The organism is Vibrio sp. YYF0003 (genome assembly GCF_036350715.1).
Classification (GTDB): Bacteria; Pseudomonadota; Gammaproteobacteria; order Enterobacterales; family Vibrionaceae; genus Vibrio; species Vibrio natriegens.
In genome coordinates, this window is sequence record NZ_JAZDWA010000006.1 from 1 (window position 1) to 57,671 (window position 57,671).

The window sequence follows — 57,671 nt, forward strand, 5'->3', positions numbered from 1 at the left end:
AAGATTGAACGTCTACTAGCATGGATGGATGAGCTAAAAGCTAACCTAGACATCCCAATGTCTATTCAGGCGGCTGGTGTTGCTGAAGCAGACTTCTTCGCGAAACTGGATGAGCTAGCGGTTGAAGCGTTCGATGACCAATGTACTGGTGCGAACCCTCGCTACCCACTAATCAGCGAGTTGAAAGAAGTTCTGACTGCTTCTTACTACGGTAAAGCTTTCGTTGAAGGTGAAACTTTCGAAGGTACTACTGTAATCAAGAAAAAAGCAGACCAAGAAGCAGCGAAACCTGCTCCTAAAGCTAAAAAAGAAAAAGCAGACGCGTAAGTAAGCGTTGTTTGAACAAGGTTTTCGCTAGCACGAAACCTTAATCGGGAAAAGTTAAAAGCCCCAGTCAAATGACTGGGGCTTTTTTTATCTTCTTTGTTCAACCTTCAAGCGCATTCCTGTATTGATGACGAATCAAACAGATACCATTTTTTAGACTTCGGTAGATACGACTCTACCGCTAAAGTACTCATTCGCGACTATGTACTCAGTATTACGTACTAGCTCATCTTGTATTTCCGCCCAATGGATCGCGTCTAAATCTTCTTTGGTATGAGAGACCGATGGGATTACACCACCGACCCTGATATTGAAAGGAGTCAGCTCTTTTGCCCAGCTATGAGTGAACCCAGATACCAACGCCGCCAAACTTTCTACGCCAGTCAGATCTTCGTGGTTATCATGCGAAATCACATTAACGATAACGCCTTTCTTATTCCGGCTACGGAAACGATCTGCGGCAACCTGCCCATAGGTATAAAGAAAACGAGCGGCAGAAGAAAGATGGTCGATATATATACTCATTGGTTCTGGCGCCATTAAGCTTGGCATTGGGGAGCTGGTCCAGCAATTGACCACCACATCTGGTGTTGCGCCAAGTTCGGATTCTATTTGGTCAAATAACAAGTTGATCGAAGTTGTGTCGTCACTGCATACGTGCATGGCGAAAACCTTATTGGTAAACGCGCTAATTTGCTCGTAACTTTCCTTAAGCGAGTCGGCATTTTGATCACATAGAATCAACGTGGCGCCGAGGTGGGCAAAGTGGCTAGAGCATGTTCTGCCAATGACTGAACCTGCTGATGTGACGAGTATAATTGATTCTTTGATATCCATATAACACCTACACAGCTCCGTATAAACCAGTGGTTTGTGCTAACAGCATGGATTAATTTCAAACGGCTCAGTGTGAAAAGCTTCAAACTAACGCTTTTGGGGGAAGACTATTGTGTGGGAATTAGTAAGTCGTCACATTTCGTATGTGTTACAAGTGTAATCAGGTAGTGAAAAGTTGAATACTAAGCCCGAGTTTGAATTTGATATTGGCGCTGAGCGGTAACCAGTTGGTTATATAGCCCGGCATCAGCAATAAGATTCTGATTTCTCGTACCTAAACGACGTCTCTCATGGCCTGATAGGTTATGGTAGACCTCTTCTGGAAGGTCAAATGTGTCTTGGGGCATATAAGTTAGCGCATCTGGCTTGAGGTAGTGGCTAAGCTTTGCGGAAGGTAAGCCTGCATTGTGAAACTGTTTCGCTTGTTCTGCAGCGAGTGCATAACTGCTGCTGTCTGAACGCAAACTTTGTGGTTGAGAAAGGCCAAATTGCTGACGTAGAACTTCGTCACTTGCCTTTACTTCGCTGACTTCTTCTACAGGAACCACATCGCGCACATCGTTCGAAAACATAGATAGAATCAAAGCAAAATCGGCACGACGACCTTCGTGTACGGCACTATTAATACCATAACCGAATTGTAGTTCGTTGATAATTGCTGCTTTGTCTAAAGTATGAATTTGCATGGTGCTCCTCGTAAGATGCTTTTATAGCGGCATGAATCAGAAGAACTTTAGAAAAAAGAAAGCACTAAGAGGGTATTGAAGGGGGCTGTAATAAAAAAGCCCGCTGTATTAGCGAGCTTTTGAATAAGACTAAATTGAACTAGGGGGAAGTAAATTATTTCGCTAGGTTCTCTGCTACGAAATCCCAGTTTACAAGAGCCCAGAAGCCATTCATGTAATCAGGACGTACGTTGCGGTAATCGATGTAGTACGCGTGTTCCCATAGGTCAACAGTTAGAAGTGGAGTTACACCTTCTTCTGTTAGAGGAGTTGCTGCGTTAGAAGTGTTAACGATGTCTAGAGAACCGTCAGCCTTCTTAACTAGCCAAGTCCATGAAGAACCGAAGTTGTTGATTGCTGCATCAGTGAACTTCGCTTTGAATTCTTCGAAAGAACCGAATGCTGCGTTGATTGCATCAGCAACTGCGCCAGTTGGCTCGCCGCCCGCGTTTGGAGCTAGACAGTGCCAGTAGAACGTGTGGTTCCAGATTTGAGCAGCGTTGTTGAATACGCCACCAGTAGAAGTCTTGATGATCTCTTCTAGAGTTTTGCCTTCGAACTCAGTACCAGGAATAAGACCGTTTAGCTTAACTACGTAAGTGTTGTGGTGCTTACCGTGGTGGTAATCTAGAGTCTCTGCTGAGATGTGTGGTTCTAGTGCGTCTTTCGCGTAAGGAAGAGCTGGTAGTTCAAATGCCATTACTCGATTCTCCATTGATATGAAAGGGTAACCTTTCGATTGCTTCCAGTGTTTTTATTCGTTCTGAGTCGATACGACTGACTTGCTAGGTATTTTAGCAAGTTTTTACTTTATTAAAACCCCGATATGAAAATATTTTAAGATGTTAGCTGTGACGAAGTGATGAATCTTGCGTCATCAAACAAGCTTAGTTTAAACCATATCAATTATATGGTTTTTATTCTGCCGTTATTGAGTAGAATGTGGCAGATAAACAAAGTTAAAACCTATGAATGAGGAAGCGATGGAAACTATCGACAAAATCAAACAGCAGATTTCAGAAAACTCTATCCTGCTGTACATGAAAGGATCACCGAAACTGCCAAGCTGTGGTTTCTCTTCTCAAGCGTCACAAGCACTAATGGCATGTGGTGAGAAGTTCGCTTACGTAGACATTCTACAAAACCCAGACATCCGTGCTGAGTTACCAAAATACGCGCAATGGCCAACGTTCCCACAACTGTGGATTGAAGGTGAGCTAATTGGTGGTTGTGACATCATCCTGGAAATGTTCCAGAAAGGTGAACTTCAGCCGCTAATCAAAGAAGCTGCAGCACGCGCTGAAGGTGAAGCTGAGTAATTCGTAAATACTCACATTTAGCGATAGAATACGAGGGAGCCGCACTGGCTCCTTTTTTCTTTTTTAAGGTAGTGGAATGAACATAAAGCTTTACTACGTGCATGATCCTATGTGCAGTTGGTGTTGGGGATACAAACCAACCATCGATAAACTGAAGCAGCAACTGCCGGGTGTGATTCAATTTGAGTATGTGGTGGGTGGGCTTGCACCAGATACAAATTTACCAATGCCACCAGAGATGCAACAAAAGCTCGAAGGGATTTGGCAGCAGATTGAGCGTCAGTTAGGAACTAAGTTCAACTACGACTTTTGGAAATTGTGTACGCCAGTAAGAAGTACTTACCAGTCTTGCCGAGCTGTTATTGCTGCGGGTTTTCAGGACAGCTATGAACAGATGTTGGAAGCGATTCAGCATGCTTATTATCTGCGAGCGTTACCACCTCATGAAGAAGCGACGCATTTACAGCTAGCAAAAGAGATTGGCTTGAATGTCCAGCAGTTCAAAAACGATATGGATGGCACCCTGCTAGAGGGCGTATTCCAAGATCAGCTGAGTTTAGCCAGAAGCCTTGGGGTGAACTCTTATCCGAGTTTGGTTCTGCAAATCAACGATGCCTATTTCCCGATTGAAGTTGATTATTTGTCGACGGAAACAACGCTAAAGCTAATTCGTGAACACATCATCGATAATATGCCTGCACAATAATGTAGATTTTAGATAAGAAAAAGCCGCTCATTGAGCGGCTTTTTCGTAACTAAGTGTATCAACGAATTCTATTAAAGAACGGATACTAAAGCACCATTGCAGCAATCCAACCGAAGATGATCAGTGGGATATTGTAGTGGATAAAGGTCGGTACTACGGTTTCCCAAATGTGCTCATGTTGGCCATCGGCATTCAGACCCGACGTTGGACCTAAAGTTGAGTCAGAAGCTGGAGAACCTGCGTCACCGAGTGCTGCTGCGGTACCAACTAGCGCAATTGTTGCCATCGGTGAGAAGCCAAACGCTAATGAAAGTGGTACATAAATGGTCGCAATAATTGGGATCGTTGAGAACGAAGAGCCAATACCCATAGTTACCAGCAAGCCCACAACCAGCATCAGCAATGCAGCCAGTGGTTTGTTATCGCCGATACTTGTAGAAAGCGATTGAACCAAGGTTTCTACGCCACCAGTTTGCTTCATTACTGCGGCAAAACCTGCTGCAGCGATCATGATAAAGCCAATCATAGCCATCATGTGAACGCCTTTAGTGAATACGTCGTGCGTTTCTTTCCACGCAATCACGCCACCAAAGGTAAAGACCATAAAACCAGCCAGTGCACCAATGATCATTGAGCCCGTGTATAGCTGAACACTCAACGCAGCGACAATGCCGATCGCAGCAACAAGGATGTGTTGTTTATTGATCACATGATTTGTTTCGTGGACAACGGTCAACTCGGTTTCTTCATAGATACGAGGCTTACGGTAGCTGACAAAAATCGCGATCAATAAGCCAAAAATCATACCTGCACCAGGAAGCAACATCGCCGTTGGAACTTGGCTTGCCACAACGTTTTCTAGGCCGTTGTCATGTAAGTTCTTTAATAGGATGTTGTTTAAGAAGATGCCACCAAAACCTACAGGTAACACCATGTATGGCGTGATTAGGCCAAAAGTCAGAACACAGGCAATCAGACGGCGATCCAATTTAAGCTTCGCAAATACGCCCAAAAGAGGTGGAATCAAAATTGGAATAAAGGCGATATGGACAGGAATCACGTTCTGAGAAGACATGGTAACTAAGATCAATGCGACCAATACCGCGTATTTTAAACCGGTCGTTGATGCAGAACTTTCTTTACCATTGATGCGTTTAATCACATCTTTAGCTAACAGGTCAGTGATACCAGACTTAGAGATTGCAACGGCAAATGTACCGAGCATCGCGTAGCTTAAAGCAATAGTTGCACCGCCACCGAGACCGCTTTCAAAAGCAGCAACGGTATCGCCTAGGCTCATGCCAGCGACAAGACCACCGACAATGGCACTGAACGTGAGGGCGACCACCACGTTTACCCGCATCAACGCTAACACGAGCATGACGCAAACAGAAATAACGACAGGATTCATACTTTTTCCAATATATTGTGTTTACTTATTGTTTTCGTCAACAAGCGGCCAACCACCCAGGGCCTTCCATTTGTTAACAATGCCACAGAATAACTCTGCAGTTTTTTGTGTATCGTAAAGTGCCGAATGCGCTTCACGATTGTCGAATTCCATACCCGCCGTTTTACATGCTTTAGCAAGAACGGTTTGGCCGTAAGCAAGACCACTTAGTGCAGCTGTGTCAAAAGTGGCAAACGGATGGAAAGGGACTCGTTTTAGTTTGCAACGTTCGTTCGCTGCGTTAACAAAACCTAGGTCGAAAGCGGCATTATGCGCAACCATGATCGCTCGTGAACAGTCTGCGGCTTTTTGCTCTTTACGGATGAGCTTATAAATTTCTTTTAACGCTTCTTGTTCAGAAACTGCGCCACGTAGTGGGCTAAAAGGGTCACGAATGCCATTGAATTCTAACGCTTCTTTCTCCAAGTTCGCACCTTCAAACGGCTCAACATGAAAATGAATGGTAGAGGCTGGATGCAGGACACCGTCTTCATCCATGCGAAGGGTAACGGCACATATTTCTAAAAGTGCATCAGTTTGAGCATTGAAACCCGCGGTCTCAACGTCAACTACCACAGGGAAATAACCACGAAAACGCTTTTTCAGGGTTAGAGCTTCATTTTCTATTGTCATGTTGGCTTATTTTTGTGTGACGAGGGCGGCATTATTACAGATTCTTACGATGAGAAAAACCGCAATATCAGATAAAAATACAATTCTGCTTTTTAGATACTCAATTCGTCACAGTGGTGCGAAATCCGTAGGTAACAGCCACTGAAACGCTACTTTTATTTTGTCGCCGTCCATTAATCTGACCGCAAATATTGATTGCTAGCAGGTATAAAACAGGATTTGTTTAGTTATTGGCGGGATTATTGCATTAGAAGTGATTGTTTTTGAATTGATGCAGATTGGCGGCAAAAGACTGCCATTTAAGAGAATGATCGCAGATGAATAAATGGCTGATAACCAGTGGTGTTATGTTTTCATTGTTTAGCGCTAGCAGTCACGCGGAGTTGAGCAAGCGTTATGTCGCAACGCCGCAGCAGTCTCAATGGGAGATGATTGTTAACACACCACTCGAATGTCAACTTGTACATCCCATCCCAAGTTTCGGTGACGCGGTATTTTCGTCACATGCGAGTAAAAAGATCAATTTAGACTTCGAGTTAAAGATGCGTCGCCCAATGGGGGAGACTCGTAGTGTGAGCCTGATATCGATGCCTCCACCATGGCGTCCGGGTGAGCATGCGGATCGCATTACTAACCTAAAATTCTTCAAGCAGTTTGACGGCTACGTGGGTGGTCAAACAGCGTGGGGTATTTTGTCTGAACTAGAGAAAGGCCGTTATCCAACCTTTAGTTATCAGGACTGGCAAAGTGGTGATCAAAGAATCGAAGTTGCACTGTCATCGGTGCTGTTTCAAAGTAAATATGATGCCTTCAGCGATTGTATTGCCAATTTATTGAAGTACAGTTTTGAAGATATTGCGTTTACGATTTTGCATTACCAACGTCTGGGCGATCAACTGACCAAAGCATCTAAAAAGCGATTGTCGCAAATAGCGGATTATGTCCGCCATAATCAAGACATTGATTTAGTGCTAGTTGCCACTTATACCGACTCGACCGATGGCAAAAGTGCCAGCCAGGATTTATCGGAAAGACGTGCAGAATCGCTACGAAACTATTTCAAATCCTTAGGTCTACCAGAAGATCGTATTCAGGTGCAAGGCTATGGTAAGCGTCGACCAATCGCTGACAATAGCTCGCCAATTGGTAAAGATAAAAACCGCCGCGTTGTGATTTCTTTGGGGCGAACACAAGTCTAGTGTTCGCGTCACTTCAGATTGCCGATGGTGAGAGTGATTTGATAGAACCTAGTATTAAAACGGACTTGAGCCGTTTCCTCTAGTTCAGGCGAAACTTGGCGATGATTTCACAGTTAGTGGCGGTGTCGATTTTTTCAACTTGTTTAGCAATCACAGGGTTAGGATGACGTTTCATAAAATCAATCAGTGCTTTTGTGCAGCAACCAATGGATTCCATAAAGCTTGCGCAGTCCTTATTTGGGCATTGAGGAATGAGAGTCAGGACTCTTTCAGACGCCAGTTGAAGGTATCGGAGCTCATATTCTGTGTCACCTGCCCAGCGCCAGAATTGTGCTAGGTTATGACAGGAAATAACTGAGATTAACAGGCGTTCGTCAGCTTCAATCTCCACACATTCACTGATGTCTTCACTTAACCTAAGCGCCTGTTGATAATGAAGAATACTACGTATAGGGTCATCTAATTGAAGGGCGGTATCGGCCAGAAGTGTGTGTTTTTCCCATTCACTGATCATTATCGTTATCCCACATATCGAAGTTGGACTTAAATCTAAACGATAACTATTATCAAGTAAAGTGTTTTGTTTACAAATAAAAAGGCAGGTCTCACACCTGCCTTTCGTTCATGCTTTTAACAACCGTTAACTAGAGACGTATTAACCTTCTAGACCAGCAGTTGCTTGTTTGTTTTGGATCAGCTCGATCATGTAGCCATCTGGATCTTTTACGAAAGCGATGTGAGTCGTACCACCTTTAACCGGACCTGGTTCACGCGTTACATTACCGCCAACCGCTTTAATAGCGTCACAAGTCGTGTAGATGTCATCTACGCCGATTGCGATATGACCATAAGCATTGCCCAGGTCATACTCGGTTGTACCCCAGTTGTAAGTCAGCTCAATAACCGCACCTTCTGACTCATCGCCGAAGCCTAGGAAGGCAAGTGTGTACTCGTACTCTTTGTTTTCATTGGTACGAAGCAGCTTCATACCCATAACGTCAGTGTAAAACTTGATTGATTTGTCTAGATCACCAACGCGTAGCATAGTGTGTAGAATTCGACCGTTTGACATTTTTAACTCCTAGCTTTCATTTTCAAATAGCATTAACTATCTGGATATACTTTCTCTTTATATTCGCACAAATCTTCAATGATACAGCTACCACAGCGGGGCTTACGGGCAATACAAGTGTATCTGCCATGTAAGATAAGCCAGTGGTGTACGTCTAATTTAAACTCTTTCGGCACCACTTTTAATAGTTTTTGCTCGACATCATCGACGGTTTTACCCATCGCGAATTTGGTACGATTCGATACGCGATAAATATGCGTATCGACGGCAATGGTGGGCCAGCCAAAAGCGGTGTTGAGCACAACGTTTGCCGTTTTTCTCCCAACGCCAGGCAGGGCTTCAAGTGCGGCACGATCTTCCGGAACTTCACCGTTGTGCTTTTCCAGCAAGATCTTACAGGTTTTGATGGTGTTTTCTGCCTTCGAATTAAACAGGCCAATGGTCTTGATGTATTCTTTTAAGCCATCAACACCTAAATCAAACATGCTCTGTGGCGTATTTGCTACAGGGAAGAGCTTGTCAGTGGCTTTGTTTACGCTCACATCCGTCGCTTGTGCTGAGAGCAATACAGCGATAAGCAGTTCAAAGGGAGAGTTCCAGTTTAGCTCGGTCTGAGGGTTTGGGTTGTTTTCCCTTAATCGTTCTAAAATTTCAATTCTTTTGACTTTGTTCATTGCGGATTTCCAGTACCGTCTTGGCGGATTAAAAAGGCCCTACGAATGGTAGAGCCTAATTTTTATTCTGCGTACTAAGCGTTGGTGACGCGGGCACGTTCAATGGTCGGTTTTTCTTCTTTTGGTTGTCGTGCCTGAATCGAGTTATCGATAATATTTTTTAAGGCGATCAGCAAGCCAACACCAATGAAAGCGCCTGGCGGTAGCAGAGCCAGAAGGAAGCTGCTACCAAAGTGGAACACTTCAATTCTAAGTGAAGCTGCCCAATCGCCTAGTAGTAAATCTGCACCGTCGAATAACGTGCCGTTACCAATGAGCTCACGCATAGCACCTAGTACAACTAGTACACTGGTCATGCCCAGACCCATCCATAAACCGTCTAACGCTGAAGGCAGTACATCGTTTTTCGACGCATAAGCTTCTGCGCGGCCGATAATAATACAGTTGGTTACGATCAGCGGGATAAAGATACCGAGTGAAAGATACAAACCGTATGCGTAAGCATTCATTAACAGCTGTACACAGGTAACCAGTGAAGCAATGATCATGACGAAGACCGGAATACGGACCTCTTTTGGCACGTAGTTACGGATAAGAGAGACCGTCACGTTTGAGCCGACCAGCACCAATAGCGTAGCAATGCCAAGGCCAAGTGCGTTTGTGATCGTAGATGACACAGCCAGCAGAGGACAAAGACCAAGCAATTGAACTAATGCTGGGTTGTTGCTCCACATGCCGTTTTTCATCAGCAGTTTGTTTTCACTCATTGGTTGCCTCCTGCGCAGTCTAGGGGCTGACTAAGAATCTCATCACGGGTGTTATTGACATAGTTTACGGTGTTTCTCACCACTTTGACCACTGCTCTTGGCGTAATTGTCGCGCCAGTAAACTGATCAAAATCACCGCCGTCTTTACGAACTCGCCAAGAGTTCCAGTTTGCTTCTGTGACTTCTTTTCCGGTAAAACTCAGGATCCAATCTGATACACGAAGGTCGATTTTATCGCCTAACCCCGGTGTTTCTTTTTGGCTGAGGACGCGAGTTCCCAGAATTTTCCCTTGGTTATCAATGCCAGTAATGACTTTGATCTCACCGTTGTAACCGTCTGGGGCGATGGACTCAATTGCAATTGCGGTTGGTTCGCCATTTTTAGTCGCAATATAAGCCGGCATTGCATGTAAGGTTCCAAGCTCTGGTGAGCTGACCATAGTGCACGCCTGCGTTAACGCGTTGTCATGCATGGTCTCAGGAATGACCTGATTAAGCACCGACAACAACTGTTTGCGTTCTTGTTGTTTGATTTGATCTTCGGTTAAGTACTGAGTCAATGCCACCAGACCTGTTGTGGCACAAGCAAAGATAGCGAGTGTCAGACCATTTTTTCTAATTGCGGTTAACATGTTTACCTCAGTGCCCGTAAGTTCTAGGTTTGGTGTAGTAGTCAATCAGTGGCACGCACATATTGGCTAGCAGAACGGCGAATGCAACGCCATCAGGGAATCCACCCCAACTGCGAATGATAAAGACGAGTGCACCAATTAGAGCGCCAAAAATTAGGCGACCTTTTACCGTAGTTGAAGCTGAGACTGGATCCGTAGCGATAAAGAAAGCACCCAGCATGGTCGCGCCCGATAGCAAATGGAATATCGGGGATGCTGTTTCTCCCGGAGTGATTAGCGAGAATACCAGACTAAACAACGTCAGACTCGCTAAGAAGCCCACCGGAATGTACCATTGGATGAGACGCTTTTTAATCATCACCAGTCCGCCAATGAAGTAAGCAATATTAACCCATTGCCAACCAACACCCGCTAAACCAGAAAAAATAGGCTGTGACAGGATTTCACCTGGAGTTGCGCCAGTATGCAGACCTGTTTTAAAAGCATCGAGTGGCGTTGCCATTGTCACGCCATCTACGCCTGCACGAACTTGCTGAAGTGATAGGCCATCACCATCAAACCCAGTAAAAATCAGCGATAGGACGTCGGCGAAATTCACGTGATCCGGAATCAGAGATGTCGGAACACTCCAGCTCGTCATTTGAACCGGGAAGGAGATAAGCAGCACAACATAAGCCACCATCGCAGGGTTAAACAGATTCTGCCCAAGGCCACCATAGAGATGTTTGGCTATGACAATCGCAAACACTAAGCCGATCACTGTCAGCCACCAAGGGGACCAAGGCGGAATAGCAACAGCCAGCAGCCAAGCGGTAACGATGGCACTGTTATCTCGAAGAGCTCGAACTGGAGAGCGCTTGCGAGCGATCATCACTAATGCTTCCAGAGATATCGCAACAGCAATGGCAAAAATAAGCTGGATCAGTGTTCCCCAGCCAAAAAAGTAAGTTTGAGCCGCTAAACCAGGGATCGCACACAGTGCCACCCATTTCATCAAATCAGGCGTGCTACGACGACTGTGGGTATGCGGTGAGCTGGCTATAAAAAACGACATTACTCGTTCTCCTCGGTATTATTTTTATCTGCTTCTTGCTGAGCTTTGCGTGCTTTTGCACGAGCAATAGCCGCAGCCACGGCGGCTTTCTTTGGATCTTCTGCTTTCTCTGCCGATGCATCATCTTCAGCAGGTTTTGCTTCTGATTCTTGCTGAGCTTTACGGGCTTTCGCGCGAGCTATGGCAGCAGCGACAGCGGCTTTCTTCGGATCGTCAGTTTGTTCAGCTGGCGCTTCATCTTCAGCAGGTTTTGATTCTGCTTCCTGCTGAGCTTTGCGTGCTTTCGCGCGAGCTATGGCAGCAGCGACAGCGGCTTTCTTCGGATCGTCGGTTTGTTCAGCTGGCGCTTCATCTTCAGCGGGATTTGATTCTGATTCTTGCTGAGCTTTACGAGCTTTCGCGCGGGCAATGGCAGCAGCGACAGCGGCTTTCTTCGGATCGTCGGTTTGTCCAGCCGGCGCTTCATCTTCAGCAGGTTTTGCTTCTGATTCTTGCTGAGCTTTACGAGCTTTCGCACGAGCAATGGCAGCAGCGACAGCGGCTTTCTTCGGATCGTCGGTTTGTTCGGCCGGCGCTGCATCTTCAGCAGGTTTTGATTCTGATTCTTGCACAGCTTTACGAGCTTTCGCACGAGCAATGGCAGCAGCTACGGCGGCTTTCTTCGGATCTTCCGCTTGTTCAGCCGACGCTTCATCTTCAGCCGGTTTTGCTTCTGATTCTTGCCCTGCTTTACGTGCTTTAGCGCGGGCTATAGCCGCAGCGACTGCTGCTTTTTTCGGATCGTCTGTTTGCTCAGCCAGCGCTTCATTTTTAGCCGGTTTTGCATCTGCTTCTTGTCCTGCCTTGCGTGCTTTAGCACGAGCTATAGCCGCAGCAACCGCTGCTTTTTTATCTTCCGGTTCAGCAGAGGTGCTGGTGTCTTCTTGCTGTGCCTTTTTAGCTTTGGCGCGAGCAATAGCAGCGGCCACGGCTGACTTTTTATCATCAGTGTCGTTTGAACCTTCACTTTGCTCTTTTTCTGCTTTGCGTTCTCTAGCCAGACGCTTGCGCTCTTCACGCAGCTTGGCCATCTCGGTGTTATCCGGTTCTGCAGCGCCTGCTTCCGCGGCAGCGGCCTGTTTGGCTTTTGCTTTCGCTATCGCAGCAGCAACCGCTGGTTTCACGGCAGGTTCTGCTTTCTCTTCTGCATTAGCTTTTTGAGCTTTCACACGCGCAATCGCAGCGGCTATCGCATCGTCGCCACCTTTAGACTTCATATCTTTGCGGCGTTCATCAGCAGCTTTCTTGAAGCGGTTTTCTCGCTCTTCTTTTTCGCGTTCCATACGCGCTTTTTTCTCTTCAAAGCGCTGTTTGGCTCGCTCAGCCGCTTCTGCTTCTTGCGCTCGGGTGCGAATTTCGGCTTTTGCCTGACGATAGTATTGCACCAGTGGAATTTCACTTGGGCAAACAAATGCACACGCACCACACTCAATACAGTCTTTGAGGTTTAACTCTTCAAGCTTTTCATATTCTTCTGCTTTGGAATGCCAAAGCAGTTGCTGAGGAAGCAGTGACGCCGGGCAAGCTTCAGCACATTGACCACAGCGGATACATTCCATTTCGTATTGGCTTGCTGAAATCTCAAAGCGAGTTGGTGCAAGAATACAGTTGGCAGTCTTGGTAATCGGAACATGGGAGTGGGGCAGTGTGAATCCCATCATTGGGCCGCCCATGATCAAACGTTGGAGCTTTTTATCGGCCTTGTAGCCAAATTCATCAAGCAACGCTTGAACAGGGGTTCCCAAAAGAGCCCATACGTTGCGTGGCGTCTTAAAGGTTTTACCTGTCAGAGTGACAACGCGTTCAATCATTGGCTCGCCATCAATGACGGCACGTTTGATTGAATACAAAGAACCTACGTTTTGAACCAGAATGCCGATATCAGCAGGGATCGCACCGCTTGGTACTTCTTTGTTGGTCAGAATTTTGATCAGTTGCTTTTCGCCACCTGAAGGGTATTTCGTTGGAATGACGCGGATAACAATGTCTTTGTTTAAAGCTGCATTCTCCAGTGCTTTGATCGCATCTGGCTTGTTATCTTCGATACCAATGATCGTCAGTTTTGGTTTTAGGATATGTTCGACAATCTCAATGCCCTGAATCAGTTCATCGGCATGTTCCTGAATAAGTTTGTCGTCGGCTGTAATATATGGCTCACATTCCGCTGCGTTAACAATCAGGATTTCCGTTCGAGCAACGCCAGATTGAATTTTCTTCGCGGTTGGGAAACCTGCGCCACCCATACCCGAAATACCCGCAAGACGGATAACGTCGATTAGCGCATCTGCAGATTCTTGTGTGTAATCGACAACAGGGGTTTTCTTACACCACGTATCTTTACCGTCAGGCGTGATAACCGCGCACAGTTCACTTAACCCTGATGGGTGAGCGACCGTTCTTGGCTCGATCGCGGTGATTTTACCTGATGTTGGCGCATGAACAGGTACCGTAAAACCGGTTTCGGATTGTGTTAAAGGCTGGCCTTTTAGTACATTGTCACCTGCGGCAACAAGTAGGTTACCTGCTTTACCAATATGCTGTTTCAATGGCAGAACGATCTCTGCCGGAATTGCTGCGCGTAGTAATTCTGCTTTATTGGATTGTTTTTTATTTTCTGCCGGATGCACACCGCCTGGGAAATCCCAAAGCGACCCAGTACGAATTTGTTCAATCAAAGACAACATACGAAACCTTAATTAATTGAATCTTTCACGTTCGCTGCATCTTTGGCAGCATCCGTAATATCCACAACTGGAATGGTATTAAGTTTCCACTTCCAGCTGTCTGTGGTGGTTGCCACAGGAATCATTTCAATACAGTCAGTCGGACATGGCGCTACGCACAAGTCACAACCAGTACATTCTTCTTTGATAACGGTATGAAGGGCCTTGGTGCCACCAACAATGGCATCGACAGGACAAGCCTGAATGCATTTGGTACAGCCAATGCACATGTCTTCATGAATGAACGCGACCGTAGGAACTTTATTATCAAGATCGTGTGCCGACTCTTCTGGCTCTACGCCCATGAGATCGGCTAGCTTTTCTATTGTTGCCTGACCGCCAGGAGGACATTTGTTGATATGGTCACCATTAGCAATCGCCTCTGCATATGGGCGACAGCCTGGATAGCCACATTGGCCACACTGGGTTTGAGGTAAAATAGCATCGATTTGATCGACGATAGGGTCCGCCTCAACTTTGAAGCGAATAGAAGCAAATCCGAGGATGGCTCCGAAAATCGCAGCAAGCACAGCGAGTGCGATGATCGCAATTAGAATTGTACTCATCGTTTACTTCACCAAACCAGTAAAGCCCATAAAGGCAAGCGACATCAAACCAGCAGTGATCATAGCGATAGAGGCCCCTTTAAAAGGAAGCGGTACATCTGCGGCAGCAATTCGCTCACGCATAGAGGCAAATAGAATTAATACCATAGAAAAACCAACTGCTGCACCAAAGCCATAAATGATAGATTCGATGAAGTTATGGTTCTCATTGATATTGAGCAGCGCAACACCAAGTACCGCACAGTTAGTGGTAATGAGCGGTAAGAAGATGCCGAGTAGGCGATAGAGTGTCGGGCTGGTTTTGTGCACAACCATCTCTGTGAACTGAACCACAACAGCGATAACCAAGATGAAACTCATGGTTCTTAGATATTCGATACCTAATGGGCGAAGGATGTAGCTTTCTACTAAATATGAACACACCGACGCGAGCGTTAGCACGAAAGTGGTTGCTAAGCCCATACCTATTGCTGTTTCCAGTTTTTTGGACACGCCCATAAACGGACAGAGGCCCAAAAATTTTACCAGTACAAAGTTGTTTACCAGCACAGTGCCGACTAACAACAAAACATATTCGGTCATAGTTTTTACGTTCTTAAAATCCGATCCCAATATTATCGTGTTTTGTGACACCAATAACAACCAGTGAACGATGTGGTTTTATATACACGGTGGAAAAATAGCCGTCTATGTGATTCAGATAGATGAATTTTTATCGAAATAAGAGATTTGGTGAATGATTTGTAAGACAAAAGAGTAGAAGAGGATTGTTGCTTAAGCAGATTTTGACGCATCTTGTCGGAAAGTGACTCAGGAGGCTAGGTGGCCCCAAATTCGGTCTGAGACATTTACTTGGAACAAATCATTCGCAGCTTGGAAACGAAAAAGCCGCGTCTTGCGACACGGCTTTTTCTGAAATTTGGCTCCCCCTGCGGGACTCGAACCTGCGACATACGGATTAACAGTCCGCCGTTCTACCAACTGAACTAAGGGGGAATTGCTTTGCTTGAAAGCGGGGCAAATCTTACCGACCCCAAAATCTACTGTCAACAGGAATAAAATACATTTTTTTGAAAAAATATCACGGTTGGCTCTTTACTTTTTTGTATGGCTTACCAGTAAAGGGCTAGGGTTACTTATCCACTAAATTTGTGGATAAGTGTGTTGATGAAATCTGAGTAAAGTTAATTGATATGCAACACGGTTTATTTTTTCTGCATTTGTAAGCAGGATTATGCACTAATTAGGCAGATAATACAGAGGTTTATTGGTAATCGAGTAGAAATAGTCAAAGTGGATAAAAATTAGACTTTAGGGGATAAGCTTACTTTGTACTGCTTTTTGGGGAAAAGTTGTGGAAATATGATAAATGATATTTGAGAATAATCATTGACTAGGGCGACGTACTATATCAGAGCATGTCAGGTAAGGCTATAGCGAGTTGTACAAAGGCATAAATTTAATAGTAATGGTCGATAATACTCCGACAGGCATAGATTTCATTGACTAAGGTGTATATATAGTGTGTATATATACAGTTGGTCCGTAGTAGAGTTAAGGAACGGTATGAGCAAAGTTTATGAGCTGGTTTCTAGTTATCAGCCATCAGGAGATCAACCCGATGCAATTAAGCAATTACTTGAGGGGTTAGACTCGGGTTTAGCACATCAGACACTGTTAGGTGTGACAGGTTCAGGTAAGACATTCACATTAGCGAATGTGATCGCTCAAGCGCAACGTCCTGCAATTTTGCTCGCACCTAACAAAACTCTGGCCGCGCAGCTTTATGGAGAGATGAAGTCATTTTTCCCGAATAATGCGGTTGAGTATTTCGTTTCTTACTACGATTACTACCAGCCAGAAGCTTATGTGCCAACCACCGATACGTTTATCGAAAAAGACGCATCTGTTAACGCTCACATTGAACAGATGCGATTATCCGCGACCAAAGCGTTATTAGAGCGTAAAGATGCCATTATCGTCGCGTCGGTCTCTGCCATTTACGGTTTGGGTGATCCTGAGTCTTATCTGCAAATGATGTTGCATTTACGTCGTGGCGACGTGATCGACCAACGTGACATGCTTCGTCGCTTGGCTGAGCTGCAATACTCACGTAACGATGTAGCCTTTGAGCGAGGCCAGTTTCGCGTTCGTGGTGAAGTGATTGATATCTTTCCTGCTGAATCCGATCAAGATGCAGTTCGAGTTGAAATGTTTGATGACGAAGTCGACTGCATCAGCGTGTTTGACCCACTTACCGGAGTTGTGAAACAGCGCGATTTACCGCGTTATACCATCTATCCGAAAACGCATTACGTTACGCCTCGCGATCGCGTCCTAGAAGCGATTGAAAATATCAAAGTGGAACTCGAAGTACGTAAAAAGCAGTTATTGGACAACAATAAGCTGTTGGAAGAACAACGTATCAGTCAGCGCACACAGTTCGATATCGAGATGATGAATGAGCTTGGATTCTGCTCGGGAATCGAAAACTACTCTCGTTACCTCAGTGGTCGCGCTGAGGGAGAGCCGCCACCGACACTTTTTGATTATCTACCACATGATGGTTTATTGATTATTGACGAGTCACACGTAACCGTCCCACAAATTGGCGCCATGTATAAAGGTGACCGTTCTCGTAAAGAAACGTTGGTGGAATTCGGGTTTCGTTTACCTTCAGCACTGGATAACCGCCCGCTTAAATTTGAAGAGTTTGAGTCGCTTGCGCCGCAGACTATTTTTGTTTCTGCGACACCGGGTAACTATGAACTCGAAAAATCCGATGGCGATATTGCTGATCAAGTTGTTCGCCCTACGGGATTACTTGATCCTATACTGGAAGTTCGTCCCGTCGCGACGCAGGTCGATGATCTGCTTTCCGAGATTCGTATTCGTGCGGTGAAAGATGAACGAGTCCTCGTCACAACGTTGACCAAACGCATGGCAGAAGATTTGACCGAATACCTGCATGAACACGATGTTCGCGTACGTTATCTTCACTCCGATATTGATACCGTAGAGCGTGTCGAGATTATTCGAGATCTTCGACTAGGCGAATTTGACGTGCTTGTCGGTATCAACTTATTACGAGAAGGTTTGGATATGCCGGAAGTGTCGCTGGTGGCGATATTGGATGCTGATAAAGAAGGCTTCTTGCGCTCGGAACGCTCACTGATCCAGACTATCGGCCGTGCTGCTCGAAACATCGAAGGTAAGGCCATTTTGTATGCCGACTCCATCACCAAGTCGATGAAGAAAGCGATGGATGAAACCAACCGTCGTCGTGAGAAGCAGCAAGCGTACAATGAAGAAATGGGGATTGTACCGCAGGCATTGACGCGCAATATCAAAGACATCATGGAGCTAGGTGATATAACTAAGTCCAAACGTCAGCGTACTGGTAAACAGGTTCCATTATCGAAAGTCGCGGAGCCGTCTCAGTCTTATGAAGTGATGTCGCCACAACAGTTGGAAAAAGAAATCAGCAGACTGGAAGCAGCGATGTACCAGCATGCTCAAGACCTTGAGTTTGAGCTGGCGGCTGAAAAACGTGATGAGATTGAAAAACTGCGTGCTCAGTTTATCGCTAATAGCTGAGCTTAACGTTAATAACTGATTAACCTGATATGGCAGGCAAAAAAAGAAGCCAATAGGCAGTCGTTTCTATTGGCTTTATTTGCGAACATAATGTTCACTAACAACGTCAGTTGGCTAGGTGACCCGAGGGGTCATAGTTATTCGAGCATGATTTATGCCAACTTCTTAACTTATTGATCTCTGTTTTTATTGATCTAAATTGCCCCTGATTTATGTATTGTTATTTGCATAATGCAAAGCGTAATGCGATTATTGTTTAAAAGATTACAAAAAAGCTAGCTAGGTTATGCAACAACAAACTACTAAAGATCCAAAGGCTCGTTATCTGCTAATGGTCGAGGATACTGCGTCGGTTGCGGCGTTGTATCGCTCTTACCTGACGCCACTAGGTATTGACATCAATATTGTCGGTACCGGGCGTGATGCGATCGAAAGCCTGAAACATCGTATCCCCGACCTTATTCTGCTTGATCTTCGTCTGCCTGACATGACGGGTATGGACGTTCTGCATGCAGTGAAACAAAGTCACCCAGACGTTCCTATCATCTTTATGACTGCACACGGCTCTATCGATACTGCGGTAGAAGCGATGCGTCATGGCTCTCAAGACTTTTTGATTAAACCGTGTGAAGCCGACCGATTACGTGTCACGGTGAACAATGCGATACGAAAAGCGACCAAGTTAAAAAACGAAGCGGATAATCCCGGAAACCAGAATTATCAGGGTTTCATCGGTAGTAGCCAAACCATGCAGCAGGTTTACCGCACCATTGACTCAGCCGCGAGCAGTAAGGCGAGTATTTTCATTACTGGCGAAAGTGGTACGGGTAAAGAGGTGTGCGCCGAAGCTATCCATGCCGCAAGCAAACGAGGTGATAAACCATTTATTGCGATTAACTGTGCAGCGATCCCTAAAGACCTGATTGAAAGTGAGTTATTTGGTCACGTAAAAGGCGCGTTCACTGGCGCGGCGAATGATCGTCAAGGTGCGGCTGAATTAGCGGATGGCGGCACGCTTTTCCTTGATGAATTGTGTGAAATGGATTTGGACTTACAGACCAAGTTGTTGCGATTTATCCAGACTGGTACCTTCCAGAAAGTCGGCTCCTCAAAAATGAAAAGCGTGGATGTGCGCTTTGTGTGCGCCACCAACCGTGACCCTTGGAAAGAGGTTCAGGAAGGGCGCTTTCGTGAAGACCTATATTACCGCTTATACGTAATACCATTGCATCTTCCACCTTTGCGTGAGCGTGGCGAAGACGTTGTCGAAATTGCTTATTCTTTATTGGGTTATATGTCTCATGAAGAGGGGAAAGGCTTTGTACGCTTTTCGCAAGAAGTGATAGATCGATTTAATAACTATGAATGGCCCGGTAACGTACGTCAGTTACAAAACGTGCTTCGCAATATCGTGGTGTTAAATCACGGTAAAGAAATTACTTTGGATATGCTTCCGCCTCCATTGAATCAACCTTTGGAGCGTAAGACATCAAGCGCCACAGTTGAGTCTCAAGTGATGACAGCCTCGGACATTGTGCCACTGTGGATTACGGAAAAAACGGCGATTGAACGCGCAATTGAAGCGTGCGACGGTAATATTCCTCGAGCGGCAGGGTATCTAGATGTCAGCCCATCGACGATTTACCGTAAGCTACAAGCATGGAACAGCAAGGATGAGCGGCAAAAGGTATGAGCATGAATATACTTAACCAAAAGAAAATAGACGATCTGTCCATGGAGATTGGCAGCGACAATGTACCAGTGTTGCTTGATATTTTTTTAGGTGAAATAGACACTTACATTAGAAACTTGTCTCAGTTCGATGACGCCGATCAACTGGTATATTTGAAAGAAATCAGCCATGCGTTAAAAAGCAGTGCTGCCAGTTTTGGTGCTGATCGTTTGTGTGACTTAGCAATCTCTATTGATAAGAAAGCGAAAGCGGGAGAGTTGGTGGTAGAAGGAGAAGAAGCCACTACCATGATCGACGTTCTGCGCGATACACAAGAGGTTTACCGCTCCTGGAGCCTATAACCGACAAGAAGTGACAGCAAAGTTTAAAAGTAAAGCCCTTCACATTTCAGTGAAGGGCTTTACCGTTTCTGGATAAGATTAACTCTGGCTAACAAGTTGATCTTCGATGGCTTTCTTGAGTTTATTACGGTCATGACGCCAGTCGCGATTGCTTGAAGCCAGTGACTCGGTGACCACATTCCATCTATCGAGCACTTCTTGTTCTGCTTTTTCAGCAAGAACGACATCGATTTTTCTGCCTTGCAATGCGCGCTCACACCATTCTAATTTTTGCTCCATGCTCATACGGCCGGCAGGACCATATTCCGGACTCAAGTTCGCGACAAAAATGACTTTGGCGTTTTTATTGTTGGCGATCGCTTTACCTAGCTCTGGCAATAACAGCGGTGGCATGATGCTGGTCAGAAAGCTTCCCGGCCCCAGAACAATGGCATTGGCCTCTGATAATGCTGCCACTGCTTCTTTTGTTGCGGGTACTTCAGGAGAAAGGTCTAAACGGCGAAGGTCAGCCTCCATGTGGTCGACATTGGTTTCTCCGGTGACCCATTTGCCATCGACAGATAGGGCAGACAGATCGGATGGGTGCTCTGACATAGGTAGAATATTCACATCGACTTTAAGCATATTGCGAATAAGATTTATGGCATCCAATGGACGGACCGAAAGGTTGTCCAGAGCGGTGAGCATTAAATTACCTAAATTGTGACCATCAAGTTCGCCACTGCCCTTGAAGCGATACTCGAACATCATTGAACTGATAGATGGTTCCGTGATCAGCTGGTTGATACAGTTGCGCATATCACCCCAAGCGATACCACCCTGACAATGACGAATTCGGCCAGTGGAGCCGCCATTATCCGTGGTAGCGACGATGCCCGTCGCGTTGCCACGAAAATCGCTCAGTGCTGCTAACATTCTACCTAAACCATGGCCACCGCCAACTGCGACTACTTTGTTATCCGTATAGATACTCATACGTTACATTCTTCTAATAAAATTCGTAAAAACGGCTACAATTTAACGTAATGAGTGCACTAACGGTACTCACTTAGCGGTAAATTGTGTGACTTGAGATATTTTTTAGTGCTCAAGTCTGGATTCCCTTATAAATATTCAGTATTTTACACAGCAAAGCTATCAGAGTTTTACTTTCTCTGGTTGCCATAACTCCGAGCTCACAACACTAAGTTCGATTAAGGATAGGTGTTCTGAGCCAGTGGCATACTGCCACAAGGGCTTGGTTGGAAATGACCACGCCTCCCGTGTTTGGAAAGGTGTTCCGTGGCGCAACAATTCGAAGACAAATTTCATCGTAAATTCTATTACTTACGTCTGTCTGTAACTGACGTTTGTAATTTCAAATGTACCTATTGCCTGCCTGATGGTTATAAACCTTCGGGCAAAAAAAACTCGTCTTTTTTATCGCTACCTGAAATTAAGCGGGTAGTCACCGCGTTTGCAGATTGTGGTACTTCAAAAGTCCGCATTACTGGCGGTGAGCCAAGTTTACGTAAGGACTTTACTGACATCATCCATACTGTCGCAACGACACCTGGTATCGATAAAGTCGCGACAACGACAAATGGCTATCGCATGGCCAAACAGGTCGCAGACTGGCGCGAAGCTGGCCTCACGCACATCAATGTGAGTGTGGATAGCCTTGACCCACGCATGTTCCATCAAATCACGGGTGAAAATAAGTTCACCGAAGTGATGAATGGTATCGAGCGTGCGTTTGAAGTCGGCTATGAACAAGTGAAGGTGAACGTGGTTTTGATGAAAGATCTCAACCATCACGAGCTACCTGCCTTCCTCAACTGGATCAAAGATAGACCAATTCAATTGCGTTTTATTGAACTGATGCAGACGGGGGAAATGGATGACTTGTTTAATAAGCACCACGTTTCTGGTGTCGCGATCCGTAATCAGCTCATTGCTAATGGATGGTTACTGAAAGTCCGTTCTCACAATGATGGTCCTGCTCAGGTATTTGTTCACCCGGATTACAAGGGTGAAATTGGGCTAATTATGCCTTATGAGAAGGACTTTTGTGAGAGCTGTAACCGGCTTCGTGTTTCTGCCATGGGTAAGCTGCATCTGTGTTTGTTTGGCGAGCATGGCATTGACTTACGTGACCTTCTGCAAGGTGATGAACAAGAGAATGAGTTAATTGAGCGTATTCAAGCTCAGCTGCAGACTAAGTCTGTCAGTCACTTCTTGCATGATGGCAACACTGGGATGACGCCTCATCTCGCGTCCATTGGCGGCTAACATCACACAACTTTTATAGAGGAAGCTCGCGGGCTTTCTCGATGATATTTCCTGAATCGATATAACGAATCCAAGCTAACTTTAGAGAATAGGTGAACTAATGGGTCACGCTGAAAGCAAATTTCAACCTGCAAATATTGCCGTTCTAACGGTATCTGACACTCGTACTGAAGAAAATGATACATCAGGTCGCTACCTTGTAGAACATGCCCAGGAAGCCGGTCACAATGTCGTTGATAAGCAAATCGTCATTGATGATATGTATAAGATTCGAGCGATTGTTTCTCAATGGATCGCAGACGAAAACGTGCAAGCGGTCATGATCACCGGTGGTACAGGTTTTACTTCTCGTGACAGCACTCCAGAAGCACTTAAGCCGCTTTTTGATAAAGAAGTGGAAGGCTTTGGCGAGTTATTCCGTATGGTTTCTTATGAAGAGATTGGCACATCGACTATCCAGTCACGTGCAATTGCTGGTTTTGCTAACCATACCGTCATCTTTGCTATGCCAGGGTCTACTGGTGCATGCCGCACTGGTTGGACGAAAATAATCAAGCAGCAGATGGACGCAAGTCACCGCCCTTGTAACTTTATGCCACACCTATCTGTATAACCTTTTCTACTAAGTGAAGGAAAAGCAATGACCCAATTTACACACATTAATGCATCCGGCGAAGCTAACATGGTCGATGTTTCAGCGAAAACGGAAACGGTCCGTGAAGCAAGAGCAGAAGCATTTGTGCACATGGCACCAGAAACACTCGAGTTGATTGTCTCTGGCCAACATCATAAAGGCGATGTGTTTGCTACCGCACGTATAGCAGGTATTCAAGCCGCGAAAAAAACCTGGGATCTGATTCCGCTTTGTCATCCGCTTTTACTGTCTAAAGTTGAAGTTCAGTTAGAAGCAATTGAATCGGAGAGCAAGGTTCGTATCGAGTCTGTTTGTAAACTTGCAGGTAAAACAGGCGTAGAGATGGAAGCGTTAACGGCGGCTTCTGTTGCAGCGTTGACTATTTATGACATGTGTAAAGCGGTGCAAAAAGATATGGTCATTGGTCAGGTTCGTCTTCTTGAGAAGACGGGCGGAAAATCAGGACACTTCAAGGCAGAATCATGATTAAAGTACTTTTCTTCGCTCAGACACGTGAGTTGGTGGGAATCGACAGTGTTGATTTAGAAGGGCAGTTTGAAACGGTAGAAGCGGTTCGTGCTCATTTGGTCGAAAAGGGCACGGAAAAAGACGGCAAGTGGGACTTAGCTCTCGAGCCCGGAAAGCTACTTGCAGCAGTTAACCAGTCTATTGTGCCGTTAGATACTGAAGTGAAAGCGGGAGACGAAGTGGCATTCTTCCCGCCAGTGACTGGAGGTTAAGATGGATCCTCGTGTTTCTGTACAGGCTGAAGATTTTTCTGTCGATCAAGAATACCAAGGTTTGTCCGAAGGAACGTCTTCTGGTGCCGTCGTGACATTTATCGGTAAAGTGCGCGATATGAACTTAGGCGATAACGTTGTTGGCCTGCATCTAGAACATTATCCTGGTATGACAGAAAAGAGCCTTATCGACATTTGTAATCAGGCTGAAGATCGTTGGCCATTACTTGGTGTGCGTGTTATCCACCGTATTGGTGATTTGGATATCGGTGATCAAATTGTTTTTGTTGGTGTTTCTAGCGCTCATCGAGGTGCGGCATTTGAAGCGTGCGAATTCATTATGGATTATCTAAAAACGAAAGCACCATTTTGGAAAAAAGAACGCACAACGACTGAAAATCGCTGGATTGAATCAAGAGACACTGATCACAAAGCTGCACAGCGTTGGCAAAAGTAGAGTAGAAAGTGTTTCTCGCACAATGAAAGTTAAAAGCTAAGCATTACAGGTGCTTAGCTTTTTTTATATTTACCTTTTTATATATAAAGGTTGTACGTTTATTGCCCACATAAAACGCAAGCTATTCGTCTCTATTACTCCATAAATTTGCACAATATTGGATCGCTCTAAACAATACATAAGCAAACGTTTGCTAAGTTCTTTGTGTCAGAAGTGTTAAGTTTGTGCATATGCTTAGTATATGATGCTGCTAATTGGTTTAAATTTAGATTAATCGAAACTTTAATCTGTTGAGGAGAGATTGAGCTAGCCATTGGACTAGCAAAATGTTTTTAATTAGCTTTTTTTGCTGGATTTGTGCGACAGATACAGGATTATCGGTCTTTTTGCTACATTTTTATGGCAAATAACTTCAATGATTGCTAATGTGTGCCGCAGTCTTTGTATGGTTTTAGGTTCTTGGTGCTTAGTTTTGGCGCTAAAAAGATCTAAATCACAGCCCGTTTTTGTGAACCTACAAAGAGGTCATGGATGCTAACAAAAAAATTTGGAGTTTTACGCATGTATAAGAATAAAATCACGCGCGCTTTATTCATTGGCGCTGGTCTTTCTCTAGCTCTTGCTGGTTGTGGTGGTGATAAGCCAGAAGAGAAGCAAGCAGCTCAGCCTGCTCCTGCACCAGCCCCTGCCTCTGAAGCGAAATCTGATTCTTCGGAGCCAAAACTTGCTGCGGTTCAAGAATTAGTGCGTGGTAACGGTACAGAAGTAGCGACAATCGACCCACACAAATCACAAGGTGTTCCTGAATCTCACGTGATTCGCGATCTACTTGAAGGCCTTGTAAACCAAGATGCAGATGGTAATACCATCCCTGGTGTTGCTGAATCTTGGGAAACTGCAGACAACAAAACATTCACTTTCCACCTACGCAAAGACGCAAAATGGTCTAACGGCGATCCTGTTACGGCCGGCGATTTCGTCTACAGCTTCCAGCGTGCAGTCGATCCTGCAACCGCTTCTCCATACGCTTGGTACATGGAATACACCAAGATGAAGAATGCGAAAGACATCGTTGCTGGTAAAAAAGATAAAAGCGAGCTAGGTGTGAAAGCGGTTGACGACCAGACGTTGGTTGTTGAGCTTGATACTGCAGTACCGTACTTCGTTATGATGATGGGCCACACAACGGTTAAACCAGTTCACCAAGCTACTGTTGAAAAATTCGGTGATCAGTGGACCAAACCAGAGAACTTTGTAGGTAACGGCGCATATGTTGTTGATAACTGGGTTGTGAACGAGCGCTTAGTATTGAAGCGTAACGAGCAATACTGGGACAACGAACACACGACTTTGGATAAAGTTACGTTCCTACCTATCGAAAACCAGGTAGCGGAAATGAACCGTTTCCTAGCAGGTGAAATCGACTTTACCAATGAACTGCCAACTGAGCACTTCAAGCGTCTGCAAAAAGAACATCCAGAAGAAGTTTCTGTAACGGGTAACCTTTGTACCTACTACTACATCTTCAACACTAAGAAAGAACCGTTTGATGATGTTCGTGTTCGTAAAGCGATCTCTTACGCAATTGACCGTAACATCGTAACGGATGCGATCCTAGCTCAAGGTCAAAAGCCTGCTTACTTCCTAACGCCTGAAATCACAGCAGGCTTCAACCCTGAAACTCCAGCTTACGGCAAGATGACTCAGGCAGAACGTGATGCAGAAGCTGCCCGTCTTCTAGAAGAAGCTGGTTACGGCAAAGATAACCCACTGAAATTTAATCTTCTTTACAATACTTCAGAGAACCACAAGAAAATTGCGGTTGCTCTAGGTTCAATGTGGAAGAAGACTCTGGGTCTTGACGTCACTCTAGAAAACCAGGAGTGGAAAACTTACCTATCTTCTAAAGATGCGGGTGACTTCGAAGTAGCTCGTGCAGGTTGGTGTGGTGACTACAACGAAGCTTCGTCATTCCTGACGCTAATGATGAGTAACAACACCACTGGTGGTATTCACTACGATAGCAAAGAGTACGACGAGATCATGAACAAAGCATTTGCTTCTACATCAGATGAACAGCGTCAAGCACTATACTTGGAAGCTGAGAAGTTGATGGCGAAGGATATGCCAATTGCACCTATCTACCAGTACGTGAAATCACGTCTACTGTCTCCTAAAGTTGGTGGCTTCCCAGCTAACAACGCAGAAGAAAAGATCTACTCAAAAGACCTATACATCACTGAGTAAATCTTAATCAGATAGAATTATAAAAAATTAGGCACTGCATGTGAGAGATCGCATGCAGCGCCTATGTTGTGTCCAAAATTTGGACATTTGGTTTTCATTTACACTGTCACAGACTGAAAGAGTGAGTTTATGCTTAAATTCATCGCAAAAAGGATATTTGAGGCGATCCCAACAATGTTGGTTTTGATCACCGTATCTTTCTTTCTCATGCGTTTTGCTCCGGGAAATCCATTCTCGACAGAGCGTCCATTACCACCAGAAGTTATGGCTAACATCGAAGCTAAATATGGCCTAGATAAGCCTGTATTCGAGCAATACACGACTTACTTGTTTAACGTTATCCAAGGTGACTTCGGACCGTCATTTAAGTACCTGGATTACTCAGTTAATGAATTGATTTCTGTTGCGTTACCTGTATCTGCAAAAGTCGGTTTCATTGCCTTCATTTTCACCCTGATAATGGGGGTGACGGTTGGCACAATAGCCGCTTTAAAACAGAATACCTGGGTCGATTACACGATTATGTCAACGGCGATGATAGGCGTTGTTATGCCATCATTCGTATTGGCTCCGGCACTGATCTACCTATTCTCACTTCACTGGCATCTTTTCCCTGCTGGCGGCTGGCAAGATGGTGGCTTGAAGTATCTCGTACTTCCAGTGATTGGTATGTCATTGCTTTACGTTGCAACATTCGCACGTATTACTCGTGGCTCGATGATTGAAACATTAAACAGTAACTTTATTCGTACCGCACGCGCGAAAGGTCTAAGTTACCGTTACATCATCCTTAAGCACGCACTTAAGCCAGCACTACTCCCTGTCGTTTCTTACATGGGTCCTGCTTTCGTAGGTATCATTACCGGTTCTGTTGTTATCGAAACCATCTTTGGTCTACCAGGCATTGGTAAGCTTTTCGTTAACGCTGCATTTAACCGTGACTACTCGCTAGTAATGGGTGTAACCATTCTGATTGGTTTCCTATTTATCTTATTCAACGCGATTGTCGATATCCTACTAGCAATGATTGACCCGAAAATTCGCTACTAACAGGGAAGTTTGGTTATGTTAACGAAAAAAGAAAACCTAGAAGCGATTGAAAAATTCTCTGAGAACTTAGAGATTGAAGGTCGCAGTCTTTGGCAGGATGCTCGAATTCGCTTTATGCGTAACAAAGCAGCAATGGTGAGTTTATTTATCCTGGCTCTAATGACGTTGGCGGTGATTGTTCTGCCAATGATCGCACCTTATGCATTTGATGATACAGACTGGTACGCAATGCACGTTGCACCTAACGCTGACCACTGGTTTGGTACTGACAGCTTAGGTCGCGACTTGTACGTTCGTACGCTGATTGGTGGCCGAATCTCCCTAATGGTAGGGGTTATGGGTGCATTCGTAGCAGTTTTGATTGGTACGCTTTATGGCGCAGCATCTGGCTTCATTGGCGGTAAAGTTGACCGTATCATGATGCGTATCCTTGAGATCCTATACGCGGTACCGTTTATGTTCCTAGTTATCGTACTAGTAACCTTCTTCGGCCGTAACATTATTCTTATCTTCGTAGCGATCGGTGCAATCGCATGGCTGGATATGGCACGTATCGTACGTGGTCAAACGCTTAGCCTACGTAGTAAAGAGTTCATCGAAGCGGCACACGTTTGTGGTGTAAGTAACTGGAAGATCATTACTCGCCATATCGTACCGAACGTACTTGGTATCGTAGCAGTTTACTCAACGCTGCTTATCCCTAGCATGATTCTGACTGAATCATTCCTATCGTTCCTTGGTCTTGGTGTTCAGGAACCAATGACAAGTTGGGGCGCACTTCTACAAGAAGGTGCACAGACAATGGAAGTAGCAATCTGGCAGCTGGCATTCCCAGCCGCGTTCATGGTTGTGACTCTGTTCTGCTTCAACTACGTTGGTGACGGTCTGCGCGATGCGCTGGATCCTAAAGACAGATAATTACAGATAGATTAAGGAAGCAACGATGAGCTTATTAGATGTCAAAGATCTGCGCGTCGAGTTTACCACTCAAGATGGTATCGTAACCGCAGTAAACGATTTGAACTTTTCTCTTAACCAAGGTGAAACCTTAGGTATCGTAGGTGAGTCAGGTTCAGGTAAATCTCAGACCGTATTCGCAATCATGGGTCTGCTGGCTAAAAACGGTATCATTTCTGGTAGCGCAAAGTTTGAAGGTAAAGAGATCCTGAACCTGCCTGAAAAAGAACTTAACAAAGTTCGAGCAGAGCAGATCGCGATGATCTTCCAAGACCCAATGACGTCACTAAACCCTTATATGAAGGTAAGTGATCAGCTGATGGAAGTATTGATGCTTCACAAAGGCATGGGTAAAGCGGAAGCATTTGAAGAATCGGTACGTATGCTTGAAGCGGTGAAAATTCCAGAAGCCCGCAAGCGTATTACCATGTATCCGCACGAGTTTTCAGGCGGTATGCGTCAGCGTGTAATGATCGCAATGGCGCTGTTATGTCGTCCTAAACTGTTGATTGCTGATGAACCGACAACGGCACTAGACGTAACCGTTCAGGCTCAGATCATGGATCTGCTTAACGAACTGAAAGACGAGTTTAATACCGCAATCATCATGATCACGCATGACCTAGGTGTTGTTGCGGGTTCTTGTGACAAAGTATTGGTAATGTACGCTGGCCGTACAATGGAATACGGAACGGTTGATGAAATCTTCTATAACCCGAGCCACCCATACGCAGAAGGCCTGCTGAAGGCGATTCCTCGTTTAGATACTGAAGGTGAGATCCTGCCAACTATTCCGGGCAACCCACCAAACTTACTTCGCCTACCACCTGGCTGTCCTTATCAGGAACGTTGCCACCGTGTAATGGACCGTTGTAAGCAAGAAGCGCCAATTCTGACACCGTTTGGTGATGGTCGTCAGCGCGCATGTTTTTCGCAGTGGGAGGCTTGGAAAAAATGAGTGTAGATAAATCATTACTACTCGATGTTAAAGAACTTAAAGTTCACTTTAGCATTGCAGCAAAATCAGCATGGCCTTGGTCTAAGCCTTCAAACCTAAAAGCAGTCGATGGTGTTAATGTCCGTCTGTACGAAGGCGAAACTCTGGGCGTTGTAGGTGAATCAGGTTGTGGTAAGTCGACGTTTGCGCGCGCTATCATCGGCTTGGTAGAAGCGACTGACGGCGAAGTGGTGTGGCTAGGTCAAGACCTGACTAAGATGAAAGATGTTCAGCGTCGTGAAACGCGTAAAGAAATCCAAATGATTTTCCAGGATCCTTTGGCTTCTCTGAACCCGCGTATGACGGTTGGTGACATCATTGCTGAGCCGCTAGAAACCTTTTATCCAGAGCTTTCAAAGCAAGAGATCAAAGATCGTGTTAAAGAGATGATGGCGAAAGTAGGTCTGCTACCAAACGTGATCAACCGCTATCCGCACGAGTTCTCTGGTGGCCAGTGTCAGCGTATTGGTATCGCACGTGCACTTATCCTTAAGCCAAAAATGATCATCTGTGACGAACCGGTATCAGCACTGGATGTATCGATTCAGGCTCAGGTTGTGAACTTGCTTAAAGAGCTTCAGAAAGAGCTTGGTCTATCTTTGGTATTCATTGCACACGATCTGTCTGTGGTAAAACACATCTCTGACCGTGTTCTGGTTATGTATTTGGGTAACGCCGTAGAGCTTGGTGAAGCTGACGCACTATTTTCTGATCCTAAACACCCATACACGCGTGCATTGATGTCGGCTGTACCAATTCCAGATCCGAATATCGAACGTCAAAAGAAAATCCAAATGCTGGAAGGTGATCTTCCTTCGCCAATCAACCCACCATCGGGTTGTGTCTTCCGTACTCGTTGCCCACAGGCCACGGAAGAATGTGCGAAGACAAAACCGACGATTCAAGGTAACGATGTTCATGCGGTATCTTGTTTACACGTTCAAGTGTAAGTCATTCAGCCTGTGACGGGCTTAAGCGCGGCTCTTTAATTAGGGGCGCGCTTTTTTTATGTCTAACCGAGCACTTATTCAAATTTCTTGAACGTCATGTCCGAAGCCCGGTTGTTTTCTGTTCGTTACGAATCGCTAATATAGAGGAAAATAGAACGAGAGGAGAACGAAGATGGGTAAATTGGTCGAAGGTGTTTGGCACGACGTCTGGTACGATACGAAATCAAGCGGCGGTAAATTTGTCCGCGAAGACGCAGGTTTTCGTAATTGGATCAAGAATGAGCCGGATGCAGAATTCCAGCCAGAATCTGGTCGTTACCATTTGTATGTTTCTCTTGCTTGCCCCTGGGCGCACCGAACTCTTATTTTTCGAAAACTCAAAGGGCTAGAACAGCATATTGATGTCACGGTTGTTTGTCCTGACATGCTTAGCCAAGGCTGGCAGATGGGCTTACCTGAGCCATTGTTTGGCCATACGCGTATGCATCAAATTTATACCCAAGCTAAGCCAGACTATAGTGGGCGTGTGACCGTTCCTGTCTTATGGGATAAAAAAACCAATACGATCGTATCCAATGAATCTTCTGAGATTATCCGTATGTTCAACTCAGCATTTAATGAGTTAACGGGTAACGAAGATGATTACTACCCTGAACATTTGCAAGCCTCTATTGATGAGTGGAATGATTTTATCTATCCGAATGTGAATAATGGGGTTTATCGTTGTGGTTTTGCGACAACTCAGGAAGCGTATGAAGAAGCTTTTGATTCACTGTTTTCTGCGTTAGATAAAATTGATACGCATCTGGCGACACATCGTTATTTAACAGGCAATCAGATCACCGAGGCAGACTGGCGTCTGTTTACTACATTAGTACGTTTTGATGCTGTGTATGTTGGCCACTTTAAATGTAATAAAAAGCGCATTGCGGATTACACCAATATTCAGGGCTACTTAAAAGAACTCTATCAAGTAGATGGTGTGGCAGAGACAACGGATTTCTACCACATTAAACGTCATTACTATTTCAGTCATACAGGAATCAACCCAACACAGGTTGTACCAAAAGGCCCGGACTTAGATTTAGAGTCGCCTCACGGTCGTGAACCACTTTCAAATTAGCTCTTCTTATAAAGCGTCATTTTCTATGGCGCTTTGTTATTTCCTTACTAAAGCGATATGCACTAATGCGCTGTTTTATCGGTTATTTCCCCAAGCATCACAGATTATTCCAGTACATGACATAAACTAATGATATAGAACCGATCTTTTAGCGAGGTGAGGTATGGATATCAACGAGTTTGCATCTGGCGAGCATCAAATCTGGAATTTGCTGATTGCTCTTCTGTTAGGGTCGATAATTGGCATTCAGCGCGGATGGGTGAAGCGCAATAGTGTTGAAGGCAGCCGGGTCGCAGGTATTCGTACTTATTCTTTGGTCGGCTTGCTTGGTGGTCTGGTTGCAATTCTCGCTTCCCACTATTCCCCGTTACTGCTTGGCTTTGCTCTGATCGCGCTGGTGATTTTGGCTTGCATCGCGTTTTTTGTTAAGCAAAAGAACAGCGGTGATGTCAGTATCACTGGCTTAGTAAGTCTGCTGGTGACGTTCGTTTTAGGCAGTTTAGCGGTGGCTGGCGAAGCGGTACTTGCTGCATCCGCGGCCGTGATAACCGCTCTGGTTCTGGATAATAAGAGAGAGCTTCACGAGGCGTTGCAAAAGTTACAAGAGTACGAATTAGATGCAGCTCTGCGCTTACTTCTCATTTCTATTGTTTTACTTCCACTCTTACCTGATAAAACTTATGGGCCATGGAAAGCTTTAAACCCTTACGAGATATGGTGGATGGTCGTGTTGATCGCCAGTATTTCTTTTGTTGGCTACTTTGCGATTAAAATTGGCGGCGCGAAGCGGGGGATTTTATTTACGTCCGTTTTTGCTGGCCTCAGTTCTTCAACGGCATTGACCCTACAGTTTTCCCATCTGTCTCGTGAACAGCCTGCAATTAGCCCGCTGCTGGCAAGTGGCATCTTAATAAGTTGTGGAACCATGTTCCCACGGCTCTTGTTCATACTCTCTGTTATTAACCCTCCATTAGTGAAAATGCTTTGGCCAATCGTACTCGCGATGATGGTTGCACTTTACTTACCGGCTTGGTGGATATGGAGACGGTGTGAAATGGAAAAGGTGGAGCAATCAAATAAGCAAACTAATCCTCTTGCTTTGCAGTCCGCTCTCTTTTTTGGTGTTGTACTGGCGGTGATCATGTTGCTCTCACATGCGCTCTCAGATTGGTTTGGCGATGCGGGGGTTTTGATGCTCTCAGCAGTATCAGGTATCACTGATGTGGATGCAATTTCATTGGCTCTTGGTCGGCAAAGTGTCCTGCACTTGAGTGTAACCACCGCGGCGCTGGGTATCCTCATTGCCGCTTCGGTAAATACCATAGTGAAAATGGGAATGGTGGTGGCTTTAGGCGAGAGGAGGTTATGGCACCGAGTCGCGCCAGTGATGATCGGGTGTGTGATTGTCGGTGGGGTAATGTTCTTAGCTATTTCGTAACCAGCTCAGTAAACTCGCAACAAAAAAGCCCTCGACGAATCGAGGGCTTTGAATATTCAATCAAGCAGAGAAAAGAATTATTTCTGTTCTTGAGTTGCTTGGATTGCTGTTAGAGCGATTGTGTACACGATGTCGTCTACTAGCGCGCCGCGAGACAGGTCGTTTACAGGCTTGCGCATACCTTGCAGCATTGGACCGATAGATACTAGATCTGCTGAACGCTGTACTGCTTTGTAAGTTGTGTTACCAGTGTTTAGGTCTGGGAATACGAATACCGTCGCTTTACCTGCTACTGGAGAGTTTGGCGCTTTAGAAGCCGCAACGTTTTCCATGATAGCCGCGTCGTACTGTAGAGGACCGTCGATGATAAGATCAGGACGTTTCTCTTGAGCTAGTTTCGTCGCTTCACGTACTTTATCAACGTCTGCACCCTTACCAGATTCACCAGTAGAGTAAGAGATCATTGCAACGCGTGGGTCGATACCGAATGCAGCAGCAGAATCCGCTGATTGGATAGCGATTTCAGCAAGCTGTTCAGCCGTTGGATCTGGGTTGATTGCACAGTCACCGTAAACCAGTACTTGATCAGGCAGAAGCATGAAGAATACTGAAGAAACGATAGACGCATTAGGTGCAGTCTTGATGATTTGGAACGGAGGAACGATAGTGTTCGCCGTAGTGTGAACAGCACCTGAAACCAGGCCATCAACTTCGTTATTCTCAAGCATCATTGTGCCCAGGAATACTGAGTCTTGTAGTTTCTCACGAGCTACAACTTCAGTCATACCTTTCGCACCACGTAGCTCAACCAGGCGAGCAACGTAGTTTTCACGGATAGCATCAGCATCGATGATTTGAACGCCAGCGCCTAGCTCAACACCTTGTTGTGCAGCTACGCGACGGATTTCTGCTGGGTTACCCAGAAGCACACATTCTGCAATGCCGCGCTCAGCACAGATAGCAGCAGCTTTCACTGTACGTGGCTCATCACCTTCAGGAAGAACGATGCGCTTGCCAGCTCTACGAGCAAGTTCAGTTAGCTGGTAACGGAATGCTGGTGGGCTTAGACGACGAGACTTCTGAGTACCTTCAGTCATTGACTCGATCCAGTTACCGTCGATGTGACCAGCAACGTGCTCGTTAATGAATTCGATACGCTCTTTGTCGTCTGCAGGTACTTCAATGCTGAAGCTCTGTAGATTTAGAGAAGTCTGCCAAGTGTTGCCTTGAGCTTTGAAGATAGGTAGGCCTGTTTCGAATGCTGGCTTACATAGACCTTCAATTTCGCGTGGGATGTCGTAACCGCCAGTTAGCAGTACAGCACCGATGTCAACACCGTTCATCGCCGCTAGAGAAGCAGCAACGATTACGTCCGGACGGTCTGCAGAAGTAACAAGTAGAGAACCTGGTTTGAAGTGCTCAATCATGTTTGGCAGAGAACGCGCACAGAACGTGATGCTCTTGATGCGACGAGTGTTGATGTCACCTTTGTTGATGATATCAGCATTCAAGTGTTTCGCCATGTCGATAGCACGAGTCGCAATCAGGTCGATGCTCCATGGCACGCAACCTAGTACACGAATTGGAGAAGTGTTGAAGATCTCCATCACTTTCATTTCGTTTTGCTTCGCGCTGTCTGCATCGTCAAAGATTTCAGACAGGTCAGGGCGAGTACGGCCAGCTTCATCAACAGGTGCGTTTAGCTTGTTGATGATAACACCAGAGATGTTTTTGTTCTTAGTACCGCCGAAGTTAGAACATGCTACTTCGATGCGCTCTTTAAGCTGAGCTGGGTTATCCGTGCCAGGCGTTGCCACTAGAACAATTTCAGCACCAAGTGTTGCTGCGATTTCCGCGTTCACTTGGTTAGCGAATGGGTGCTTACGAGTTGGTACCAGACCTTCAATTAGAGTTACATCTGCATCTTTATTGATTTGGTTGTAACGCTCAACGATGGTTTCTAGCAGCTCATCCATGTTGTCGTTACCGATCAGGCTTTCAGCAACAGACATCGCCATAGGTTCGCCGATCTTCATATCGCTGTTGTGGCCAACGATAGTTGAAGTTAGATCCGGCTGATCGCCGCCACTGCGTGGCTGACAAATAGGTTTGTAGAAAGAAACTTTAACGCCTTTGCGCTCCATAGCGCGAAGAACACCCATGCTTACGCTAGTTAAACCAACACCAGCACTTGCAGGGATAAGCATAATAGTACGAGACATTCGTAGAGTACCTTTGCTATTGGGAGAGATAAAAGCTCAATTCTTATTCCATGATCTTCAAAGAATAGGAGCTGAGCCCCTAAAGAAAGCTCTTTGGAAGAAAAACTGGCTAGCCAATTGGCTAGCCAGTTTATGCATTAAAGACCTGCTAGGCGTGCAGTGTCTTCAGCAATCACAAGCTCTTCGTTAGTAGAGATTACCATTGCTGGGATACGGCTGTTCGTAGTAGTGATAGTGCCTTCGCCGCCGAAACGTGCTTTAAGGTTTGCTTCACTGTCTACTTCGATACCGAAGATACCTAGACGGTTTAGAACCATTTCACGGATAGGGCCAGAGTTCTCGCCGATACCGCCAGTGAAAGTGATCGCATCTAGACGGCCGTCCATTGATGCAGTGTAACCCGCTACGTATTTAGCTAGACGGTGACAGAACACGTCCATTGCACGCGTTGCTTCTTCTTTCTCACCGTAGTTGTCTTCAACGAAACGACAGTCAGAAGTCACTTCAGTCAGACCTAGTAGGCCAGACTCTTTAGTTAGCATCGTGTTGATTTTCTCAACAGAGTAGCCTAGTGCGTCGTGTAGGTGGAAGATGATCGCAGGATCGATGTCACCACAACGAGTACCCATTACCAGACCTTCTAGAGGAGTCAGACCCATAGAAGTATCTACTGATTTACCGTTTTTAACTGCACATACAGACGCGCCGTTACCTAGGTGACAGTTGATGATGTTTACTTCTTCAACTGGCTTGTTCAGTAGACCTGCAACTTCACGAGTGATGAATAGGTGTGAAGTACCGTGCATACCGTAACGACGGATGCCGTGCTCTTTGTACAGGTTGTATGGAAGAGCGTATAGGTAAGACTCTTCTGGCATTGTTTGGTGGAATGCAGTGTCGAACACAGCAACGTTTTTCAGTGCTGGGAAAGATTTTTGAGCTGCTTTGATACCGATGATGTGTGCTGGGTTATGAAGTGGTGCTAGTGTTGCACAGTCTTCGATACCTTTCAGTACGTCATCAGTGATAAGAGCAGACTGAGTGAACTTCTCGCCGCCGTGTACTACACGGTGACCGATAGCTGCTAGGTTTTCAGAAAGCTCTGGCTTAGAAGCAAGAATAGTTTCTACCATGAACGCTAGTGCTTCTTCGTGAGCTGCACCGTTACCTAGTTGAGCTTCGTGCTTGCCATCAAGTTTCCACTTGATACGAGCTTCAGGAAGGTGAAGACACTCAGCAAGACCTGATAAGTGCTCGTCGCCGTTCTCGGCATCAACTACGGCAAATTTAAGAGAAGAACTACCGCAGTTTAAAACTAAAACTAGCTTAGACATGTATGACTACCTGTTATTCGTCTGATCAAAATCAGTTAAAGAATGAAAAATTAATCACAAGAATAGTCGATACCAGCAAGGGTGCGTACTAATCTTGGTCAAAAATTGTTCTAATTCCATATAAAGATATAGTGATGAGCCCACTCATCACGATGACGCGTTCCTTGCAGATAGTGACCTCAGAGTTGCTTAAATTGTAAATAACGGCAACAATGAGGTTGAGGGCCTGCAAAGGATAGCGATAATGGGCAATGATAACAAAAAAAATTTGAAATAATATTAATTTTCATCAATTTTTTGCACCTTCAGTTGAAACGTTCAACTATTTTTTAGTGAGAGAGTGGTATGAGTAATAAAGTCGGATTGATCCATAGCCTGAAAGATGGCCAAAACTACATGGAGATCTGGCCGGTTCGTAAAGAGCTGAATGCCGTATTTCCAGAGCAGCGAATCATTAAAGCGACGCGATTTGGCATTAAAGTCATGCCAGCGGTTGCTGCGATAAGCGTCCTCACTCAAATGGCGTTTAACAACTATAGTGCGCTGCCTCAGTCGATCATTGTTGCCTTGTTCGCTATTAGTTTGCCGTTGCAGGGGATTTGGTGGTTAGGTGCCCGTTCAAATACTAAATTGCCTCCTTCTCTGGCTACCTGGTATAGAGAGCTGCACCACAAAATAGTTGAGAGTGGTTTCGCGTTAGAACCAGTCAAGACAAAGCCTCGTTACAAAGAACTGGCGTTAATCTTAAATCGTGCTTTTAGGCAGTTAGATAAATCCTCGTTAGAGCGTTGGTTCTAAACAAGCCAACATCGTGAAATTTAGAAAAATGGAGTGCGTACAAGCCACTCCATTTTTTGTGCTTCGTCCTGTTCAATAATCCTATCGATCCACTTCTTTTTGTCGCTTTTCGTTCACCCTGACAAAGATTTCCCTCTTTCCCGTTGATTTTGCACGACTCGATTACTACTCCGCGATCACAATTGTTGTTTTACTGTTAAATGTTTCTTTTCTTTACTGAGACTTAGTAGTAATAATAAAAATAAGATGCACAAGAAGTGCACAGCTAAATTTATTACAAACACAACAAAAAACGCCTTCCCATTTTGGGGCTTGCGAGCGTACACCAAAAGGTGAATGTTCGCAGAACAAGGACGAAGACACATCAAGGAGTTATGATGATAACGAAACGTTTACTTGCCACCGCAATTTTATCTGCGACTGCCGTTCTTTCTTCTGCTGGTGCTATTGCTAATACAGCGACTGTTGCGGTTTCACAAATTGTGGAACATCCAGCATTAGATGCTGCCCGTCAGGGACTCTTAGACGGCTTGAAGGCGAAAGGGTATGAACAAGGTAAAAACCTAGAGTTTGACTACAAAACGGCACAAGGTAACCCAGCTATCGCGGTTCAGATTGCTCGTCAGTTTGTTGGTGAAAGCCCAGATGTTTTAGTCGGTATCGCGACGCCATCTGCACAAGCTCTCGTCTCCGCAACGCGCTCTATCCCAGTTGTTTTTACCGCGGTAACGGACCCAGTTGGTGCAAAACTGGTTAAAACCATGGAACAGCCTGGTCAGAATGTGACTGGACTTTCTGACTTGTCGCCAGTTGCCCAGCATGTTGAGCTTATCCAAGAGATCCTGCCTCAAGTGAAAAGTATCGGTGTTGTCTTCAATCCAGGTGAAGCCAATGCGGTAACCTTGGTCGAACTTCTAAAAGTGAGCGCAGCAGCGAAAGGGATTGAAGTTGTAGAAGCAACGGCTCTGAAAAGTGCCGACGTACAATCCGCGACTCAGGCCATTTCTGCAAAATCTGACATCATTTACGCACCGACAGACAACACAGTGGCAAGTGCAATCGAAGGTATGATCGTTGCTGCGAACCAGTCTAAGACGCCAGTATTTGGTGGTGCCACATCTTATGTTGAAAAAGGCGCGATCGCTGGCCTTGGCTTTGACTACTACCAAGTAGGTGTTCAAACCGCTGATTATGTCGCGGCTATTCTTGATGGTCAGGAGCCGGGCAAACTAGACGTAAAAGTCGCAACAGGTTCTGACTTGGTGATCAATCAAGATGCTGCTTCTAAGCTAGGTATTCAAATACCGAGTTCAGTCGTAGAACGTGCAACAAGCATGCAATAAGTCACTTTTTTGGGGCGTATTCAACTCATTAGAGCAAGTTAACCGCATTGGCGAAAGTAATAAGTCATGTCATTGGCTTATTACTTCTCCCAAGAATGTTTAAACCTCTGAGCGAAGCTATACCTTGTTCGAATAAACTTAAGTTTGAGTTGAAAAGTTCGTCCTGACTTAAGTGAGAAGTCTTACTTTCAGATCCCGATATTGATCTGAACATGCAGAAAGGAGCCGTTTTATGTCTGCATTTGCATTTTTTGGCGCTCTTGAGATTGGCTTGATTTATGGGCTGGTCGCTTTGGGCGTATACCTCACGTTTCGTGTACTCGATTTTCCCGATCTAAGTGTTGATGGCAGTTTCCCTATGGGAGCTGCAGTTGCCGCGACAGCAATTGTTGCTGGAATTAATCCTTGGGTAGCCACAGGTATGGCGATTATAGCCGGTGCTCTGACGGGCTGGGTTACCGCGTTTCTGGCTGTCCGCTGCGGTATTTTGCACCTTTTGGCCTCAATTCTTACCATGATCGCCGCCTTTTCCATCAATATTCGTATTATGGGTAAGCCCAATATGGCGCTACTCGGCGAAGATACGATCCTGACACCGTTTGAAGCGATGGGCGACTCAATGTTCGTGCGTCCACTTGTGGTTGGGGTGCTAGTTTTATTATCAGCATTTTTTGTAGTTCGTTTGCTCAACAGTGACTTTGGCCTTGGTCTAAGAGCAACTGGCGTCAACGCCCGAATGGTTTCTGCTCAAGGTGCCAGCACAGGTTTTTACACCTTCTTTGGCTTGGCGTTATCCAATGGTTTCGTTGGCTTTGCCGGCGCCCTGTTTGCACAGACTAACAGCTTTGCCGACGTAACATCTGGGGTTGGTACCATTGTTGTCGGCCTAGCTGCGGTGATTTTAGGTCAGACCTTGATCCCGGGGCGCAAGATTTGGGTGGCAGTGTTAGCCGTTATCGTTGGTTCTGTTCTTTACCGTCTTGCCGTCGCGTTTGCTTTGAGCTCTGGAATGTTTGGCTTGCAGGCATCCGATCTAAACCTTGTTACTGCTGTGCTGGTTGCGGTCGCATTGATAGCACCAAAACTAAAACAGCGCATGAAAGCGAAACAACGAGTTTCAGATGCTAAACAGGCCGCATCTAAAAAAGGTTCAGGGGAGACATTATGATTGAACTCAATAATATCCAAGTGACGTTCAACCCTGGAACTATTCTGGAGAACCGAGCGTTAAAAGGGGTATCTCTAGAGGTACCTGAACATCAGTTTCTTACCGTCATTGGTTCTAATGGTGCTGGTAAATCGACGTTACTTGGTGCTACGACTGGTGAAACCCCGATGATTGGCGGGCAAGTGATTATCGATGGTAAAGACGTGACCCGACAAACCGTGGCTCAGCGTGCGACTCAATGTGCGCGGGTCTTTCAGGACCCATTGGCTGGTACTTGTGGCGAATTAACCATTGAAGAAAACATGGCACTGGCTTACATGCGTGGCAAAAAGCGTGGTTGGGGACTGGCACTCTCATCCCAGCGCCGAAAGTTGTTCCAAGACCGAATCAGTATTCTTGGTTTGGGATTAGAAGATAGGCTGGGGGATAGCATTGGCTTGTTGTCCGGTGGTCAACGCCAAGCGGTGAGTTTGGTAATGGCAACCCTGTCGGAAAGTAAGCTGCTGCTACTCGATGAACACACGGCGGCGCTTGACCCGCGTATGGCTGCTTTTGTTATTGATCTGACCAAACGTATCGTGAACGAGTTTAATTTAACCGTGATGATGGTTACCCACTCAATGAAAGATGCATTGGCTTGTGGTGACAGAACCGTGATGCTTCATCAGGGGGAAATTGTGCTGGATGTAGCAGGGGAACAAAGAGCAAATATGCAGGTACCAGATTTGCTGGAAATGTTCTCGAAAGTACGTGGTGAAGAACTGTCCGACGATAGTTTGTTGCTCAATTAGTCAGCACAGTACGTTACCTGACTTCGGTTATGGTTAATGATACCTACCGAACGTGATCCTCCTTGAGAAACGTGACTAACGGACCGTTTCACAAGGAGGATTTTTATTCTGGCTATAGTAAAGTCATCGCATATGCCCGCTACAGGAATATTTGCTATGACCCTTCCTTTCATTTTCCACAGTCAGACGTTGGATGGTCTTTCTTTCAACGAAGAAGCTATAACAGTCACGCTTAAGACGGAGAGCCTGGATTTTGATCGTGTCTATGTTCGCTCCGAGCCTGATAACGAAGAATATCTGACTGAAATGCATCCGGCGGGAACTTCTGGAGAACTAAAACTCTGGAAAGCAACCTTTGCCCCTAATAAGGACCGAGATGTCTCTCACTACGTATTTAAGCTCGTTCTGGGCGAGCAGCAGTTTTGGCTGGATGGAAGAGGCGTACAGTCGCGTATTCCGCCAAAAGAGTTTCACTTTAAATTGAATGTGAATAACCAGCCACCTACATGGGTACAACAGCAGATCTTCTACCAAATTTTTCCAGACCGTTTTGCTCCAAGTAAGGATGAAAAATCGATTCGACATGCCTACGGCGAATACAATCCTGAAGCGATAGTAAAGTCATGGGGGGAAGCGGTTGGGGAGCACCAGAATACCGGAGCCAAAGAGTTTTTTGGTGGCGACCTGAACGGCGTTGAGCAGAAGCTGGATTATCTTGAAAATCTGGGCGTGACAGCTTTGTATTTCAATCCGATCTTCCGCTCTCCGAGTAACCATAAATACGACACCACTGACTATTTCAACATAGACCCAATGTTTGGAAGCAATGAGCAGTTTGCTCAGTTGTGCAACAAGATACGTTCTAAACAAATGAAAATTGTTTTGGATGCAGTATTTAATCACACTTCAGTTCACCATCCTTGGTTTGATGTGAAAATGGAAGGTGATGGGGCATATGGCCATCCTGCCTCGAAGTATCGCAATTACTATTTCTTTGACGATGACAGCAATCATTACATCGGCTGGAAAGGTATCAGCAGTTTACCTGTGTTGAACTTCGAGAATAAAGAGGTGCGGGATTACATTTATCAAGGCAAACACGCGGTGATCAAACACTGGCTAAAAGCCCCTTACTCTGTTGATGGCTGGCGCTTTGATGTGATTCATATGCTCGGAGAGGGAGAAGGAGCAAAAAATAACGCTCATTACGTCGAAGCGTTCCGTAAAGCGACAAAGTCGGTGAACCCGAATGCCTATGTCCTTGGAGAACATTTTTTTGAGGCAACTCAGTGGCTACAGGGTGATCAAGAAGATGGAGCAATGAATTATTACGGCTTTGCTCATCCCGTAAGAGCATTTATTGCCAAGCAAGATATCATGTACGATCCTATCCAGATCAATGCATTAGAGTTCAAAGAGTGGTTAGATGAAGCAAGAATGAAGATTCCATTTGCGAACCAGCTATCCCAACTCAATCAACTTGATAGCCATGATACGGCGCGATTCATCACTCTTGTAAGCCGTAGCGAAGACAAAATGCACATCGCGCTAACTTTGTTAATGACTTATGTCGGTACACCTTGCCTTTATTACGGCAGCGAAGTTGGGCTGGAAGGCGGATTAGATCCTGATAACCGACGTTGTTTCCCTTGGCATGAAGTGGCGAACTCTGAATGGTTGGGTATTTATCGACGCTGGATAGAGATTCGTAAAAAGTTCAAATGCCTACAATCCGGCAGTATTCAATGGCTTTATTGCCATAATGACGCGTTGGTATATGCGAGACAGTTGAAAGACGAAGCGGTCATTGTTGCAATCAACACCAGTGAAAAAGCGGTGAGTATTGAGCTACCACTATGGCAGTTAGGTCTGAGTGCGAAAAGCTTGCACAACATATTGGATGACCGTGAAGTCATTGATTATAAGAATAGCCTTAGCATTAATCTTCCTGCGGAGAGCGGTAAAATATGGCGGCTAAAGTGACACTTTTGTCTACCTTTATTAAAGTAGTTGAATATGTTCGTTCACTTCAACATCCATCCTCTTACTTATGGTACTGAATGTTTAATAAAAGACGTTTTAGCAACTCATTTGTTATTTTTTTCCCGCTTACTTTATTTGTGGTGGTGTTACTTGTCAGTGCCAAAAACTATTACGACGCGGTTAACCGCAACTTAGATAGTGAGTATGCGCGGATTGAGCGTGCGATCGTTCGCGGTATGAAGGTTCTCACTGCACTTGATTACAGTTTCAGTAACTTTACCAATAAAGAGAACCCATTATCTGGCGGTCATAGTTACTTAGTGAAAGACGGCTTTTGCTACATTTGGCCCATTCAAATGTCTCGGGTACAAGAAGTTGATGAAGGTAATCCGCCGTCCGAGCTTGATTACATGCTTGTGGGTATTGAGAAATTGTGTGAAAAAGGCTCTGAAATTAACAAATTAGCAGAACAAAAAGCGGGCTTCGCACCATCGCTGTCTTTTCTTCATGATATAGAGCCTCACATAGTTGGCATCCATTACATTGATAAGCGCGGATACATTATTTCGTCGCCTGACACCTACGCGAAGAACGTCACAAAAGAGCTTTTATTAACATTGAAGGCACGTCCATTCTGGCAAAAAACCGCTCAGGACAAGGTTAATATTACTTTAGCTGGGCCGGGGCCAATCCTAGATTCGATGCAAGGGAAAGTTATTACATTGGCAGTGCCTTACTATGAGAACGGTGTTCACCAAGGTGCGTTGTCTATCGACTTTAATTTGGATTTATTGCTTAACAGCTCGGCGCGTTTTGCGGGCAAGTTGCATTTAGTTTCGAACATTGAAGCGCTTCCTAACAATGCCGTTCGAATTAAACCCATTGATCTAGAGCGTTTGAGCGCCAATCATAGCCTTTATTATGAGTACGATTTGTGGAGCGAGATTAAAAACTTAGTCGTGTTACAAAAGTACAGCATTATTGTCGCGCTGTTTATTTATGTTCTGTGCACTATCGTGATTTTTTACGTCAATATGCACACTGAACGACGTTATTTTAAAGATCTTGCTGCAAAAGACCCGATGACCGGGTTATTGAACCGTCGAGGGATGGAAGCGGTTTGGCGCAATAAAATGACCAAACAGAAGGTTGCATTAGCGGTTTTTGATATCGATAACTTCAAAGCAATTAATGACAATTACGGTCACGATGTGGGTGATATTGCCATTCAACTTGTCGCTAAGTGTATACGTGAGAATATACGCCATACCGATGTGGCCTCTCGTTTTGGAGGCGAAGAGTTTGTGTTAGCGATATATGGCGAAGACAGTGAGTCGATGATGAGGATACTCGAACGAGTAAGAAAAACCATCGTAGAGCGCTCGACGCGTGTCACTAGCAGTGGATTCACCGTGTCAGGAGGCGTTGTTTTCTGTTCAGAAGGCGGAGATAAAAGCTTTGATGAGTTGTTTAAAGCGGCGGATGAAAAGTTGTATCAGGCAAAGCATAGCGGAAAAAATCAAATTTGTTATGCGTGCTGAAATGGATGTAAAAAAGGGCGAATTGTCGCCCTTTTGAATGTTTAAAGACTTAAGCCACTTTTGATGTCGCTTGCACCAATTCATCGCGATATCGTTGAATATGTTCAACGATGGGTGCGGCTTTATTAAAGGTGCGGATTTCACGGAACAAATCTTGTGCTTCTGGGTAAGATTGACGCAAATAAGCGAACCATTGTTTAACTCGGTTCGGGTAGTACAGCCCTTTGTCGCCTTTCATTTCGAACTTAGAGTAGTAAATCAGCAATTCAACTACTTCCGGCCAGGACATAGGCTGGTGGTTGTGTTTAACCATATTGCCTAAATTTGGAATGTTAAATGCGCCTCGGCAAACCATGAGGGAATCAACACCTGTGGTTTCAATGCAGCGTTGACCATCTTCGTGGTTCCAGATTTCCCCATTAGCAATTAATGGAATAGAGAATCGCTCGCGGATCTTCGTAATGTATTCCCATTTGATCTCCGATGCTTTATAGCCGCCTTGCTTTGTGCGAGCGTGGACCGTTAGTTCATTTGCACCGGCCGACTGGATCGCATCGACAATCTCAAAGCAATCTTCAGGGTTTTCCCAACCCAGGCGGATTTTCGCGCTAACCGGGATGTTTTCAGGAACCGCTTCACGGCATGCTTTTACGACTTGGTGAATCAACTCTGGATGTTGAAGAAGTGCTGCGCCACCTTTACTTTTGTTCACCATTTTTGCTGGGCAGCCAAAGTTGATATCGATACCACGAGCGCCAAGCTCAGCCGCTTTGATAGCGTTCTCGGCCATCCAGTTTGGTTCTTGACCTAACAATTGAACATGTACTGGTACACCAGATGCAGTTTGAGACCCTTGCAGAAGCTCCGGACACAAACGATGAAATACGTGATCCGGTAATAACTGATCGATAACTCGAACGAATTCAGTAACGCAGAGATCATAGTCGTTTATTTCGGTCAAAATTTGGCGCATCAAATGGTCTAAAACGCCTTCCATTGGGCCTAATACAACTCGCATAGTTTGCCTAGTACAGTTTGGTGATAAAAGGAGGGCGATTGTAGCGATGTAAGCCTAGTTTGTCATTAAAAGACTCGAAGCACGCAAACTTATCAAACCGGTATGCCGAGGTTACTTGAGTTAAAGCTCTGGGGTATAATGCCGGCAAATTTATGGGAAACCAGATGTCATGCAATATACATTGATTGAGAAGGGTGAGGTTCAACTAGATGAATCTTCACTGTTTATTGAAGGGGCTGTGTTAGCTGCAAACCTGACCACTAAGCCCTTGGCACCAGAGACTTGGTTAGAGCCGCTACTAGGCGCTGACTTTAAAGCCATTCAACCTGTGGTTGAAGAGCAGATTCACAAGCAGCACAACCGCATTCTGCGTAACGAGTATTCAGTACTTGCTCTTACAGACAATAATTCCGAGCAACTGGCTGATTTCGCTGAAGGATTCATGTCGGTTTGGCCGATGATTGAAGAACAGTGGCAAGGTACCGAGCTCAATGACGGTTTACAGCGCATGCTGCAAGCTTTGCTCACGACGATGATGCTAGCGATCGATGAATCTACGACTCAACAACAGATGCGTGATGCAGGTATTGAAAATCCGCCGGCACTGAGTGATTTGATTGATCAACTTGACTTGATGATCAGTGAGGCGGCATTGGGTGCAGACGAGCTCATGGTTGGGAACAAAGCAAAGAGTCTCAATCCATTTAAAGGTGTGGGTCGTAACGATCCTTGTCCATGTGAGAGTGGCAAAAAATTCAAGCAGTGTTGTGGTAAGTAATCAGGTTGTTCTGATTTAATACCGAAGATTAATAAAGCCGACCACGAGGTCGGCTTTGTCGTTATTTGGGTTTATGTTTTAAAGAATTGGGTTCTTACGTCTTGCTGGGAAAAACTGAGCAATCACGACCAGAGCGAGAAAGACCAGATTACCTGCAAAAATAACTGCTAACCATTGTGGCATGGATAGCGTTAAGAACTGCCACACAATCTCAGAACAATCGCCATAGGCTTCAAACATCCAAGGTGCCCACTGGTTTAACGGTGCCCAGCTTGGGAAAGTCACGAATACGTCACAGGTAGCAAATGGCGATGGATTGAACTGATAATCGACGTGCTGTAGCGCAAGCAACAAGCCTTTGTAGGCACTAAGTCCCCATGCGATCAGACCTAGCCATCGGAAGAGTGGGTTACTCGGTGAAATAAATCCGATAATTGCAGCTCCGCCTATGCCTAGCATAGCCACTCGCTCGTAAATACACATTACACATGGTGCCAACATCATGACATGCTGAAAGTAGAGGGCACATGCTTCAAAGAAAATGATAAACAAGAGAAGAAGCATCCAAGATAAGCGCCCCTTGGAAAACTGGTTTAGTGATCTAAAAATATTCACGGTTTCAATCCTGTCTGAAAATAAAAAGCTCTGATTACTCAGAGCTTTTTATCGTGTATAAGTTTCTTAATCAACTTAAATATTAATGTCCACCAGATACTGCTGGAGTTAAATCAACATTGTGCAGAGTTATCCAGCCCGCTTCGTAGAAAGACGCGGTTGCTGGTTCTAAGAAGAACATAATCCCCATCAGACCTACAATTGCCAACACTACGGTATAAGGCAATGCCATGATAACCATTCGACCATAAGAAAGGCGAATAAGTGGTGCAAGTGCTGAAGTCAGCAAGAATAGGAACGCTGCTTGTCCGTTTGGCGTTGCAACTGAAGGCAGGTTAGTACCTGTGTTGATAGCCACAGCCAGCAAATCGAACTGCTCACGAGTAATCAAGCCTTCAACAAGAGCGGTTTTCACTTCGTTAATGTAAACCGTACCAACAAACACGTTGTCCGAAACCATGGATAGTAAGCCGTTGGCGACATAGAACAGAGCGAGCTGTGTCCCTTTGTCTTCTACAGCAAGTACGGCATCAATAACGGGTTTAAATAGCTGTTGGTCGATGATGACGGCAACGATAGAGAAGAACACCGCAAGTAGGGAGGTAAAAGGTAGAGCTTCTTCAAACGCTTTACCCATCGAGTGCTCATCAATAACACCAGTAAACGAGGTCGCAAGAATTATCACCGACAGACCAATCAGACCAACTGCCGCTAAGTGTAGTGCGAGAGCCACAATTAGCCATACTGCGATAAAGCCCTGCACCCATAGCTTCGCCACGTCTTGTTTGGTTCGAGTTTTACGCTCTTCGCGGTCGTAGTCCACGAGAATTTGGCGAACATTATTTGGCAGTTTTGAGCCATATCCAAAGACTTTTAGTTTTTCTACGAGCGCACAAGTAATGAGGCCACAGAAGAGTACAGGTAAAGTAACTGGCGACATACGAATCAGGAATTCACCAAAAAACCAACCCGCTTGGTCGGCAATAATCAGGTTCTGAGGTTCACCAACCATAGTGGTTACACCGCCAAGTGCGGTACCCACACCTGCGTGCATCAGCAATGAACGTAAAAATGCGCGGTAGTTTTCTAAGTCATCACGAGTCAGCTCGGTGATGGTGTCATCTTGTGTATGGTCATGGTCACCAATAGGGTTTCCTGAAGCCACTTTGTGGTAAATCGAGTAGAAGCCCACTGCTACGCTGATAACAACGGCAATAACGGTCAGTGCATCCAAGAACGCGGACAAAAATGCCGCAGCAAAACAGAATGCGAGTGACAGTAGCGTTTTTGAGCGAATGCCAAGTAATATTTTGGTAAAAATAAACAGCAGAAGGTGTTTCATGAAGTAAATGCCAGCAACCATGAATATTAGAAGTAGTAACACTTCAATATTCGCTACCAATTCATGCTTCACTTGTGCAGGGCTAGTCATCCCAATTGCTATGGCTTCTATTGCTAGTAAACCACCCGGTTGTAGTGGATAGCATTTTAATGCCATTGCTAGCGTGAAAATAAATTCAGCGACCAGCAACCAACCTGCAATAAATGGACTGACAAAAAAGAAAACAAGAGGGTTAATTATTAAGAAGGCTATAATGGCAACTTTGTACCAATCAGGCGCTTTACCTAGAAAGTTCTTGATAAAAGCGTTTCCGAGCGATATCGGCATGATAAATCTCTTTATAATAAATTTATGAATAGACACTACGAAATAGTGCATAAGTACTTGTTTGTTAGACTTATTAGCTAGTCTTTTAAAACAGTAACTTAGTAAAACAACAATCCTTTGTTTTATTGTAGTCTTGCCAAGTTACTTCCTTTGAACTTAAGCACCGCTCACTTTCGATCGCAAACTCTACACGCAGGTTTTTATTAGTCAATAACAAAGCTTAAGGCTTCTGACTTAAACAACTTTTTTAATGTAAGAGCGCGAGCGAACGTGCATTATTATATCATGAAAGTTTTAGAAAACTCCTTTTGGGATTCTAAATGATGACTAGATACGAAAAAATATAATTTAACTGAGAAATTTATTGAGTGGATACAAATTAATTTTTCATATTCTGAATATAAAAATGTGACGAAAGTTTCGTTACTTTCAGGGAAATTATGACTAGTACTTTTTAAGTAAAATGTTGGTTTTACTTGTTATAGGTACGTTAACGATGATTCACTATTGAGACTAACTGTAGAGTTTTTGCTCTACTTGTGGGGTGTTTCAAATATTCTTCGTTAGTTTTCTCAAACCGTTAACTAGTGGTATGATGAGTAGTATCGACCCTCAAAAATCAATATTGGATAAAACGTAGAATGGTCATAAAGGCGAAAAGCCCTGCTGGATTTGCAGAAAAGTACATTATCGAGAGCATTTGGAACGGCCGTTTTCCTCCAGGCTCAATTTTACCTGCTGAGCGTGAGCTGTCTGAACTGATCGGTGTTACGCGCACGACGCTGCGAGAGGTTCTTCAACGATTAGCACGTGATGGATGGTTGACTATCCAGCATGGCAAACCAACAAAAGTAAACCAATTCATGGAGACGTCAGGTCTGCATATTTTGGATACGTTGATGACCCTGGATGTCGATAACGCAACGAATATTGTAGAAGATCTGCTTGCAGCACGCACCAACATCAGCCCAATCTTCATGCGTTACGCGTTCAAGATGAATAAAGAAAGCTCTGAGCGTACAATCAAGAACGTGATTGAGTCTTGTGAAGCGCTTATGAATGCCCCGTCTTGGGATGAATTTATCGCCTCTTCTCCGTATGCAGACAAGGTGCTGCAGAACGTTAAAGAAGAGAACGAAAAAGACGAGGCGAAGCGACAAGAGATCCTTATCGCTAAAACGTTCAACTTCTACGACTATATGTTGTTCCAGCGTTTAGCATTCCATTCTGGCAACCAGATTTACGGTCTTATCTTTAACGGATTGAAAAAGCTGTATGACCGTGTCGGCAGCTACTACTTCTCAAATCCGGCTTCACGCGAGTTGGCGTTGAAATTCTACCGTCAGCTTCTGGAAACGTGTGAAAATGCGGAGCGTGATCAGCTTCCTGTTGTTATTCGTCACTACGGTATCGAAAGCGCGTTGATCTGGAACGAAATGAAGAAGCAGTTACCAACTAGCTTTACCGAAGATGATAGCTAAGTTTTAATACTTACTCATGGTTCTGAAAAGCCGCAGACTTAGTCTGCGGTTTTTTATTGTCTTCTTTTCAGTAGTGTCGATTACGCTAGTGTGAGTCTGGGAAGAGGTAAGTAAAGTTCTTCAACTATCGTTGAAAGTACATGGTCGTACGTATTAAAAATCGTCAACGATAAATCCGAGGTAATATTGTATAGCTCCTCTTCGGTCAGCCCTGTGACTCTATCTTCAACATAGTCGTGGAGAGCCTGTATAGAACGCACCGCGACTGGTGACGCTATACTGAGTGGGGCGATTACGGCTAATTGATTGAGCTTACGAAGCATAATAGCGGCCGTATTCTTTAAACGCTCTTGATCGGACACATCATCAAAATCTCTGATACAAATTCGTAACTGAGTGAGTGTTTCGAGATTATCAATGATGGCCTGCCAGCTAATATGGTACTCGTCATGGAGTTCGTCTCTTTGCTCAATAGCTAGCCAAGCTATGGTGACTTCATCCATCAAGAACAGGCAGTGACGGATTAGCTTACCATGTTCCATCTGATTACGAGCCACACTGTTGTCTTGCCACTGCTCCAGCATTTTGTTTACGTTTATCTGTAAGACTCGATACATAGGCTTGTTTTCTGAGCGAGATGATTCCACAAGAAGATACAGTTTCTGAGTCAAAGCCTGATTAAGATCCTCTATTTCCTGTTCTTTATTTTTGTTGAATTGAATAGAGTAGTGTGTCGCGGCACGATGACGACGAAGTAGGTGCACTACATCACGTAGTAGCGTTAGTAACTGATATTTACTTGCATGTTGCTGCTCTCGTTTTGATGAGAGATGGTAAATACCAGCGAGAATTACTATAGACAGTAATGTCGAAATCAAAACAAACATGACTAACTCCTTGTTAGTTCTTAAGACCTAGCTAAGGTAGTCATGCAAAAATTATTCCCAACCAATGGTGCATATAAACAGGGCCAGATAGACCTATATTGTTATTTTTGCTCGTTTTTGGTGCGATAAATGCACAGTATTGTGAAATTGATCAAAAAATCCCCACCAGTTTGGCGGGGATTTATCAAGGTCGTTAGCTTTAACGCGTTAATGATTACATTACGCGCATGCCAGGTTGAGCGCCTTCGTGTGGCTCAAGGATCCATAGGTCGCTGCCACCAGGGCCCGCTGCTAGGATCATGCCTTCTGACATACCAAACTTCATCTTACGAGGTTTGAGGTTTGCTACCATTACCGTTAGCTTGCCTTCTAGCTCTTCAGGTTTGTACGCTGACTTGATGCCAGAGAACACTTGGCGAGTTTCACCACCAATATCTAGCTGGAATTTAAGCAGTTTGTTTGCTTTTGGTACTTCTTCACAAGAGATGATTCGAGCGATACGCATATCGACTGCAGCAAAAGCGTCGAACTCAATCTCTTCTGCGATTGGATCTTTGTCTAGCTCAGTTTGGCTAGCCTTGTTCTTTTCTGCTTCGGCTTTCTCTTTCGCCGCCATTTCTGCCGCCGCATCTTCTTTTGACGCTTCGATCATCGCTTCGATGTTCTTAGGATCAATACGGTTGAACAGTGCTTTGAACTTAGTGATTTCGTGACCTGTTAGCGGCGCAGCGATGTTTTCCCAAGTCAGTTCTTGGTTTAGGAACGCTTCAGTACGTGCAGCAAGTGCTGGCATTACTGGTTTTAGGTAAGTCATCAGCACGCGGAACAGGTTGATACCCACAGAACAGATTTCTTGTAGTTCCTGATCTTTGCCTTCTTCCTTCGCCACAACCCATGGTGCTTTTTCGTCAACATATTGGTTTGCTTTGTCTGCTAGCGCAGTGATTTCACGGATTGCACGACCAAATTCACGCGTTTCGTAAAGTTCAGCGATACGGTCAGCCGCAGCAACGAACTCGTTGTACAGCTCAGGCTCTGCAAAGTTGTCAGAAAGTTTGCCTTCAAAACGTTTTGCAATGAAGCCAGCGTTACGTGATGCCAGGTTCACGATCTTGTTCACAACGTCAGCGTTTACGCGCTGAGTGAAGTCTTCAAGGTTAAGGTCCAGGTCATCGATACGGCTGTTTAGCTTCGCAGCGTAGTAGTAACGCAGACATTCTGGGTCTAGGTGCTCTAGGTAAGTGCTCGCTTTGACGAAGGTACCTTTAGACTTAGACATTTTCGCACCGTTTACTGTTACGTAACCGTGTACGAATACGTTGTTTGGCTTGCGGAAGCCAGAACCGTCTAGCATTGCTGGCCAGAATAGGCTGTGGAAGTAAACAATGTCTTTACCGATGAAGTGGTACAGTTCAGTTGAGCTGTCTTTATTCCAGTACTCGTCGAAGTCTAGATCGTCGCGCTTGTCACATAGGTTTTTGAAAGAACCCATGTAGCCGATAGGTGCGTCTAGCCATACGTAGAAGAACTTGTTCTTCTCACCTGGGATCTCGAAACCAAAGTAAGGCGCATCACGCGAGATGTCCCATTGTTGCAGGCCTGATTCAAACCACTCTTGCATCTTGTTTGCGGTTTCAGATTGCAGAGAGCCAGAGCGAGTCCACTCTTTTAGCATGCTTTCAAACTGAGGCAGGTCGAAGAAGAAGTGCTCAGAATCTTTCATTACTGGAGTTGCACCAGAAACGGCAGATTTAGGATTGATCAGTTCTGTCGGGCTGTAGGTCTCACCACAGTTGTCGCAGTTGTCACCATACTGGTCTTCAGACTTACATTTAGGGCACGTACCTTTTACAAAACGGTCCGGTAGGAACATTTCTTTTTCTGGATCGAATAGCTGAGAAATAGTGCGGCTAGAGATAAAGCCGTTTTTCTTCAGCTCAAGGTAGATATGCGAAGCCAGCTCGCGGTTCTCTTCTGAGTGCGTGCTGTGGTAGTTATCAAAGCTGATATCAAAGCCAGCAAAGTCTTTTTGATGCTCTTCGCTAACTGCGGCAATCATCTCTTCAGGAGTAATACCCATCTGTTGCGCTTTAAGCATGATTGGCGTGCCGTGAGCATCGTCAGCACAGATGAAGTTTACAGTGTTGCCGCGTAGGCGTTGGTAACGAACCCAAATGTCCGCTTGGATATGCTCAAGCATGTGGCCAAGGTGGATCGAACCGTTAGCGTACGGAAGGGCACAAGTTACCAGCATTTTTCTTGAAGAAAGAGGTCTTGGATCGTTTGCCATACTTAATATTCGCTTTTCTTGATAGGTATAAAGATTTTTGATGGATAATACTACCGCATGAGCTCACTAACTCCAAGGTGTCAAACTGCGGAATGCCTTAGTTTTTTTGGGGTTCTGATTACGATAGGTCGGTGGTAGCATGGGACTCAAAAGGAGGGCGTATGCATCAGTTCACTTCAAAACAAGATTTTTGTGATTGGTTTAATCAATTTCAACACCCATTGCTGGTGGAAAATTGGTCAGATATTAATGGTGTCGTAACGATAACCGCACAAGGTGGTGTAGATATTACTTTGCCATTTGCAAGTAATGAGCTTAAAACTTCGCTACACCAATGGGTTACGCAGCAGCAAAGCTCCGGGGCTGTGCCTGAGTTTGCGTTTCAAATTGAATTGAGTGTTAAAGCGCTGGAAACCCACGTGACCAATAGCGTTAAAGGCGTAAAAAATATCATTGCGGTCAGTTCGGCCAAAGGTGGCGTAGGTAAATCAACCACAGCAGTAAACTTAGCGTTAGCGATTGCTCAATCCGGTGCAAAAGTTGGTCTGCTGGATGCTGACATCTATGGTCCTTCGGTCCCTATGATGCTTGGTCAAGAAGATGCTAAACCAGAAGTTCGTGATTCAAAATGGATGGAGCCTATTTTGGCTCATGGGATCTATACTCATTCTATTGGTTATCTCGTGGACAAGTCTGAAGCGGCAATTTGGCGTGGTCCTATGGCCTCAAAAGCATTGTCTCAATTGCTTACCGAGACCGACTGGCCTGAGTTGGACTACTTGGTTATCGACATGCCACCAGGTACCGGGGATATACAGCTTACGTTGTCACAGCAAATTCCAGTAACAGGAACCGTATTGGTGACGACACCACAAGACCTGGCATTGGCTGATGCACGTAAAGGTGCAGCAATGTTTAACAAAGTGAATGTGCCTGTTGTGGGTGTGGTTGAAAATATGAGCTACCACATCTGTAGCCAATGTGGAGCAACTGAGCATATATTTGGTATGGGTGGTGCTGAGAAAATGTGTCAGGAGTTTGGTTTAGCGCTGTTAGGTCAAATCCCATTGCATATCGCCATGCGAGAAGACATTGATGCTGGGGTCCCAACGGTTGCGAGAAGACCGGACAGCGAGCATGCAGGCTATTATAAACAGCTAGCAGATCGTGTATGCAGCACGATGTATTGGCAAGGCAAAGCCAAGCCAGATGCAATCAGTTTTACAATGGTGAATTAATTCTTAACTAAGTTTGTTAAGTATTGTGGTTGAAAGTTGCGCATTTTAACGTTTGCCCGGAGGTTAATCCTTCGGGTGGTTAGAAACTTACAACTAAACTCCAATTCCAGCTAGTAACTAAGAGGTGAACTCCCTATAATCACGCGGTTTACCTTTTTATGTCACTAGAAATCATCATCGGGTGCAAATTAATGTCTGATAATAATCATTGCGTCATCGTAGGTATTGCTGGCGCTTCTGCTTCTGGAAAAAGTCTGATCGCGAGCACCATTTACAATGAGCTTCGCGAAAAAGTAGGCGATCATCAAATCGGTGTCATCACGGAAGATTGCTACTACAACGACCAAAGCCACCTAAGCATGGAAGATCGAGTAAAGACTAACTACGACCACCCGAGTGCGTTAGACCACGATCTGCTGTGTGAGCACCTTGAGAAGTTGGTTCGCGGTGAAGCAGTAGAAGTACCTGAGTACAGCTACACTGAGCACACCAGAACAAGTCACACCACTACATTGACGCCTAAAAAGGTCATTATTCTAGAAGGTATTCTTCTTCTTACTGATCCTCGCTTACGTGACCTAATGCACGCGACAGTATTTATGGATACGCCGTTAGATATCTGTCTGCTTCGTCGTGTTAAGCGCGATGTTGAAGAGCGTGGCCGAACAATGGAATCCGTTCTAAAGCAATATCAACAGACAGTGCGTCCGATGTTCATGCAGTTTATCGAACCTTCTAAGCAATATGCGGATATCATTGTTCCTCGTGGTGGTAAAAACCGCATCGCGATTGACGTACTTAAAGCTCATATTGCAAGACTTTTGAAAGCATAAGCCTCTAAACAGCTATATCGCTTTATTTTTGTAAAAAGAAGTGGCACCTTAGGTGTTACTTCTTTTTTTTGTTTTTAAATTAATCAGTTGCACTACAATAAAGGATAAATTAACGCTTTCACGGAACTGTCAGCGATAGAACAAATCAACTATTATGAATTTAAAAACACACGAGCAAGGATAAACAAATGAAGAAACTGCTCTTAATTATTGCAATACCAGTTGTGCTAGTCGTTGGGGCGATTCTCGCTTTAACTATTTTTGTAAACCCTAATCAATTTAAACCCCTTATCGTTGAACAAGCCCAAAAACAAACGGGATTGGAGTTAGTGATAGAAGGGGATCTTAGCTGGCAATTCTTCCCGTCCATTGGTCTTGAGCTAGGTCGTACGGAGCTAAGAAATCCACAAGGCTTCAGTCAGCCAAATCTGTTCAAAGTGGATACCGTGAGCGTAGATGTGTCGGTTACTCCGTTGTTCAGCAAGCAGTTGGAAATTGGCAATGTCACACTTGATGGTGCCGAGTTTTATCTTGAAACCAAGAAGGATGGCAGCAAAAACATTGATGCTCTGACAAAAGCGCAACAATCGCAACAAACGGATAGTGCTGCATCGGAACAGAGCACAGAAACTCAGCAGTCAGGTTCTGATTGGGCGATCAACCTTGCTGGTGTCACCGTATCTAATGGTTCTTTAGAGATTCAGGATAAGCAAGCCGACAGCTACACCAAGCTGTATGATATTTCTCTCAACCTTTCTGAATTTGCTTTTGACAATTGGACGACAGCAGATTTCGGTATAAAAGGTGAGATGAATGACCAGAAGTTCACCGCGCAAGGTCAGGCGGACTTTAAATTAGCTAAAGGTCTTGCAAGTTACGAGCTAAAGAACATCAAGTTTGATGCCACTTACGCTGATCCAAGCAACAACATCGAATCGGCTAACATCACTTTGGATACTTTTGCATTTGATACCGTTAATAACCTTAGCTATGCCCTGAAAGGCAGTGCTGCGGATATGAAGTTGGACATGCAAGGCGCCGCTCAGCTCAGTATCGACAACGCGATCAGCAAAGTACAATTAGACAAGTTATCACTTAAATCGACTTTTGAAGGTGAGACTTTGCCTCAATCACCAATGAAGGTGGATATGTTGTCTGATTTGTCTTTTGATCTGAACAAAAGCCACTTGAGTTTTGTGTTGGAGAAGCTCACAGCAAATGCTATCGAGCTAGACGGCAAAGCGGATGTGACTTTGAGCGATATCCCGAAAGTTCGTTTTGCGCTGCATAGTCCAAATATTGATTTGGATGAATTCCTGGGGCTAAACCAACAATCTGGTGACAAATCGGCATCAACTAGCGAAGCCAGCCAAACAGGTCCTGAAGTAGAACCTGATTTGTCAGCACTGAAGACGCTGGATGTTAAAGGTGACATCTCGATAGACAAATTCAAAGCGGCAAACGCAAAAATGGAGGCCGTGAAGGCAAGCTTTACGGTCAACCGTGGCGTAGCTGAGCTCACTTCATTCAGCTCGAAACTCTATCAAGGTACGATTAACGCGAAAGCACAATTGGATGCTCGTAAAACGCCAGCGACATACATTGCCACGAGTACGATTAAAGGTGTGAAAGTACAGCCGTTATTAGTGGATGTTGCAGACAATGATAAGTTGGAAGGTACCGGTAATATAGACGTCAATGTAAAAGGCAGCAGCCTGACACCGACTGGTATTAAACAGAACCTAGTGGGCACAGTGGCGATTAACTTTGCTGATGGTGCTGTTCATGGCATTAACGTGGCACAGTTAATTCGAGAAAACTACGCAAAATTCAAAGGTCAGTCCGTTGAAAGCACGAAGGAAGTGAAGAAAACGGACTTCAGTGCAATGACAGCGACGTTGAAGCTAAACAAAGGCGTAGTATCAACGGATGATATGAAAGCACAGTCACCACTGCTTCGTGTTCGTGGTAATGGTAAAGCAAATTACCTCAACGAAACCGTCGATTTCACTATCAGTACGTCAATTGTCGGCACGTTAGAAGGGCAAGGTGGTAAGAATATCGATGAGCTGAAAGACATTACGATACCAATCAATGTGTCTGGTAAGTGGGCAGACCCTAAATTCAAACTGGTATTCGATGATGTGCTGAAACAAAAAGCACAAAAAGAAATTGACCGTGGTGTAGAGAAACTGACGGATAAGATAAAAGACGAAAAGACTAAAGAAGCGGTTGATGGTTTACTGAAAAACTTGTTCAACTAACTTCATTCAATAAGTAAAGGGTTGGCATATTGCCAACCCTTTTTATTTTTATGGCTAGTCGTCAAACTACCAATCGACACCTTTCAAGGCTTTTACGCCGGACTCGAAAGCGTGTTTCACGTTTTTCACCTCAGATACGGTGTCGGCCATTTCAATCAATGTACGATGCGCGCCACGTCCTGTGATGACAACGGACTGCA

General features: G+C 44.9%; 52 protein-coding genes, 1 tRNA gene, 1 pseudogene and 1 riboswitch (1 of these 55 running past the window's edge). Of the genes and pseudogenes, 30 read left to right on the plus strand and 24 right to left on the minus strand.

Annotation, left to right across the window (positions count from 1 at the left end):
* Positions 1-327: pseudogene (locus tag V1U08_RS16825) on the plus strand (bifunctional acetaldehyde-CoA/alcohol dehydrogenase); the annotation flags it as partial.
* 153 nt (positions 328-480) lie between these two features.
* Here V1U08_RS16825 and V1U08_RS16830 read toward each other — a convergent pair.
* The 3 genes from V1U08_RS16830 to sodB all read right to left on the minus strand — a co-directional run bounded on the left by V1U08_RS16830 (position 481) and on the right by sodB (position 2,589).
* The gene (locus tag V1U08_RS16830) at positions 481-1,164 is read right to left on the minus strand and encodes an SDR family oxidoreductase (protein ID WP_065297150.1); all 684 of its coding nucleotides are present in this window, start codon (positions 1,162-1,164) and stop codon (positions 481-483) included.
* A 182-nt stretch (positions 1,165-1,346) separates the two neighbouring features.
* Positions 1,347-1,850 (minus strand): VC2046/SO_2500 family protein, encoded by a 504-nt coding sequence (locus tag V1U08_RS16835; RefSeq protein WP_243974191.1) that lies wholly within the window; start codon positions 1,848-1,850, stop codon positions 1,347-1,349.
* Positions 1,851-2,004: 154 nt separating this feature from the next.
* Positions 2,005-2,589, minus strand: coding sequence for a superoxide dismutase [Fe] (gene sodB, locus V1U08_RS16840; protein ID WP_014232551.1), 585 nt, complete (start codon positions 2,587-2,589; stop codon positions 2,005-2,007).
* Positions 2,590-2,872: 283 nt separating this feature from the next.
* On the opposite strand from sodB, the gene V1U08_RS16845 reads away from it, so the two are divergent.
* Both V1U08_RS16845 and V1U08_RS16850 read left to right on the plus strand, forming a co-directional pair.
* Entirely contained in the window at positions 2,873-3,208 is a 336-nt protein-coding gene (locus V1U08_RS16845) for a Grx4 family monothiol glutaredoxin (RefSeq protein ID WP_014232550.1), read from the plus strand.
* Positions 3,209-3,284: 76 nt separating this feature from the next.
* A complete protein-coding gene (locus tag V1U08_RS16850) occupies positions 3,285-3,914 on the plus strand; it encodes a DsbA family protein (RefSeq protein ID WP_330471061.1) in 630 nt (209 codons plus the stop codon).
* Positions 3,915-3,999: 85 nt separating this feature from the next.
* On the opposite strand, the gene V1U08_RS16855 is transcribed toward V1U08_RS16850, so the two are convergent.
* Positions 4,000-5,325, minus strand: coding sequence for a Na+/H+ antiporter family protein (locus V1U08_RS16855; protein WP_014232548.1), 1,326 nt, complete (start codon positions 5,323-5,325; stop codon positions 4,000-4,002).
* Positions 5,326-5,346: 21 nt separating this feature from the next.
* Positions 5,347-5,997, minus strand: a complete 651-nt coding sequence (gene rnt / locus V1U08_RS16860) for a ribonuclease T (protein WP_020335678.1) — start codon at positions 5,995-5,997, stop codon at positions 5,347-5,349.
* A gap of 317 nt (positions 5,998-6,314) precedes the next feature.
* On the opposite strand from rnt, the gene motY reads away from it, so the two are divergent.
* Positions 6,315-7,196, plus strand: a complete 882-nt coding sequence (gene motY, locus V1U08_RS16865) for a flagellar protein MotY (RefSeq protein ID WP_239947394.1) — start codon at positions 6,315-6,317, stop codon at positions 7,194-7,196.
* A 79-nt stretch (positions 7,197-7,275) separates the two neighbouring features.
* On the opposite strand, the gene V1U08_RS16870 is transcribed toward motY, so the two are convergent.
* The 10 genes from V1U08_RS16870 to V1U08_RS16915 form a co-directional block, all read right to left on the minus strand.
* On the minus strand, positions 7,276-7,710 hold the full coding sequence (locus V1U08_RS16870) for a DUF2753 domain-containing protein (protein WP_014232545.1): 435 nt from the start codon (positions 7,708-7,710) through the stop codon (positions 7,276-7,278).
* A 141-nt stretch (positions 7,711-7,851) separates the two neighbouring features.
* The gene (gene gloA, locus V1U08_RS16875) at positions 7,852-8,268 is read right to left on the minus strand and encodes a lactoylglutathione lyase (protein WP_014232544.1); all 417 of its coding nucleotides are present in this window, start codon (positions 8,266-8,268) and stop codon (positions 7,852-7,854) included.
* 32 nt (positions 8,269-8,300) lie between these two features.
* Positions 8,301-8,942 (minus strand): endonuclease III, encoded by a 642-nt coding sequence (nth, locus tag V1U08_RS16880; RefSeq protein ID WP_065302659.1) that lies wholly within the window; start codon positions 8,940-8,942, stop codon positions 8,301-8,303.
* 74 nt (positions 8,943-9,016) lie between these two features.
* On the minus strand, positions 9,017-9,709 hold the full coding sequence (locus V1U08_RS16885) for an electron transport complex subunit E (RefSeq protein WP_330471062.1): 693 nt from the start codon (positions 9,707-9,709) through the stop codon (positions 9,017-9,019).
* On the minus strand, positions 9,706-10,341 hold the full coding sequence (gene rsxG, locus V1U08_RS16890; RefSeq protein WP_330471063.1) for an electron transport complex subunit RsxG: 636 nt from the start codon (positions 10,339-10,341) through the stop codon (positions 9,706-9,708). Before rsxG ends, V1U08_RS16885 begins: the two co-directional genes overlap by 4 nt.
* 7 nt (positions 10,342-10,348) lie before the next feature.
* Complete coding sequence (gene rsxD / locus V1U08_RS16895; protein WP_118118983.1) at positions 10,349-11,395, minus strand: electron transport complex subunit RsxD; 1,047 nt, start codon at positions 11,393-11,395, stop codon at positions 10,349-10,351.
* A complete protein-coding gene (gene rsxC, locus V1U08_RS16900) occupies positions 11,395-14,118 on the minus strand; it encodes an electron transport complex subunit RsxC (protein WP_330471064.1) in 2,724 nt (907 codons plus the stop codon). The genes rsxD and rsxC overlap by 1 nt, the downstream gene beginning before the upstream one ends.
* An 8-nt stretch (positions 14,119-14,126) precedes the next feature.
* Complete coding sequence (rsxB, locus tag V1U08_RS16905; RefSeq protein WP_014232538.1) at positions 14,127-14,723, minus strand: electron transport complex subunit RsxB; 597 nt, start codon at positions 14,721-14,723, stop codon at positions 14,127-14,129.
* Positions 14,724-14,726: 3 nt separating this feature from the next.
* Positions 14,727-15,305 carry an electron transport complex subunit RsxA gene (gene rsxA, locus V1U08_RS16910; RefSeq protein ID WP_014232537.1) on the minus strand — a complete coding sequence of 193 codons (579 nt, stop codon included), beginning with the start codon at positions 15,303-15,305 and terminating at the stop codon, positions 14,727-14,729.
* 338 nt (positions 15,306-15,643) lie between these two features.
* A tRNA-Asn gene (locus V1U08_RS16915) sits at positions 15,644-15,719 on the minus strand.
* A 570-nt stretch (positions 15,720-16,289) separates the two neighbouring features.
* Between V1U08_RS16915 and uvrB the strand changes: the two genes are divergently transcribed.
* From uvrB to luxU, 3 genes are all read left to right on the plus strand, one after another.
* Positions 16,290-18,320, plus strand: coding sequence for an excinuclease ABC subunit UvrB (uvrB, locus tag V1U08_RS16920; protein WP_065299959.1), 2,031 nt, complete (start codon positions 16,290-16,292; stop codon positions 18,318-18,320).
* 286 nt (positions 18,321-18,606) lie between these two features.
* Entirely contained in the window at positions 18,607-20,013 is a 1,407-nt protein-coding gene (luxO, locus tag V1U08_RS16925) for a quorum-sensing sigma-54 dependent transcriptional regulator LuxO (RefSeq protein WP_014232535.1), read from the plus strand.
* A complete protein-coding gene (luxU, locus tag V1U08_RS16930; protein ID WP_081281019.1) occupies positions 20,010-20,354 on the plus strand; it encodes a quorum-sensing phosphorelay protein LuxU in 345 nt (114 codons plus the stop codon). The genes luxO and luxU overlap by 4 nt, the downstream gene beginning before the upstream one ends.
* A 78-nt stretch (positions 20,355-20,432) precedes the next feature.
* Here luxU and V1U08_RS16935 read toward each other — a convergent pair whose 3' ends face one another.
* Positions 20,433-21,329: a YvcK family protein gene (locus V1U08_RS16935; protein WP_014232533.1), complete on the minus strand. Its 897-nt coding sequence runs from the start codon at positions 21,327-21,329 to the stop codon at positions 20,433-20,435.
* Positions 21,330-21,509: 180 nt separating this feature from the next.
* Positions 21,510-21,647: riboswitch (molybdenum cofactor riboswitch) on the plus strand.
* Between V1U08_RS16935 and moaA the strand changes: the two genes are divergently transcribed.
* From moaA to V1U08_RS16995, 12 genes are all read left to right on the plus strand, one after another.
* Positions 21,636-22,625 (plus strand): GTP 3',8-cyclase MoaA, encoded by a 990-nt coding sequence (gene moaA, locus V1U08_RS16940; protein WP_330471065.1) that lies wholly within the window; start codon positions 21,636-21,638, stop codon positions 22,623-22,625. Its footprint overlaps the riboswitch before it by 12 nt.
* A gap of 100 nt (positions 22,626-22,725) precedes the next feature.
* The gene (gene moaB, locus V1U08_RS16945) at positions 22,726-23,238 is read left to right on the plus strand and encodes a molybdenum cofactor biosynthesis protein B (RefSeq protein WP_014232531.1); all 513 of its coding nucleotides are present in this window, start codon (positions 22,726-22,728) and stop codon (positions 23,236-23,238) included.
* Positions 23,239-23,265: 27 nt separating this feature from the next.
* Entirely contained in the window at positions 23,266-23,745 is a 480-nt protein-coding gene (gene moaC, locus V1U08_RS16950; protein ID WP_014232530.1) for a cyclic pyranopterin monophosphate synthase MoaC, read from the plus strand.
* On the plus strand, positions 23,742-23,999 hold the full coding sequence (gene moaD, locus V1U08_RS16955; RefSeq protein WP_020335669.1) for a molybdopterin synthase sulfur carrier subunit: 258 nt from the start codon (positions 23,742-23,744) through the stop codon (positions 23,997-23,999). The genes moaC and moaD overlap by 4 nt, the downstream gene beginning before the upstream one ends.
* 1 nt (position 24,000) lies before the next feature.
* The gene (gene moaE, locus V1U08_RS16960) at positions 24,001-24,456 is read left to right on the plus strand and encodes a molybdopterin synthase catalytic subunit MoaE (protein ID WP_020335667.1); all 456 of its coding nucleotides are present in this window, start codon (positions 24,001-24,003) and stop codon (positions 24,454-24,456) included.
* Positions 24,457-25,017: 561 nt separating this feature from the next.
* Positions 25,018-26,703: an ABC transporter substrate-binding protein gene (locus V1U08_RS16965; protein WP_243974183.1), complete on the plus strand. Its 1,686-nt coding sequence runs from the start codon at positions 25,018-25,020 to the stop codon at positions 26,701-26,703.
* 129 nt (positions 26,704-26,832) lie between these two features.
* Positions 26,833-27,753 carry an oligopeptide ABC transporter permease OppB gene (gene oppB / locus V1U08_RS16970; RefSeq protein WP_014232526.1) on the plus strand — a complete coding sequence of 307 codons (921 nt, stop codon included), beginning with the start codon at positions 26,833-26,835 and terminating at the stop codon, positions 27,751-27,753.
* Between the two features lie 15 nt (positions 27,754-27,768).
* The gene (oppC, locus tag V1U08_RS16975; RefSeq protein ID WP_020335663.1) at positions 27,769-28,671 is read left to right on the plus strand and encodes an oligopeptide ABC transporter permease OppC; all 903 of its coding nucleotides are present in this window, start codon (positions 27,769-27,771) and stop codon (positions 28,669-28,671) included.
* A gap of 25 nt (positions 28,672-28,696) precedes the next feature.
* Complete coding sequence (locus tag V1U08_RS16980) at positions 28,697-29,668, plus strand: ABC transporter ATP-binding protein (protein WP_014232524.1); 972 nt, start codon at positions 28,697-28,699, stop codon at positions 29,666-29,668.
* A complete protein-coding gene (gene oppF, locus V1U08_RS16985) occupies positions 29,665-30,657 on the plus strand; it encodes a murein tripeptide/oligopeptide ABC transporter ATP binding protein OppF (RefSeq protein ID WP_330471066.1) in 993 nt (330 codons plus the stop codon). Before V1U08_RS16980 ends, oppF begins: the two co-directional genes overlap by 4 nt.
* Before the next feature lie 172 nt (positions 30,658-30,829).
* Entirely contained in the window at positions 30,830-31,780 is a 951-nt protein-coding gene (locus tag V1U08_RS16990; RefSeq protein WP_065299951.1) for a glutathione S-transferase family protein, read from the plus strand.
* Between the two features lie 163 nt (positions 31,781-31,943).
* Positions 31,944-33,218 (plus strand): MgtC/SapB family protein, encoded by a 1,275-nt coding sequence (locus tag V1U08_RS16995; protein WP_014232521.1) that lies wholly within the window; start codon positions 31,944-31,946, stop codon positions 33,216-33,218.
* Positions 33,219-33,295: 77 nt separating this feature from the next.
* Here V1U08_RS16995 and pta read toward each other — a convergent pair whose 3' ends face one another.
* Together pta and V1U08_RS17005 are read right to left on the minus strand one after the other, a co-directional pair.
* A complete protein-coding gene (pta, locus tag V1U08_RS17000; protein ID WP_014232520.1) occupies positions 33,296-35,440 on the minus strand; it encodes a phosphate acetyltransferase in 2,145 nt (714 codons plus the stop codon).
* 137 nt (positions 35,441-35,577) lie between these two features.
* Positions 35,578-36,774: an acetate kinase gene (locus V1U08_RS17005; RefSeq protein ID WP_330471067.1), complete on the minus strand. Its 1,197-nt coding sequence runs from the start codon at positions 36,772-36,774 to the stop codon at positions 35,578-35,580.
* Between the two features lie 345 nt (positions 36,775-37,119).
* Here V1U08_RS17005 and yfbV point away from each other — a divergent pair, with 345 nt between their 5' ends.
* The 6 genes from yfbV (at position 37,120) to V1U08_RS17035 (ending at position 44,398) form a co-directional block, all read left to right on the plus strand.
* A complete protein-coding gene (yfbV, locus tag V1U08_RS17010) occupies positions 37,120-37,572 on the plus strand; it encodes a terminus macrodomain insulation protein YfbV (RefSeq protein WP_014232518.1) in 453 nt (150 codons plus the stop codon).
* A gap of 377 nt (positions 37,573-37,949) precedes the next feature.
* A complete protein-coding gene (locus tag V1U08_RS17015; protein WP_014232517.1) occupies positions 37,950-38,915 on the plus strand; it encodes an ABC transporter substrate-binding protein in 966 nt (321 codons plus the stop codon).
* Positions 38,916-39,147: 232 nt separating this feature from the next.
* Positions 39,148-40,083 (plus strand): ABC transporter permease, encoded by a 936-nt coding sequence (locus V1U08_RS17020; protein WP_330471068.1) that lies wholly within the window; start codon positions 39,148-39,150, stop codon positions 40,081-40,083.
* The gene (locus V1U08_RS17025; protein ID WP_020335660.1) at positions 40,080-40,874 is read left to right on the plus strand and encodes an ABC transporter ATP-binding protein; all 795 of its coding nucleotides are present in this window, start codon (positions 40,080-40,082) and stop codon (positions 40,872-40,874) included. Before V1U08_RS17020 ends, V1U08_RS17025 begins: the two co-directional genes overlap by 4 nt.
* A 156-nt stretch (positions 40,875-41,030) precedes the next feature.
* Positions 41,031-42,857, plus strand: a complete 1,827-nt coding sequence (gene malZ / locus V1U08_RS17030; protein WP_330471069.1) for a maltodextrin glucosidase — start codon at positions 41,031-41,033, stop codon at positions 42,855-42,857.
* Between the two features lie 77 nt (positions 42,858-42,934).
* A complete protein-coding gene (locus V1U08_RS17035) occupies positions 42,935-44,398 on the plus strand; it encodes a sensor domain-containing diguanylate cyclase (RefSeq protein WP_020335658.1) in 1,464 nt (487 codons plus the stop codon).
* Positions 44,399-44,447: 49 nt separating this feature from the next.
* Here the strand turns inward: V1U08_RS17035 and dusC are convergent, their stop codons facing one another.
* Positions 44,448-45,416 (minus strand): tRNA dihydrouridine(16) synthase DusC, encoded by a 969-nt coding sequence (dusC, locus tag V1U08_RS17040; RefSeq protein WP_020335657.1) that lies wholly within the window; start codon positions 45,414-45,416, stop codon positions 44,448-44,450.
* Between the two features lie 169 nt (positions 45,417-45,585).
* Here dusC and V1U08_RS17045 point away from each other — a divergent pair, with 169 nt between their 5' ends.
* Positions 45,586-46,194, plus strand: a complete 609-nt coding sequence (locus V1U08_RS17045; RefSeq protein ID WP_118118961.1) for an SEC-C metal-binding domain-containing protein — start codon at positions 45,586-45,588, stop codon at positions 46,192-46,194.
* Between the two features lie 78 nt (positions 46,195-46,272).
* Here V1U08_RS17045 and dsbB read toward each other — a convergent pair whose 3' ends face one another.
* Together dsbB and nhaB are read right to left on the minus strand one after the other, a co-directional pair.
* Positions 46,273-46,809: a disulfide bond formation protein DsbB gene (dsbB, locus tag V1U08_RS17050; RefSeq protein WP_024372816.1), complete on the minus strand. Its 537-nt coding sequence runs from the start codon at positions 46,807-46,809 to the stop codon at positions 46,273-46,275.
* 82 nt (positions 46,810-46,891) lie between these two features.
* The gene (gene nhaB / locus V1U08_RS17055; protein ID WP_014232509.1) at positions 46,892-48,478 is read right to left on the minus strand and encodes a Na(+)/H(+) antiporter NhaB; all 1,587 of its coding nucleotides are present in this window, start codon (positions 48,476-48,478) and stop codon (positions 46,892-46,894) included.
* Between the two features lie 641 nt (positions 48,479-49,119).
* Between nhaB and fadR the strand changes: the two genes are divergently transcribed.
* Positions 49,120-49,959, plus strand: a complete 840-nt coding sequence (gene fadR, locus V1U08_RS17060) for a fatty acid metabolism transcriptional regulator FadR (RefSeq protein WP_014232508.1) — start codon at positions 49,120-49,122, stop codon at positions 49,957-49,959.
* Between the two features lie 80 nt (positions 49,960-50,039).
* Here fadR and V1U08_RS17065 read toward each other — a convergent pair whose 3' ends face one another.
* Both V1U08_RS17065 and metG read right to left on the minus strand, forming a co-directional pair.
* The gene (locus tag V1U08_RS17065) at positions 50,040-50,846 is read right to left on the minus strand and encodes a hypothetical protein (protein WP_014232507.1); all 807 of its coding nucleotides are present in this window, start codon (positions 50,844-50,846) and stop codon (positions 50,040-50,042) included.
* 214 nt (positions 50,847-51,060) lie between these two features.
* Positions 51,061-53,136: a methionine--tRNA ligase gene (gene metG / locus V1U08_RS17070; protein ID WP_330471070.1), complete on the minus strand. Its 2,076-nt coding sequence runs from the start codon at positions 53,134-53,136 to the stop codon at positions 51,061-51,063.
* A 161-nt stretch (positions 53,137-53,297) separates the two neighbouring features.
* On the opposite strand from metG, the gene apbC reads away from it, so the two are divergent.
* The 3 genes from apbC (at position 53,298) to V1U08_RS17085 (ending at position 57,471) form a co-directional block, all read left to right on the plus strand.
* Positions 53,298-54,374 carry an iron-sulfur cluster carrier protein ApbC gene (gene apbC / locus V1U08_RS17075; RefSeq protein ID WP_329350801.1) on the plus strand — a complete coding sequence of 359 codons (1,077 nt, stop codon included), beginning with the start codon at positions 53,298-53,300 and terminating at the stop codon, positions 54,372-54,374.
* 191 nt (positions 54,375-54,565) lie between these two features.
* Entirely contained in the window at positions 54,566-55,207 is a 642-nt protein-coding gene (udk, locus tag V1U08_RS17080; protein WP_014232504.1) for a uridine kinase, read from the plus strand.
* 188 nt (positions 55,208-55,395) lie between these two features.
* Positions 55,396-57,471 carry an AsmA family protein gene (locus tag V1U08_RS17085; RefSeq protein ID WP_330471071.1) on the plus strand — a complete coding sequence of 692 codons (2,076 nt, stop codon included), beginning with the start codon at positions 55,396-55,398 and terminating at the stop codon, positions 57,469-57,471.
* A gap of 66 nt (positions 57,472-57,537) precedes the next feature.
* Here V1U08_RS17085 and cobO read toward each other — a convergent pair whose 3' ends face one another.
* A protein-coding gene (gene cobO, locus V1U08_RS17090; RefSeq protein WP_014232502.1) for a cob(I)yrinic acid a,c-diamide adenosyltransferase crosses the window boundary here: on the minus strand, positions 57,538-57,671 show its 3' end. 472 nt of this gene lie beyond the right edge of the window; only the last 134 of its 606 coding nucleotides appear in the window; its start codon lies beyond the right edge, outside the window; the stop codon is at positions 57,538-57,540.

What these genes read in the sequence shown, in the direction of transcription:
- V1U08_RS16830 (WP_065297150.1), bottom strand. Translation starts at nt 1,164, where the DNA reads ATGGATATCAAAGAATCAATTATACTCGTCACATCAGCAGGTTCAGTC.
- V1U08_RS16835 (WP_243974191.1), bottom strand. Translation starts at nt 1,850, where the DNA reads ATGCAAATTCATACTTTAGACAAAGCAGCAATTATCAACGAACTACAA.
- sodB (WP_014232551.1), bottom strand. Translation starts at nt 2,589, where the DNA reads ATGGCATTTGAACTACCAGCTCTTCCTTACGCGAAAGACGCACTAGAA.
- V1U08_RS16845 (WP_014232550.1), top strand. Translation starts at nt 2,873, where the DNA reads ATGGAAACTATCGACAAAATCAAACAGCAGATTTCAGAAAACTCTATC.
- V1U08_RS16850 (WP_330471061.1), top strand. Translation starts at nt 3,285, where the DNA reads ATGAACATAAAGCTTTACTACGTGCATGATCCTATGTGCAGTTGGTGT.
- V1U08_RS16855 (WP_014232548.1), bottom strand. Translation starts at nt 5,325, where the DNA reads ATGAATCCTGTCGTTATTTCTGTTTGCGTCATGCTCGTGTTAGCGTTG.
- rnt (WP_020335678.1), bottom strand. Translation starts at nt 5,997, where the DNA reads ATGACAATAGAAAATGAAGCTCTAACCCTGAAAAAGCGTTTTCGTGGT.
- motY (WP_239947394.1), top strand. Translation starts at nt 6,315, where the DNA reads ATGAATAAATGGCTGATAACCAGTGGTGTTATGTTTTCATTGTTTAGC.
- V1U08_RS16870 (WP_014232545.1), bottom strand. Translation starts at nt 7,710, where the DNA reads ATGATCAGTGAATGGGAAAAACACACACTTCTGGCCGATACCGCCCTT.
- gloA (WP_014232544.1), bottom strand. Translation starts at nt 8,268, where the DNA reads ATGTCAAACGGTCGAATTCTACACACTATGCTACGCGTTGGTGATCTA.
- nth (WP_065302659.1), bottom strand. Translation starts at nt 8,942, where the DNA reads ATGAACAAAGTCAAAAGAATTGAAATTTTAGAACGATTAAGGGAAAAC.
- V1U08_RS16885 (WP_330471062.1), bottom strand. Translation starts at nt 9,709, where the DNA reads ATGAGTGAAAACAAACTGCTGATGAAAAACGGCATGTGGAGCAACAAC.
- rsxG (WP_330471063.1), bottom strand. Translation starts at nt 10,341, where the DNA reads ATGTTAACCGCAATTAGAAAAAATGGTCTGACACTCGCTATCTTTGCT.
- rsxD (WP_118118983.1), bottom strand. Translation starts at nt 11,395, where the DNA reads ATGTCGTTTTTTATAGCCAGCTCACCGCATACCCACAGTCGTCGTAGC.
- rsxC (WP_330471064.1), bottom strand. Translation starts at nt 14,118, where the DNA reads ATGTTGTCTTTGATTGAACAAATTCGTACTGGGTCGCTTTGGGATTTC.
- rsxB (WP_014232538.1), bottom strand. Translation starts at nt 14,723, where the DNA reads ATGAGTACAATTCTAATTGCGATCATCGCACTCGCTGTGCTTGCTGCG.
- rsxA (WP_014232537.1), bottom strand. Translation starts at nt 15,305, where the DNA reads ATGACCGAATATGTTTTGTTGTTAGTCGGCACTGTGCTGGTAAACAAC.
- uvrB (WP_065299959.1), top strand. Translation starts at nt 16,290, where the DNA reads ATGAGCAAAGTTTATGAGCTGGTTTCTAGTTATCAGCCATCAGGAGAT.
- luxO (WP_014232535.1), top strand. Translation starts at nt 18,607, where the DNA reads ATGCAACAACAAACTACTAAAGATCCAAAGGCTCGTTATCTGCTAATG.
- luxU (WP_081281019.1), top strand. Translation starts at nt 20,010, where the DNA reads ATGAGCATGAATATACTTAACCAAAAGAAAATAGACGATCTGTCCATG.
- V1U08_RS16935 (WP_014232533.1), bottom strand. Translation starts at nt 21,329, where the DNA reads ATGAGTATCTATACGGATAACAAAGTAGTCGCAGTTGGCGGTGGCCAT.
- moaB (WP_014232531.1), top strand. Translation starts at nt 22,726, where the DNA reads ATGGGTCACGCTGAAAGCAAATTTCAACCTGCAAATATTGCCGTTCTA.
- moaC (WP_014232530.1), top strand. Translation starts at nt 23,266, where the DNA reads ATGACCCAATTTACACACATTAATGCATCCGGCGAAGCTAACATGGTC.
- moaD (WP_020335669.1), top strand. Translation starts at nt 23,742, where the DNA reads ATGATTAAAGTACTTTTCTTCGCTCAGACACGTGAGTTGGTGGGAATC.
- moaE (WP_020335667.1), top strand. Translation starts at nt 24,001, where the DNA reads ATGGATCCTCGTGTTTCTGTACAGGCTGAAGATTTTTCTGTCGATCAA.
- V1U08_RS16965 (WP_243974183.1), top strand. Translation starts at nt 25,018, where the DNA reads ATGTATAAGAATAAAATCACGCGCGCTTTATTCATTGGCGCTGGTCTT.
- oppB (WP_014232526.1), top strand. Translation starts at nt 26,833, where the DNA reads ATGCTTAAATTCATCGCAAAAAGGATATTTGAGGCGATCCCAACAATG.
- oppC (WP_020335663.1), top strand. Translation starts at nt 27,769, where the DNA reads ATGTTAACGAAAAAAGAAAACCTAGAAGCGATTGAAAAATTCTCTGAG.
- V1U08_RS16980 (WP_014232524.1), top strand. Translation starts at nt 28,697, where the DNA reads ATGAGCTTATTAGATGTCAAAGATCTGCGCGTCGAGTTTACCACTCAA.
- oppF (WP_330471066.1), top strand. Translation starts at nt 29,665, where the DNA reads ATGAGTGTAGATAAATCATTACTACTCGATGTTAAAGAACTTAAAGTT.
- V1U08_RS16990 (WP_065299951.1), top strand. Translation starts at nt 30,830, where the DNA reads ATGGGTAAATTGGTCGAAGGTGTTTGGCACGACGTCTGGTACGATACG.
- V1U08_RS16995 (WP_014232521.1), top strand. Translation starts at nt 31,944, where the DNA reads ATGGATATCAACGAGTTTGCATCTGGCGAGCATCAAATCTGGAATTTG.
- pta (WP_014232520.1), bottom strand. Translation starts at nt 35,440, where the DNA reads ATGTCTCGTACTATTATGCTTATCCCTGCAAGTGCTGGTGTTGGTTTA.
- V1U08_RS17005 (WP_330471067.1), bottom strand. Translation starts at nt 36,774, where the DNA reads ATGTCTAAGCTAGTTTTAGTTTTAAACTGCGGTAGTTCTTCTCTTAAA.
- yfbV (WP_014232518.1), top strand. Translation starts at nt 37,120, where the DNA reads ATGAGTAATAAAGTCGGATTGATCCATAGCCTGAAAGATGGCCAAAAC.
- V1U08_RS17015 (WP_014232517.1), top strand. Translation starts at nt 37,950, where the DNA reads ATGATAACGAAACGTTTACTTGCCACCGCAATTTTATCTGCGACTGCC.
- V1U08_RS17020 (WP_330471068.1), top strand. Translation starts at nt 39,148, where the DNA reads ATGTCTGCATTTGCATTTTTTGGCGCTCTTGAGATTGGCTTGATTTAT.
- V1U08_RS17025 (WP_020335660.1), top strand. Translation starts at nt 40,080, where the DNA reads ATGATTGAACTCAATAATATCCAAGTGACGTTCAACCCTGGAACTATT.
- malZ (WP_330471069.1), top strand. Translation starts at nt 41,031, where the DNA reads ATGACCCTTCCTTTCATTTTCCACAGTCAGACGTTGGATGGTCTTTCT.
- V1U08_RS17035 (WP_020335658.1), top strand. Translation starts at nt 42,935, where the DNA reads ATGTTTAATAAAAGACGTTTTAGCAACTCATTTGTTATTTTTTTCCCG.
- dusC (WP_020335657.1), bottom strand. Translation starts at nt 45,416, where the DNA reads ATGCGAGTTGTATTAGGCCCAATGGAAGGCGTTTTAGACCATTTGATG.
- V1U08_RS17045 (WP_118118961.1), top strand. Translation starts at nt 45,586, where the DNA reads ATGCAATATACATTGATTGAGAAGGGTGAGGTTCAACTAGATGAATCT.
- nhaB (WP_014232509.1), bottom strand. Translation starts at nt 48,478, where the DNA reads ATGCCGATATCGCTCGGAAACGCTTTTATCAAGAACTTTCTAGGTAAA.
- fadR (WP_014232508.1), top strand. Translation starts at nt 49,120, where the DNA reads ATGGTCATAAAGGCGAAAAGCCCTGCTGGATTTGCAGAAAAGTACATT.
- V1U08_RS17065 (WP_014232507.1), bottom strand. Translation starts at nt 50,846, where the DNA reads ATGTTTGTTTTGATTTCGACATTACTGTCTATAGTAATTCTCGCTGGT.
- metG (WP_330471070.1), bottom strand. Translation starts at nt 53,136, where the DNA reads ATGGCAAACGATCCAAGACCTCTTTCTTCAAGAAAAATGCTGGTAACT.
- apbC (WP_329350801.1), top strand. Translation starts at nt 53,298, where the DNA reads ATGCATCAGTTCACTTCAAAACAAGATTTTTGTGATTGGTTTAATCAA.
- udk (WP_014232504.1), top strand. Translation starts at nt 54,566, where the DNA reads ATGTCTGATAATAATCATTGCGTCATCGTAGGTATTGCTGGCGCTTCT.
- V1U08_RS17085 (WP_330471071.1), top strand. Translation starts at nt 55,396, where the DNA reads ATGAAGAAACTGCTCTTAATTATTGCAATACCAGTTGTGCTAGTCGTT.